We start from the raw sequence: 56,046 nt of genomic DNA, 5'->3' as shown, positions 1-56,046 counted from the left end.
TCTACGCCCGCCTCGAGTGGCTGGCCGAGCGCAAGGAGATGCTCGCGCATCTCGCGCGGGAGCTGGAGCAGAGCGCGATCGGCGAGATGCTCCGGCTCGCGCCGGACGACCCCGACGCGCTCCTGGAGGAGATCGCGGAGAAGCTCCTGGCCGATGTCGCCACGCGCGAGGCGGAGCTGGCCGCGCTGCGGGGATAGCCCCGGCTTCGTCGCGGGAGGCTTCGGGTAGCGTCGGAGGCATGAGTTTCGGAGCTGGTGTGCCCACGGTCGAGGTCACGGACCTCAAGGACGGCGACTTCCTGCTGGACGTCCGCGAGGACGACGAGTGGCAGGCCGGTCACGCCGGCGGGGCACTGCACATCCCCATGAGCGAGTTCGTGGCCCGCTACGGCGAGCTGACCGAGGCCGCGCCGCAGGACGGCCGCGTCCATGTGATCTGCCGTTCCGGCGGGCGTTCGGCGCAGGTCACGATGTACCTGGTCCAGCAGGGCATCGACGCCGTGAACATCGACGGCGGCATGCAGGTGTGGGCGGCCGCGGGTCGGCCCGTCGTGACGGACGAGGGCCGACCCGGACAGGTCGTCTGAAGCCTGCCCTCCGGGTCTTAGGCCTGCCTTTCGGGTCCAAGGCCTGCCCTTCGGATCGGGTCCTGGGCCTGTCGCTCGGATTGTCCGGAGCTCGTCGTTCGGATCATTCCGGTTTTGCGGGGTGTGGCACGCGCGTCGGAAAGGGTCTGGCGGTCGCGGGCTCACCGGGCAGTCGTCGGGGCGGTGGCCGGGAGGCTCAGCCGAGCGGGTGGGCCGCCAGCAGGTCGCCCAGGGCCTCCTCGTGGGCGGCGGCCGGACCGAGCGAGAGCTCCAGGTGCTTGGCCCAGGCGTGGTACCGGTGCAGCGGGTAGTCGACGTCGGCGCCGAAGCCGCCGTGCAGGTGCTGAGCCGTCTGCACGATCCGCCGTACGCCCTCCGCCGCCCAGATCTTGGCGACGGCGACGTCACCGGAGGCGGGCAGCGCGCCCCGGGTCCCGGAGGCGAGCCGCCAGGCGGCCTGCCACAGCGTGACCTCCATCGCACGCAGGTCGATGTAGCGGTCGGCGGCCTGCACGGCGACAGCCTGGAAGGTGGCCACGGGGAAGCCGAACTGTTTCCGTTCGCCGGTGTACTCGCTGGTCATCCGCAGTACGTTCTCGCCCAGTCCGAGCGCGAGGGCGCAGGTTCCCGTGGTCAGCAGCAGGCGCAGCCACTCCCAGGCGCCGTCGGCGTCGATGACGTCACGGGCCGCGATGCGCGCGGACTCCAGCCGTAGCTCGGCGAGCCGCTCGCCGGTGGTGGAGACCTGCTCGGCGAACACGACCGACGCGTGGCCGCGGGGGACCAGGGCGAGGACGGTGCGGTCGGCCCCGGTGGGCGTGGACAGGTGGGCGGAGGCGGGTTCCGCCGTGTGGTCCGTGGTGGTGGGGGTGACCGGATAGTCGGCGGGGACGTGTGCGGGGACGAGCGTGTAGTCCGCGGTGTGCGCCCACGGCACCGCCGTCTGCACCCCGTCGAGGATCCAGGCGTCACCGTCGCGGCGGGCGGTCACGGCGAGTTCGGCCGGATCGTGGCCGGTGCGGCCGTGGGCGGCGACGGTCAGGACGACCTCGCCCCGCCCGGCCGCCGTGAGCAGCCCGGCCCGCGATTCCCGCCCGCCGTAGGCCTGTACGGCGGCCGCGGCCGCGCAGCTCTCCAGCAGCGGCACCCGGGCCAGCACCTTCGCCGACTCGCGCAGCGCCAGACACAGCGCGACGGCGTCCAGCCCGGCCCCGCCGTACTCGGGGTCGAGCAGCAGGCTCAGCAGGTCCGCGTCGGCCAGCCTGGCCCACAGCGCCCGGTCGAAGTCGTCGGCGACGGCGGCGCCCCGGGCGAGCGCGGGGCTGGGCACCCCGTCGGGCGCGACGCCGGCGAACACCCCCCGTGCCGCTTCGGCCGCCGCCTGCTGCTCCTCGGTGAAGGTGAAGTCCATGGTCCTGTCCTCCCACGTTCCACACGCACCCCGGCCACGGACCGGCCGACGGTCTGCTCTGACGGAGCGTCAAGATAGAACAGGTTCTAGAAGAAGGGAACGGTCCGCCCGGTGCGGAGCGCGGCGCCGGCCGATCGCCGGAGGCGCGCTCGGTCCGCTCGGCTCGTTCTGTTCGTTCGGTCACCTTGTCCGCCCTGGCCCGCTGTGTCCGTCCGGCCCGGTTGGCCCGTCCGGTCCGGTCGCCCGGTCGCTCGGGGGCCGGGCGTGAGGTGGCCGTCGTAAGGTGTCAGCCGCTCCGGGCGGCGGGCGAGCGCCCGGGGGTGGAGCAGGGCGGCGCCCATGGTGAGATGGGACGCCTCCGGCGAGGTCCGACCGGCGGAGAGCCGGGGGCCGGGGCCACCGGCGAACGAGCGGCGGCCGGGGTCGATGGCCGACTGTCGGGGCTGTGCCGGGCGGGCGGGCCTGAGTAACGTTCCCGTGCGACCCCGGTGGGGCCGTGCGCGTGGGCGGTACGGTGCCCCTCGGCCGGGGGCCGCAAGACGGACAGCATCGGGAAACGGGGCGGAATGGACGCGTACGGCGGAACTGACGCGGCCGGCGGAGGCGGGAACGCCCCGGCCGGGCCGGGCATCCCACCTGCGCGCGGGACCGGGGTGGCCACGCAGGGCGCCGACGAGACCCGCGCGGCGGGGGTCGGCCCCGAGCCGGAGGCGCCCGCCGAACCGGGCGAGCCGGGAGCGTCCAACAAGCCGGATGTATCAGGTGAAACGGATATATCGGATGCATTCGATACGTCTGATACATCCGATACGTCTGATGAGTTCGATGCGTCGGACGAGTCGGGTGGGCCGGATGTCCCGGACACCGCCCCCGGTCAGGGCGGTGAGACGGCCGAGCCCCGTACCGGCGTCGCCGCCCTCTCCCCCCGCTACCAGATCGGCGCCGCCCTCGCGCTCGCGATCGTCGCGGTCACCGTGTGCGTGCACATCGGCATGGTGTTCCTGCACGTCGCGCCGTCGAACACGATCACCAAGAAGCACGGCAAGGCGATCGAGGAGTGGATCTACCCGGAGTTCGAGCAGAACTGGAAGCTCTTCGCGCCCAACCCGCTCCAGCAGAACATCGCGGTCCAGGTCCGGGCCGAGATCAAGACGCCGGGCGGCGGGCTCCGGACCACCGGCTGGTACGACCTGTCCGCGGAGGACGGCCGGGTCATCGACGGCAACCTGCTGCCCAGCCACGTCGACCAGAACGAACTGCGCCGCTCGTGGGACTTCTTCGCGGCCACGCACGGCGCCGACAACCGGCCGGTGGGGATGCGCGGCACGCTCTCCGAGACGTATCTGCGCCACATCGTGGTGCGGCGGCTGGCCGAGGACGGGGCGGCCGGAGCGGGCGGTGTCCTCGAAAGCGTCCAGGTCCGCAGCAGCACCACCAACGTGCGTCCGCCCGAGTGGAGCGGCGAGCAGATCTCGCTGAAGCCGGTGTACCGGGTGCTGCCCTGGTGGACCGTCCCGGCTGACGAGGCCGAGGGGGCCGCGAAGTGAACCGATTCTCCCTGTCGGTGTCCGGCGGCATCGCCCGCGTCACCGAGTCCGCCCTCGGCCCGTACCAGACAGCCGTGATCCGTATCGGCTTCAGCGCCACCTGGCTGCTGTTCCTGTTGCGCGAGTTCCCCCACCGCCAGGAGTTGTACGGTCCCGACGGTCCGTGGGACTGGGATCTCGCCCGCCAGCTGACCGGCCTCAACGGCGCCTTCACGACGCTGATGTGGACGGACGGCCAGGTCTGGTTCGAGATCGTCTACGCGCTCGCCCTGCTGTCGAGCGCGCTGCTCCTGCTGGGCTGGCGCACCCGCGCGATGTCCGTGCTCTTCATGGTCGGCGTGCTGTCGTTGCAGAACCGCAGCGTGTTCATGGGGGACGGCGGCGACAACGTCCTGCACCTGATGTCGTTCTACCTGGTGCTCACGCGCTGCGGCCAGGTGTGGTCGCTGGACGAGCGCCGCGCCCGGTCGGCGCGGGAGGCACGCGCGCGGGGCGAGCGGGTGTCGGACCGGACCGGCCCGCTGCTGTGGGCGGTTCTCGGGGCGGTGCTGGTCGGGGTGACCGCCGCCGGGCGGCTCGACGGCGACCCGACCGTGCCGGTGCTGCTGTGGGCGGTGTGGCTGGGGTCGGCGCTGTGGTGGGCGGTGGGGCGGCGCACGAAGTCCGCCGAGCCCCGGATCCTGCTCGACGTCATCGCCAACATCGTGCACAACGGCGCCCTGTTGGTGATCATGACCGAGGCCTGTCTGATCTACGCGACGGCCGGCTGGTACAAGATCCAGGGCTCGCGCTGGCAGGACGGCACCGCGGTCTACTACCCGCTGCACCTGGACTACTTCTCGCCGTGGCCCGCGCTCGCCGACCTGATGTCGTCCAGCGGCACGATCCTGATGGTCGTGACGTACGGAACGGTGCTCGTGCAGGTCGCCTTCCCGTTCACGCTGTTCAACCGGCGGGTCAAGAACGTCCTGCTGGTGCTGATGATGACCGAGCACGCGGTGATCGCCGTGGTGCTCGGACTGCCGTTCTTCTCCCTGGCGATGATCGCCGCGGACTCGGTCTTCCTGCCGACGACGTTCCTGTGCCTGGTGGGCGGCTGGGCGGCACGCGCGCGGGGACGGCTCTTCCCGCGCGGTGGCCGGCCCGGCGTGCCGGGCCAGCGCGACCGACGCGGTGCCGGGGACGTGGAGGACGTGGAGAAGGTGGAGGACGTGGAGCAGGTCGGGAGCCCCGAGAACGGCCCCAACGGTGGCGGCTCCAAGGGATCCGAGGGCTCCAAGGGCCCTGAGAACCCCGAGCGCGCCCACGTAGGCTTCTCGGCATGACCGATCGCGACCCCGTGAGCGCCGCTCCCGACCCCGGGGGTGCCGGGTCCGATCCGCTGGGTGTCTGGCGCCGGCTCGCCGGCACCGCCGTGCTGCTCGACGGCTTCCACGCCCTCAAGCACGCGGTGCGGTTCGGGGCCGAGGTGCCCGTGGCGGTCACCGCCGACCGGCGGGCGACGCTCGCACTGGCCGCGGAACTCGCCCCCGACGTACGGGACAGGCTGGACGCGCTGCTGGCGGAGGTCCCGGAGCCGACGTATGCGTCGCTCGTGCCGCGCGCGCATCCCACCGCCGTGGCCGCCCTGGCCGTCCGGCCCTCCCGGGACGCGAACCTGCGGGCGCTGGCCCGTACGCCCCGCCGCGCGCCCGTGGTCGTCCTCGACGATCCGCGCAACCTGGGCAACGCGGGGGCCGTGATCCGGCTGGCCGCGGGCTTCGGGGCGACCGGCGTGGTCACCACCGGGACGCTCGACCCGTGGCATCCCACCGTCGTGCGCGGCGGGGCGGGGCTGCACTTCGCGACCGCCGTGGAGCGGCTGACCGTGGCGGAGCTGCCCCCCGGTCCGCTGTTCGCCCTCGACCCGGAGGGCGAGGACATCCGGGGGCTGAAGCTGCCGGACGACGCGGTGCTCGCCTTCGGCTCGGAGCGCAGCGGGCTCTCCGCCGGCCTGCGCGCGCGGGCCGATCACCTGCTGGCGCTGCCGATGCGGCCCCAGGTCTCCAGCTACAACCTCGCGACCAGTGTGGCCATGGCGCTCTACCACTGGAGTGTCACCGGCGGCGCGAGCGGCGCCCGCTGAGCGGGCGCCCCACCGCGGCCGCCGGCCGCACCCCTGGACGAGAGGGGACGAGGGGGCCTACGCCTCCCGTCGGACCTCCACCACCCGGAAGCGGTTCGCGACGAACGCGCCGTCGGTCAGCGCCGCGTTGGCCGCGGGGTTGCCGCCCGAGCCGTGGAAGTCGGAGAAGGCGGCCGTCTGGTTGACGTACACCCCGCCGGTGAGGTTCAGGGAGAGCTGGGCGGCCTCCTCCAGGCAGACCTCCTGAACGGCCTGCTCGAAGTCGTCGTCGGTGGTGTACGCGCCCACCGTCATCGCGCCCTTCTCGCGGATCGTGCGGCGCAGCAGCTCCACCGCGTCCGACGCCGAGTCGACGGCGACGGCGAAGGAGACGGGGCCGAAGCACTCGTTCATGTACGCGGCCTCGGCGTCCGGCTTGGCGCCGTCCAGCTTGACGATCACGGGGGTGCGTACGACCGCTTCGGGGAAGTCCGGGTGGTCGATCTGCCGTGAGACGAGGGCGACTTCGCCCAGCCCCGCGGCCGCCTCCAGACGGGCCTTGACGTCCGGGTTGACGATGGCGCCGAGCAGGGCGTTGGCGCGCGCGTCGTCACCGAGGAGGCCGTCCACGGCCCGGGCGAGGTCGGCGACCACCTCGTCGAAGGTCCTGGGACCCTCGTCGGTGCGGATGCCGTCGCGGGGGATGAGCAGGTTCTGCGGGGTCGTGCACATCTGGCCGCTGTACAGCGACAGCGAGAACGCCAGGTTGGAGAGCATCCCCTGGTAGTCGCCGGTGGACTCGACGAGGACCGTGTTGACGCCGGCCTTCTCCGTGTAGACCTGCGCCTGGCGGGCGTTGGCCTCCAGCCAGTCGCCGAACGCCGTGGAGCCGGTGTAGTCGATGATCCGGATCTCGGGGCGGGTGGCCAGGGTCTTGGCGATGCCCTCGCCGGGCCGCTCGGCGGCCAGCGCCACCAGGTTCGGGTCGAAGCCGGCCTCGGTGAGTACCTGGCGCGCGACCTGGACGGTGAGCGCGAGCGGCAGCACCGCGCGCGGGTGGGGCTTGACCAGGACCGCGTTGCCGGTGGCGAGGGACGCGAACAGGCCCGGATAGCCGTTCCACGTCGGGAAGGTGTTGCAGCCGATCATCAGGGCGATGCCGCGCGGGACCGGGGTGAACCGCTTGGTGAGCGCGAGCGGGTCGCGCTTGCCCTGCGGCTTCGTCCACTCCGCGGTGTCGGGGGTGCGGACCTGCTCCGCGTACGCGTACGCCACCGCCTCCAGGCCGCGGTCCTGCGCGTGCGGGCCGCCCGCCTGGAGCGCCATCATGAAGGCCTGGCCGCTGGTGTGCATGACCGCGTGCGCGAACTCGTGCGTCCGGTCGCTGATCCGCTTGAGGATCTCCAGGCAGACCACGGCCCGCAGCTGCGGGCCCGCGTCCCGCCAGGCCCGCTGGCCGGCCTTCATGGCGGGCAGCAGGACGTCCACGTCGGCGTGCGGGTAGGTCACGCCCAGCTCGACGCCGTACGGGGAGACCTCGCCGCCCACCCAGTCGTCCGTGCCGGGCTGGCCCAGGTCGAGCCGGGTGTTCAGGACGGCGTCGAAGGCGGCCTTGCCCGCCGCCGCGTCCAGGCTGCCGTTCTCGCCGTAGGCCTTGGGGTGCTCGGGGTGCGGGGACCAGTACGCGCGGGTGCGGATCGCCTCGAGCGCCTGGTCGAGGGTGGGCCGGTGCTTGGCGATCAGCTCGTGGGCGGTCGATTCGGCGGCCATGCGGGACCACTCCTCGTCTCAAGAACTCGTTGTCAGAGCTCTTCGTCGAGCTCATGACCTGGGCAGAAACATGGGCAGGAACAGCCGGTCAGAGTTAGAGTAACCGAACGATCGGTCGGGACAAGGGGGTCCGCCGCATCTGTGGAAAACCCCGTGCGGGAGGATCGCGCACATGACAGCAATCGACCTCAACAGCCCCGTGGCCGTCGTCGGCGCCGGCACCATGGGCCAGGGCATCGCCCAGGTCGCGCTGGTCGCGGGCCACTCCGTACGGCTGTACGACGCCGCCCCCGGACGCGCCCAGGATGCGGCCGAAGCGATCGGTGCCCGCCTCGACCGGCTCGTCGCGAAGGAACGCCTCACCGCCGCCGACCGGGACGCGGCCCGCGCCCGGCTGCACCCCGCACGCGAGCTCACCGAGCTCGCCGACTGCGCGCTCGTCGTCGAGGCCGTCCTGGAGCGGCTGGACGTCAAACAGGAGCTGCTGCGCGAGCTGGAGGGCATCGTCGGCGAGGACTGTCTGCTCGCCACCAACACCTCCTCGCTGTCGGTGACCGCGATCGGCGGCGCGCTGCGCAACCCCGGCCGCTTCGTCGGCCTGCACTTCTTCAACCCGGCGCCGCTGCTGCCGCTGGTCGAGGTCGTCTCCGGGTTCGCCACCGACGTCACCTCGGCCACGCGCGTGTACGAGACGGCCCGGGCCTGGGGCAAGACGCCGGTCGCCTGCGCGGACACCCCCGGCTTCATCGTCAACCGCATCGCGCGGCCCTTCTACGCCGAGGCCTTCGCGGTCTACGAGGCCCAGGGCGCCGACCCCGCCACCATCGACGCGATCCTGCGCGAGTCGGGCGGCTTCCGGATGGGCGCGTTCGAGCTGACCGACCTGATCGGGCAGGACGTCAACGAGTCCGTCACGCACTCCGTGTGGCAGTCCTTCTTCCAGGACGTGCGCTTCACCCCCTCGCTCGCGCAGCGCCGGCTGGTCGAGTCGGGCCGGCTCGGCCGCAAGACCGGACAGGGCTGGTACGACCACCGGGACGGCGCCGAGCGCGCCGAGCCGCACACCGCGGAGAAGGCGCAGCCGCCCGCGTACGTGACCGCCGAGGGCGACCTGGGCCCCGCGGCGGAGCTGCTCGCGCTGATCCGGGAGGCGGGCATCCCGGTCCGCGAGGAGGAGGAGGACCACGGCACCCGCCTGGTGCTGCCCGGCGGCGGCCAGCTGGCGCTCGCCGACGGCCAGACCTCCGTGGAGTTCCGGGACGTCGTCTACTTCGACCTCGCCCTCGACTACCGCCGGGCCACCCGCATCGCCCTGTCGGCCTCCCAGGACACCGCCTCGGCGACCCTCGCCGAGGCGACCGGCCTCTTCCAGGCGCTCGGCAAGGACGTCAGCGTCATCGGTGACGTGCCCGGCATGATCGTCGCCCGTACGGTGGCCCGGATCGTCGACCTGGCGCACGACGCCGTGGGCAAGGGCGTGGCCACCGAGGAGGACGTCGACACCGCGATGCGCCTGGGGGTCAACTACCCGCTCGGGCCCTTCGAATGGAGCCGCAGGCTCGGCCGCACCTGGGCCCACTCCCTCCTCGACGACCTGCACCTGCGTGACCCCTGCGGCCGCTACGCGCCGTCCCTGGCGCTCTACCGCCACGCGTACGCCACCGACAAGCGGGAGGGCACCCCATGACCACCGCCAGACGCGACACGTACACGCCGCAGACGCTGCTGTCCGTCGCGGTCCGGGTCTTCAACGAGCGTGGCTACGACGGCACGTCCATGGAGCACCTGTCCAAGGCGGCCGGCATCTCCAAGTCGTCGATCTACCACCACGTCACCGGCAAGGAGGAACTGCTGCGGCGGGCCGTGAGCCGGGCGCTGGACGAGCTCTTCGGGATCCTCGACGAGGAGCACGCGCGCGTGGGGCGGTCCGTCGAGCGCCTGGAGTACGTCGTACGGCGCATGGTCGAGGTGCTGATAACCGACCTGCCCTACGTGACGCTGCTGCTGCGGGTGCGCGGCAACACCGGCACCGAGCGGTGGGCCCTGGAGCGCCGCCGCGACTTCGACCACCGGGTCGCCGACCTGCTGAGGGCGGCGGCCGCCGACGGTGACGTGCGCGCCGACGTGGAGGTGCGGCTCGCGACCCGGCTGGTCTTCGGGATGATCAACTCGGTCGTGGAGTGGTACCGGCCGGGAGGCGGGGCGACGGCCGAGGCCGATGTGGCCGACGCCGTGGTACGGCTGGTCTTCGGGGGTCTGCGCCGGGGCGAGTGACGCCGGGGCGCGTGCGTCACCCCTGGGGCTCCAGGTCCTCCTCCTCGAACACCAGCAGGGTGCGCGTGCTGAGCACCTCGGGGATGGCCTGGAGCCGGGTGAGCACCACTTCGCGCAGCGCCCTGTTGTCGGGCATGTGCACCAGGAGCAGGACGTCGAAGTCGCCGCCGACCAGGGCGATGTGGGAGGCGCCGGGCAGCTGTCTGAGCTGCTCGCGCACCGTGCGCCAGGAGTTCTGCACGATCTTCAGCGTGATGTACGCGGAGGTGCCCTGGCCCGCGCGTTCATGGTCCACGCGGGCCCCGAAGCCACGGATGACACCGTCCTCGACGAGGCGGTTGATCCGCGCGTAGGCGTTCGCGCGCGAGACGTGCACCCGCTCGGCGACCGACCGTATCGACGCGCGGCCGTCGGCCTGGAGTATCTGCAGGATGTCCTGATCGATGGCGTCCAGCGGGCGAGGCGGCGAGGGGGCGCCGCCACCGTCGGGGCGAGGGGGCGCCGGGGCGGTACCGCCGTCCGGGCGCTCGGCCATTTGTTCAGGTGGCATGTCCCCCCGCCTCTCCCTCATGGACGTACTGCGTACATCTCAGGTTGTGGAGAACCGTTTGTCCACAGCCTGAGGGCGCATGTAGCCAAAATGTGCCGACGACCGAACAATCGGTAGGTGAGACGGGTCACATCCGACCCGGCTCCCGTAGCCACTCCCACGAGGAGGTGCCGTCATGACGGTGATGGAGCAGCGGGACGGGTACCGGCCGACGCCGCCGCCCGCCTGGCAGCCCCGGACCGACCCCGCGCCGCTGCTGCCCGACGCGGAGCCGCACCGCGTGCTCGGCACGCCGGCCGCCGCGAAGGCCGACCCGGAGCTGCTGCGGCGGCTGTACACGCAGGTGGTGCGCGGGCGCCGCTACAACGCGCAGGCCACCGCCCTCACCAAGCAGGGCCGCCTCGCCGTCTACCCCTCCACCACCGGGCAGGAGGCGAGCGAGGTCGCCGCCGCCCTCGTCCTGGAGGAGCGCGACTGGCTCTTCCCCAGCTACCGCGACACGCTCGCCGTCATCGCCCGTGGCGTGGACCCGGTCCAGGCGCTCACCCTGCTGCGCGGCGACCGGCACACCGGCTACGACCCCTACGAGCACCGCGTCGCGCCCCTGAGCACGCCCCTCGCCACCCAGCTCCCGCACGCCGTCGGCCTCGCGCACGCCGCCCGCCTCAAGGGCGACGACGTGGTCGCGCTCGCCATGGTCGGCGACGGCGGCACCAGCGAGGGCGACTTCCACGAGGCGCTGAACTTCGCCGCCGTCTGGCAGGCCCCGGTCGTCTTCCTCGTCCAGAACAACGGTTTCGCGATCTCCGTCCCGCTCGCCAAGCAGACCGCCGCGCCCTCCCTGGCCCACAAGGCCGTCGGGTACGGCATGCCGGGCCGCCTGGTCGACGGCAACGACGCGGCCGCGGTGCACGAGGTCCTGGGCGAGGCCGTACGGCACGCGCGCGCGGGCGGCGGTCCCACGCTGGTCGAGGCGATCACCTATCGCATCGACGCCCACACCAACGCCGACGACGCGACCCGCTACCGCGGCGCCGACGAGGTCGAGGCCTGGCGGGCGCACGACCCGGTCGAACTGCTGGAGCGCGAGCTGACCGAGCGCGGCCTGCTCGACGAGGACGGCATCCGGGCCGCGCGCGAGGACGCCGAGGCGATGGCCGCCGACCTGCGTGAGCGCATGAACCAGGACCCGGTGCTCGACCCCATGGACCTGTTCGCCCACGTCTACGCGGAGCCCACCCCGCAGCTGCGCGAGCAGCGCGCCCTGCTGCGCGCCGAGCTGGAGGCCGAGCACGACGACCAGGAAGGCACCCTTCGATGACCACGGTCGCCGTCAAGCCGGCCACCATGGCGCAGGCCCTCAACCGAGCCCTGCGCGACGCCATGACCGCCGACCCCGCGGTGCATGTCATGGGTGAGGACGTCGGCACCCTCGGCGGCGTGTTCCGCGTCACCGACGGGCTCGCGGCGGAATTCGGCGAGAGCCGCTGCACGGACACCCCGCTCGCCGAGGCGGGCATCCTCGGCACGGCCGTCGGCATGGCGATGTACGGGCTGCGGCCGGTCGTCGAGATGCAGTTCGACGCCTTCGCCTACCCGGCGTTCGAGCAGCTCATCAGCCATGTCGCCCGCATGCGCAACCGCACGGGCGGCGCGATGCCGCTGCCGATCACCGTCCGCGTCCCCTACGGCGGCGGCATCGGCGGTGTCGAGCACCACAGCGACTCCTCCGAGGCGTACTACATGGCGACTCCGGGGCTCCATGTCGTCACGCCCGCGACCGTCGCCGACGCCTACGGGCTGCTGCGCGCGTCCATCGCCTCCGACGACCCGGTGATCTTCCTCGAACCCAAGCGTCTGTACTGGTCGAAGGACTCCTGGAACCCCGACGAGCCGCGGACCGTCGAGCCGATCGGCCGCGCGGTGGTGCGCCGCCCGGGCCGCAGCGCCACGCTCATCACCTACGGCCCCTCGGTGCCCGTCTGCCTCGAAGCCGCCGAGGCGGCCCGGGCCGAGGGCTGGGACCTGGAGGTCGTCGACCTGCGCTCCCTGGTGCCGTTCGACGACGAGACGGTCTGCGCCTCGGTGCGCCGGACCGGACGCGCGGTCGTCGTGCACGAGTCGGGCGGGTTCGGCGGCCCAGGTGGGGAGATCGCGGCCCGGGTCACGGAGCGCTGCTTCCACCACCTGGAGGCGCCGGTGCTGCGGGTCGCCGGGTTCGACATCCCGTATCCGGCGCCGATGCTGGAGCGCCACCACCTGCCCGGTGTGGACCGGATCCTGGACGCCGTGGCGCGTCTTCAGTGGGAGGCGGACAACTGATGGCACAGGTGCTGGAGTTCAGGCTTCCCGACCTCGGCGAGGGACTCACCGAGGCGGAGATCGTGCGCTGGCTCGTGAGGGTCGGTGACGTGGTCGCCATCGACCAGCCGGTCGTCGAGGTCGAGACGGCCAAGGCGATGGTCGAGGTGCCCTGCCCCTACGGCGGTGTGGTTACCGCCCGCTTCGGCGAGGAGGGCGCGGAACTGCCCGTCGGGGCACCGCTGCTGACGGTCGCGGTGGGCGAACCCGCCGCCGACGACGAGGGCACGGGTTCCGGCAACGTGCTGGTCGGATACGGGACGGGAGCGGCTCCGGCGCGACGCCGCAGGGTGCGGCCCGCGACCGGTCCGGCCTCTTCCGGTCCGGCCTCTTCCGGTCCGGCTTCTTCCGGTCTCGCTTCTTCGGGACCCGCTTCTTCCGGGGGCACCGCGACCTCCGGGCGCCCGGTTTCCGAGCCGGCGGCTGCCGTGCGGGCGAAGGCCCCCGTCGCGAAGGCCTCCTCCGTCCGCGCGTCCGCCGCGAACGCGTCGGTGGCGGACGGGTCGGCCGCTGTCGCGCCGTCCGGCGCTTTGGCACTCGTCGACGGGCCCGTCCCCGTCATCTCGCCGCTCGTGCGCCGGCTCGCGCGGGAGAACGGGCTGGATCTGCGGAGTTTGACCGGATCAGGCCCCGACGGGCTGATCCTGCGGGCGGACGTCGAGTACGCGCTGCAGGCCGCCACCGCGCGACGGCGGCCGGCCGAGTCCGCCGCCGAACCGCGGCGCACGCACACGGCACGGACCACGGCCCCCGCACCGGCCGCTCCCACGGCGTTCTCCACGCCCGGTGGCACCCGCATCCCGCTCAAGGGCATCCGCGGCGCCGTCGCCGACAAGCTGTCCCGCAGCCGACGGGAGATCCCGGACGCGACCTGCTGGGTCGACGCCGACGCGACGGAACTCATGCGGGCCCGGACCGCCATGAACGCGGCGGGCGGCCCGAAGATCTCCCTCATCGCGCTGCTGGCCCGCATCTGCGCCGCGGCCCTCGCGCGATTCCCGGAGCTCAACTCCACCGTCGACATGGACGCCAGGGAGATCGTCCGGCTCGACCAGGTGCACCTCGGCTTCGCCGCGCAGACCGAACGCGGGCTGGTCGTGCCCGTCGTCCGGGACGCGCACACACGCGACGCGGAGGGGCTGACCGCGGAGTTCGCGCGGCTGACCGAAGCGGCCCGGACCGGAACGCTGACCCCCGGGGACCTCACCGGCGGGACCTTCACGCTGAACAACTACGGGGTGTTCGGCGTCGACGGCTCCACACCGATCGTCAACCACCCCGAGGCGGCCATGCTCGGTGTCGGCCGCATCATCCCCAAGCCCTGGGTGCACGAGGGCGAGTTGGCCGTACGGCAGGTCGTCCAGCTCTCGCTCACCTTCGACCACCGGGTGTGCGACGGCGGCACGGCGGGCGGTTTCCTCCGGTACGTGGCGGACTGCGTGGAACAGCCGGCGGTGCTGCTGCGTTCCCTGTGATCGCGGCGGCGCGCATACTCGGAGCGTGACCGACCACGAGCCCTCCGGAGCCCCGGGCACCCCCGGCGACGGCACGGCGTACGACGCCGTCGTCCTCGCCGGCGGGGGCGCCCGGCGGCTCGGCGGCGCGGACAAGCCCGGTGTGCGCGTGGGCGGGCGGGCGCTGCTCGACCGGGTGCTCGGCGCCTGCGCCGACGCCCGGACGACGGTCGTCGTGGCCGCCCCACGCCCCACCGCCCGGCCCGTGCTGTGGGCGCGGGAGGACCCGCCCGGCGCGGGGCCCGTCGCCGCGCTCGACGCCGGGCTCTCGCAAACCACGGCGGACCACGTCGTGGTGCTCTCCGCCGACCTGCCGTTCCTCGCCGCGGGGACGGTACGGCGGCTGCTGAGCGCCCTGCGCTCCAGCGGCGCGGACGGCGCGCTGCTCACCGACGCCGACGGCCGCGACCAGCCCCTGGTGGCCGCCTACCGCGCCGGGGCCCTGCGTCACGGCCTGGCGGCGCTCACCGACGGCCACGGCGGCCTCGCCGGGCTGCCGCTGCGCCGGCTCACCGCCGGTCTCGACCTCACCCGCGTCCCGGACCCCGTCGCCTCCTTCGACTGCGACACCTGGGACGACATCGCCGCCGCCAGGGCACGTATCAGGGAGCATGGGCACGTGTTGGACGAATGGATTTCCGCAGTCAAGGCCGAGTTGGGCGTCGACCTCGACGTCGACACCCATCTGCTGCTCGACGTCGCCCGGGACGCCGCCCACGGCGTGGCGCGGCCCGCGGCACCGCTGACCACCTTCCTCGTCGGCTACGCGGCCGCACAGGCCCGGGGCGGACCCGAGGACGTGGCGGAGGCCGCTCGCAAGGCCGCGGCCCTGGCGCTGCGCTGGGCGCAGGAGGCCGGCGACGAGACCGAGCCCGCCGAAGCCGCTGAGCCCGCCGAGGCCGAGCCCGCCGATCCGGCCCCGGGATCCGGAACCCGTCCGGACGCGGGATGACCGCCGGTGGCACCCGTGCCGGTCGGGGCGCGGGGAGCGGCCCGGCCGCCGAGGACCTCGACGTCGAGGAGGTGCTCGCTCTCGTGAACGACAACAAGGGCCCCGCCCCGGGCGTCCCGGTCCCCTCCAACTCCCCGAAGGCGGACGAGGAACGCCACGGCACCTCCCCTGCACCGGACCCCCGTCACCGCACCGGGCCCCCGGCCCGCCACCACAAGGCCACCCCCTGGCGCGAGGCACGCACGATCGCCGCACGCGCCGGCCGCCTCCAGGGCCTCGCGGGAGCCGGCCGGAGCGGCACCGCGCCCACGCGACGCACCCCCGTCTCCGTGTCCCTCGACAAAGCCCTCGGCCTTGTCCTGGCCGCCCCGCTCAGCGCGCTCACCGACCTCCCCTCCTTCGACACCTCGGCGATGGACGGCTGGGCGGTCGCGGGACCCGGCCCCTGGGACGTACGGGACGAGGGGGTCCTCGCGGGACACGCGGAGTCCGGCTCCCTCGCCGACGGCGAGGCCGTCCGGATCGCCACCGGCGCCCGCGTCCCGTCGGACACCACCGCGGTGCTGCGCAGCGAGCACGGCCGCACGGACGACAAGGCCCGGCTGCACGCGACCCGCGAGATCGCGCACGGACAGGACATCCGCCCGCGCGGCCAGGAGTGCCGCAGCGGTGACCAACTGCTCCCCGTCGGCACCCTGGTGACCCCGGCCGTGCTCGGTCTGGCCTCGGCCGCCGGGTACGACACGCTCACCGCCGTCCCCCGGCCACGGGTCGTGGTGCTCGTCCTCGGCGACGAACTGCTCACCGCGGGCCTGCCGCACGACGGTCTGATCCGCGACGCGCTGGGACCGATGCTGCCCTCCTGGCTGCGTGCCCTGGGCGCCGAGGTGATCGCCGTCCGTCGCCTCGGCGACGACGCGAAGGCCCTGCACAAGGCGGTCACGACGTCCGACGCGGACTTGATCGTCACCACCGGCGGCACCGCCGGAGGACCCGTCGACCATGTCCACCCCACGCTCGGCCGGATCGGCGCCGACCTGCTGGTCGACGGCGTCAAGGTGCGCCCGGGGCACCCCATGCTGCTGGCCCGCACCAAGGAGGACCAGCACCTCGTCGGCCTGCCCGGCAACCCCCTCGCGGCCGTCTCCGGCCTGCTCACCCTCGCCGAGCCCCTGCTGCGGGCGCTCGCCGCCCACCCCGCCCCGGAGCCGTACGTCCTGCCGCTCCAGGAGGAGGTCCCCGGGCATCCGTACGACACCCGGCTCATTCCCGTCGTGCTGCGCGGTGATCGCGCTCTGCCGCTGCACTACGACGGACCGGCCATGCTGCGGGGCATCGCCATGGCCGACGCCCTCGCGGTCGTACCGCCGGGCGGTGTGCGGCCGGGTCAGGAGACGGAACTGCTCGACCTGCCGTGGGCGACAGCCGGCATCGGGGTGTGTTTCACGTGAAACATCCCCTTCGCGGTCCCGTCAGGACTCGGCGCCGGGCACGGCCCGGCTCACCGCGATGACCCGGTCCCCCGCGCGCAGGCTCGACAGCCGGGGATCGGTGTAGTCCAGCAGCTGCCCGTCCCGGACGATGGCGACGACCAGGTCCCCGCACTCGCGCGGGGCGTGGCCCACCTCGTCGGCCGCGACCGGGCGCTCGTTGAGGTCCAGTCCGCTGCCGCGGGTCATGAGGTTCTCCAGGGTCCGGGCCGCCGACGGGCTCACCATGGACACCCCGAGCAGCCGGCCCGCGGAGCTGGAGCTGGTGATGACCGTGTCCGCTCCGCTCTGCTTGAGCAGGGGCACGTTCTCGTCCTCCCGGGCGGCGGCGACGATCGTGGCGCGCCGGTTCAGCTGCCGGGCGGTGAGGGTGACCAGGGCGGCCGTGTCGTCCCGCTGCGGGGCGACGATCACCCGGGAGGCGTTCTGGGTCTCGGCCTTGAGGAGGGTGTCGGAGCGGGTGGCGTCCCCGGTCACGGAGACCAGTCCGTTGTCGCCGGCCAGATCCGCGGCCTTGCGCTGGGCGTCCACCACGACGATCCGGTCCTTGGCGATGCCCTGGCCGACCAGGGTCTCGACGGCGTGCCGGCCCTTGGTCCCGTAGCCGATGACCACCACGTGGTCCCGGATCCGGCCGCGCCACCGGTGGATGCGGACCTGCTGGCGGGTGCGCTCGGTGAGGACTTCGAGGGTGGTGCCGACCAGGATGATCAGGAACAGCACACGCAGGGGCGTGATGACCAGGATGTTGATGAGCCGGGCCGCGTCGCTGACGGGGGTGATGTCGCCGTAGCCGGTGGTGGAGAGCGTGACCGTGGCGTAGTACGCGGCGTCGAGGAAGTCGAGGGAACCGTCGGCGCTGTCGCGGTAGCCGTCGTGGTCGGCGTAGACGATCAGCGTGGTGGCGGCCAGGACCAGCAGGGCCAGGGCCAGCCGCCGCAGCACCTGTTGCAGCGGAGGCGTGGCGGTCTGGGTCGGCATGGCGATGGCCCGGCCCGCCTCGGCGTCGTCGCGGGCCTCGGTGCGTGTCCGGTACCAGACGGAGCGCAGCAGGGAGAACCTGCGGGTCTTGTGCGGCGGTTGTCCCTTGTCGTTCATCGCGTGCCCCCTGTGGCGGTGATCCGGACAGTCGGCACCATGGTTGATCCGGACAGTCGGCACCATGGTTGCTGACGCGGGCGTACGCGGCACGAAGCAACACGTCCGCCACGGCACGCTCATCGAAGCACATCAGCATCGGAGGTCCACCGTGCGTGACCACACCGTCGTCGTCGGTTTCGGCACGAAGGGCCGGTCGGCGATCCGGGCCGTCTGCTCGAGCGGGCTGAAGAAGGACCAGGTCGTCGTCGTCGACCCGAGCGCGGCCGTGGTCGAAGCGGCGACGGCCGAGGGCTACGAGGGGATCGTCGGCGACGCGACGCGCGGTGAGGTGCTGCGGCGGGCCGAGGTGCAGCGGGCGGGGCGGATCATCATCGCCACCCAGCGCGACGACACGGCCGTCCTCGTGGCGCTCACGGCCCGGCAGCTCAACGGCCGGGCGAAGATCGTGGCCGCGGTGCGCGAGGAGGAGAACGCCCCGCTGCTGCGGCAGTCCGGTGCCGACGAGGTCATCACCAGCGCCGGTGCGGCCGGCCGGTTGCTGGGCCTGTCCGTGCTCAGTCCCGCGGCCGGCCGGGTCATGGAGGACCTGATCCAACAGGGCGCCGGGCTCGACCTGGTCGAACGGCCCGTCACCAAGGCCGAGGTGGGCCGCGGCCCGCGCGAGACCGACGACCTGGTGGTGAGCGTCGTACGGGGGCACCGCAACCTCGGGTACGACGATCCGGCCATCGGGGTCCTGGAGCCGACCGACCGATTGATCACGATCGTCCGGGTCGCGCCGGACGGCACCCGGGAGACGCCCGGCGGGTCCGGCGTCCCGCCGCTTCCCCCGGCCTGAACGCCCTCTTCCCCTTCCGGCCCCGCCCGGCCGCGGTGTGCGTCGCGGCACGGGGACGCGGCCGGAGTAGCGTCACTCTCATGCATGCGATCACGATTCCTGAAGCAGGCGGACCCGACGTGCTGGTGTGGGCCGAGGTCCCCGATCCGGTACCCGGCGAGGGCGAGGTCCTGGTCGAGGTGGTGGCCAGCGCCGTCAACCGCGCCGACATCATGCAACGGCAGGGCTTCTACAACCCGCCGCCGGGGGCGTCGCCCTACCCCGGTCTGGAGTGCTCCGGCCGGGTCGCCGCGATCGGCGCCGGCGTCTCCGGCTGGAAGGTCGGCGACGAGGTGTGCGCGCTGCTCGCGGGCGGCGGCTACGCCGAGAAGGTCGTCGTCCCGGCCGGTCAGCTGCTGCCCGTGCCCGAGGGCGTCGATCTCCGGCAGGCGGCGGCGCTGCCCGAGGTGGTCTGCACGGTCTGGTCGAACGTCTTCATGATCGCCCACCTCCGTCCGAGCGAGACGCTGCTCGTGCACGGCGGTTCCAGCGGCATCGGCACCATGGCGATCCAGCTCGCCAGGGCCGTCGGCGCCAGGGTCGCGGTCACCGCCGGCACCAAGGAGAAGCTGGAGAACTGCGCGGAGCTCGGGGCGGACGTCCTGATCAACTACCGGGAGCAGGACTTCGTCGCCGAGATCCGGCAGGCCACCGACGGCGCGGGTGCCGACGTGATCCTCGACAACATGGGCGCCAAGTACCTGGACCGCAACGTCCAGGCGCTCGCCGTCAACGGCCGGCTCGCGATCATCGGCCTCCAGGGCGGTGCCAAGGGCGAGCTGGACATCGCCACGCTGCTCGGCAAGCGCGCCGCGATCAGCGCGACCTCGCTGCGGGCCCGTCCGCTGTCCGAGAAGACCGCCATCGTGGCGGCCGTCCGCGAACACGTCTGGCCGCTGTTCGGCACCGGCCGCGTACGCCCCGTGGTGGATCGCGAGATCCCGATGCACGAGGCGGCCGACGCCCACCGGGTCCTGGAGGAGAGCGGCCACATCGGAAAGGTCCTGCTGATCGCCCCGCAGGGCTAGGTTTCTGCGCCCGGATCGGGACGTTCGGACCGATCCGGGCGGCGGGCCCTAACCGCGCCGCAGGCGCAGGCCCAGGAAGGCGAGGCCGAAGCCGAGGCCGATCAGGACCAGTCCGCTGCCCAGGGGCAGGATCTGCAGGACGGGCTCGGCCGAGCTCTGGGGACGTGCGACGGTCTGGCGGCCGGGCTCGTCGGTGGGCGTGGCGGGCGCCAGACCGTCCTGGCCCGGCGTCCGGGTGGCCTGGCCGGCGTCCGTGCCGTCGGTGTCGCTCCGGCTGTCCTCGTCCGCGTTCTCGCGCGGGTCCGTGCCGTCCGGATCGGCCGGATCCTCGTCCGTGCCCTCCCCCTGGACCTGCGTCGCGACGTCCTCCTGCCGCCCGGGCCGCTGCCGTCCCTCCCCCGCCAGGCTGCCGGCCCGGTCGGGTTCGGTGGGCGACGCGGAGGCGGAGGCGGACGCGGAGGCCGAGAGCGAGGCGGAAGCCGACGCGGCGGGCGACGTGGCCCCGGACTCGGTCTTCGACGCGGACACGGCCGTCTTGGACGCGGAGGGGGAAGGGGACGGAACCGCGGGCGCGGAGGAACTCGGGGCGGGCGAGGTCCCGTAGGACCCGACGACGGGTACCCCGTACGCCGGTCCGGCCCCCACGGGGACCCCGTACGCCGGACCGGCCCCGACGGAGATCCCGCCGGACAGGCCCAGCAGCCCGCACGCGCTCAGCGTGCACAACACGTACCGCCATGGAGTCACGTCGGTGACCCCCTCCCGGTGCCCAGTCGTTCAGCTTGCCAAGATCAGGACAATCAGCGTCACACGGGGGAGCGATCCCGGCATTCCGGGTTCCGCCGAGGGAGGGAGATGATGAGCTGTGCGGGTGCGAGAGAATGGCGGCATGGAGATGCCGAGCAACGAAGGGTCGCCGGAGAACGCCCAGAGAATCCTGGTCGTGGGCCAGGACGGCATGGCACTCGGTGGCATGGACGCGGACGACGAATCGCGTGAGATTCCGGTCACGGAGATGGTGGAGCAGCCCGCGAAGGTCATGCGCATCGGCAGCATGATCAAGCAGCTGCTCGAGGAGGTGCGTGCGGCTCCCCTGGACGAGGCGAGCCGGGTCCGGCTCAAGGAGATCCACGCGAGTTCGGTGAAGGAGCTGGAGGACGGCCTCGCTCCGGAGCTGGTCGAGGAGCTGGAGCGGCTCTCGCTGCCGTTCGCGGACGAGGCGACTCCGAGCGACGCGGAACTGCGTATCGCGCAGGCCCAGCTGGTCGGCTGGCTGGAGGGCCTCTTCCACGGCATCCAGACCACGCTGTTCGCCCAGCAGATGGCGGCACGCGCCCAGCTGGAGCAGATGCGCCGCGCCCTCCCGCCGGGCGTGGCCCACGAGGGCGGCATCGAGGACCCCCGCGCGGGCGGCCGCTCGGGCGGTCCGTACCTGTAGGACCCGGGCGGGCCGTACCCGCGCGGGCAGGACCCAGGCAGCGAACAACTCGGACCAGAAGGGGCCCGGCGAACACCGCCGGGCCCCTTCCTCATGCCATGGACGCGGCTCAGGGGGACGACGGGTTCCCCGAGGACACGTTGAGCTGGATCGTCACGTCCCTCGGGTCGACGTCCGTACCGGCCGCCGGGAACTGGTCGATGACCGCGCCCTGGCCGTAGGTGTTCTCGTCGACGTCCTTGGTGTCGATCTGCCAGCCCGCGGCCTGGGCGCAGGCCTTCACCGACCGGATGTACTTGAACCGGAAGTCCGGGAGCCGGATCTTGTCCGGGTTGTCGTACGACTCGCTCGGCTCGGTGCATTCGGTCGTCTCGACCGTCTTCGAGGTGTCCGGGCCGCGATAGCCCTCCGCCTTGCGGTCACTCGTGGCGGCAGGCGTGGTGCTCGGGCCGCCGCCTTGTCCGCCGTTGCCACCCCCGCCGTTCAGCGACAGGGCCACGATCAGGCCGCCCACCGCGACGAGGGAGACGACGATCGAGCCGATCACCACCCGCCTGTTGCCCCTGCCGCCGCCCGCGGACGCGGAGGTGGCCGTGGTCGGCGGGGTGAGGTGGTACGGCGGTGGCGTCGACTGGCCGTGCTGCGGGCTGTACGCGGTCGGCCCCGGCGTCGCGTACCCACCCGGGTGCCCCTGGTGCGTCTGCTGCGGGTAGCCGTAGGCGGGCGAGGACGGAGCCGGGGTGCCGTAGGCGGGCGCGGGCGGTGTCGGGTTGTCGTACGGACCTCGGGGTGTCGGCTGGTACGGCGTCTGTACCGGGCCCGTCGGCGCCGGAGCCGACTGGTCGACCGGCGGGAAGACCGCGGAGCCGACGCCCGCGCCGCTCGACGTGTGGGCACCGGGCACGATGTTCGGGGTGGCCGGCTGGAAGGAGGCCGCCACCCGCAGGCACTCGTCCCGCATGGCGACGGCGGTCGGGAAACGCTCGTTCGGGTTCTTCTTCAGCGCGCGGGCGATCAGCGCGTCCACCGCGGGCGGCAGCGCGCGGTTGATCGAGGACGCGGCCACCGGCTGCTCCTGCACATGCGCGTAGGCGATCGCCAGCGGCGAGTCCGCCTCGAACGGCAGCCGCCCGGTGACCAGCTGGAACAGCATGATGCCGACCGAGTAGAGGTCGCTGCGCGCGTCCACGCCCCGGCCCAGGGCCTGCTCGGGGGAGAGGTACTGCGGGGTGCCGACGACCATGCCGGTCTGCGTCATGGAGGTGACGCCGGACTGCATGGCGCGGGCGATGCCGAAGTCCATCACCTTGACGACGCCGCGCTTGGTCATCATCACGTTGCCCGGCTTGATGTCGCGGTGGACCAGCCCCATCTCGTGGCTGATCTCCAGTGCGGCGAGCACGTCCGCGGTGATCTTCAGGGCCTTGTCGGCGGGCATCGCGCCCAGCGCCCGTACGTCGTCGTCGAGGACCGAGCCGAGCGGGCGGCCTTCGACGTACTCCATGACGATGTACGGCGTCGTCGTGCCGTCGACGTCGTCCTCGCCGGTGTCGAAGACGGAGACGATGTTGGTGTGGGTGAGCTTGGCCACGGCCTGGGCCTCGCGGCGGAACCGCTCGCGGAAGGCCTGCTCCCGGCCCAGCTCGGTGTGCAGGGTCTTGACCGCCACCTGGCGGTCGAGCACGGCGTCGTAGGCCAGGTGCACCGAGGCCATGCCGCCCTCGCCGAGCACGTCGCGCAGCTGATAGCGGCCGCCGGCGAGGGCCCGCCCCGCATACCGGCCGTACGCCCCGTCCTGACTCATGTCCGCTGTCCCCCATAGCCGTCACGGCCTTCACGGCCGTCAGGCGCCGTGACCTTCGTTGATCGAATGTCCCACTCCCGGCCAAGTCTGCCGGAGGGCACTGACACGTCAAGCTCGGTGCCCGATCCGTGACCGTACGCGAAAGAAGCGTCGCGCAAGCGTTACAGGTGCCCTACCGCCGGTACACACAATTTGCACGACAGTCCGTGCCAGGGCTTCGACGACCGGCCCGTCCGGCGTCGGTCGCGGGGGTCGCCCCGGATCGGAGGCTTGCGCGGAGGCTGTAGCGTGGCCGACGGAGACCGTGACAACACCGCGCGCACCGCGGGCAGAAACGACGGCGAGGACTGATGGCACAGCAGCGCGCTCAGGGCCCGTCCGACCCCGAGGCGACTGGCGGCGGAATGTCAGATGCGCCGGAAGCGTGGGGTAACGGCGGGCTGGTAGGGGACGGCCGGTACCGGCTGACCCACAGACTCGGCCGGGGCGGCATGGCCGAGGTGTTCGCGGCCGAGGACGTACGTCTCGGGCGCACCGTCGCCGTCAAGCTGCTGCGTGCCGACCTGGCCGAGGACCCCGTGTCCAAGGCCCGCTTCACGCGCGAGGCCCAGTCGGTGGCCGGACTGAACCACCACGCGATCGTCGCCGTGTACGACTCCGGCGAGGACGTCGTGGGCGGCCAGTCGGTGCCGTACATCGTGATGGAGCTGGTCGAGGGCCGCACCATCCGCGATCTGCTGCTCAACGCCGAGGCCCCGGGGCCCGAGCAGGCCCTGATCATCGTCTCCGGTGTCCTGGAGGCGCTCGCCTACTCGCACCAGCACGGCATCGTGCACCGTGACATCAAGCCGGCGAACGTGATCATCACCCACAACGGCGCCGTGAAGGTGATGGACTTCGGCATCGCCCGCGCCCTGCACGGGGCGTCGACGACGATGACGCAGACCGGCATGGTCATGGGCACCCCGCAGTACCTCTCCCCCGAGCAGGCCCTCGGCAAGGCGGTGGACTACCGCTCCGACCTGTACGCGACGGGCTGCCTGCTGTACGAACTGCTCGCGCTGCGGCCCCCCTTCACCGGTGAGACCCCGCTGTCGGTGGTCTACCAGCACGTCCAGGACATTCCGACGCCGCCGTCCGAGGCCGCCGCGGTCTCGCCGCCGGAGCTCGACGGACTCGTCATGCGGTCGCTCGCCAAGGACCCCGACGACCGGTTCCAGACGGCCGAGGAGATGCGCGGCCTGGTCCAGTACGGCCTGCAGATGCTGTACGACCAGGGCAGCCACACAGGCACCTGGAACACCGGCCCCGTGCAGACCCACGACACTCGCCGCGCCGCGCCCGCCGGGTTCGCGAGCACGACCGCGCTGCCGCACTCCGGCGCCGGCACCACGCAGATCCCGCAGCCGATCCTGCCCTCCGGGTACGGCGGCGGTGACGACGGCGGTTTCGAGGGGCACGGCAACCGGGGCAGTGGCCGCGGCAAGCTGTGGATCCTCGCGGTCCTCGCGGTGATCGCCATCGCGGCGGGCGTCGCCCTGGCGCTGAACAACGGCGGCGGTGGCGGTGGCGGCTCCGGCACCACCGAGTCACCGGCCACCTCGCACTCCGCCACGGACGAGCAGACCAGCGAGAGCCCGAGCGACGAGGCCACCGACGAGACGACGGACACCTCGACGGACGACAGCGGCCAGGGATCGGGGTCGGAGTACACCCCGTCGTCCACGCCGTCGTTCTCACCGTCCGAGATCCCCACCAAGCCCTCGTACGAGCCGACCGACGAGCCGACCAGCGGGGACCCGTCGAACGAGCCGTCGAACTCGGCGTCGGTGCCGTCCGCCTCGACGGACCCGACCGACGACGGCGGGGACGACGGCGGTCTCACGGACGGAGTGGTGGGCGGTCCCTGACGGCCCCGGCCGGCCCGACGTCACCAGCACGCGCGCGTGGACCCGTGGACCGGGCACCACGCGCGCGTGGCGTTTCACCGCCTCGCCCCGGCCTGGCCTGGCGGCCGGGGGCCCTCACCCCGCGAACGCCTCGCACACCGCGTCGTACTCCCGCGTCCACCACACCGCGAGCGCGGAGGCCGCGGGGAACTGGGGATCCGCGCGGGTGTCGCCGCGCTCGTAGTGCCAGCGCAGCATCCAGAAGTCGTTCAGACGCTCCCACCAGACGCGATGCACCGCGGCCGCGAGCTCTAAGGGCGTCGCCCCGGCCGCGCGCCGGTACGCGCGCGCGTACGCCCGCACCTTCGGCAGGTCGAGGACGCCGACGGGGCGCACGAAGAAGATCGCGGCGGCGCGTACGGCCTCCTCGGCGCGTGGCTGCACGCCCAGCCGGTCCCAGTCGACGATCGCCGCCGGGGCGTCGCCCTTGTAGAGCAGGTTGAACGGGTGGAAGTCGCCGTGCACCCAGCCGACCGAGGCCCCGCGCGGGGGCCGCCGGTCCGCGTGCCGTTCCAGCAGGGCACGGCGTTCGAGCAGCCGGTGGCGGGCCAGTTCGTCGAAGGAGTCGGCGGGGCGGTGCCGGCGGACCCGGGCGAGCAGGTCGTCGATCAGGGCGAACGTGGAGTCCGGATCGGCGCTCTCCACGGGGTGGGGGCTCGTGGCGGGGCGGGTGCGCCCCTTGGGGGGCATCACGCGCTCCAGACAGGCGTGCACGGCGCCCAGGAGGGCGCCCAGGCGGGCGCACTGCCCGGGGGTGAGCTGGCCGCCGTGACGGTGGCGGCCGTCGATCCACGGGTGCAGGGCGTAGGCGTGGCCGCCCACGACGGCGACGGTGCGGCCGTCGCGGCCGGTCAGCGGCGGCGCCACGGGTACGCCTAGGGCGGCCAGCCGCTGGGTGGCCCGGTGCCGGCGTTCGATCGCGGCGGGGTCGGCGGTGTCGGGGTCGAAGTGGTGCTTGAGGAAGTAGCGGCCGCGTGTGGTGCACAGGCGGTAACCGCGGTTCAGCAGCCCCTGGTCGACGGGCCGACAGGCGAGGGGGGATCCGGCGGCGTACTGGCGGAGCAGGGCGCTCAACGGGGGCGCGTAGGGCGCGGGGGGTGGTACGGAAGGGCGCGGCACGCGGCAGATGCTAGGGCACCGGACGGGCCCGTGAGCTGGGCGTTGTCACAGTAAGTCATGGATAGTCGCTAGTGGTCACATAGTGTGCTCGAAGTGGCGCGGAGGACCGTAGACGGGGAAGTGAACCGTCACCGACTACGAACCGTCACCGCCGTCGAACCGCCACCCGCTACGAACCGTCACCAGCTATGAACCGTCACCAGCTGAGGGATCACGCACAGATAGACCGGCTCGTACGGTTCGCCGTCCACGAGGTCCGGTGGGGGGCCGAAGAGGTCGCGCTCGGCGGCGGTCGGCTCGATCGCCGCGCACACGCCGACGACCTGGACGGACCACCGTCCCGCCGCACCGGCCGCCCCCGCCGCGACCGGGCCGGCCCGGTCCACCGCGCCGACCGCTCCGTCCGCTCCGTACGCGACGATCTGTCCGGCGCATGCGCGGTGGTAGCCGTGGCCGCCGTGCAGGCGCACCAGCAGGCGTCCGTCGGCGACGACGTGCCGGGTGGTGGCCAGGAAGGGCAGCGCGCGCAGGCTCGCCGCCACCCGGCCGTAGGGGCTGCGGCCGAGCAGGGCGAGGGCGCGCTCCACGTCGGTCGGCATGTCTCCACTGTCCGCGAACGAGAAGCGCGCTCCTAGAGGCTGCGGCCCCGAAGGGGAAGGACGAAAGTCCTCTGATCGGAACACCTGAGTTCGCGAGAAGTGCTTCTCAGCGGTTCTCGGCCTGCATGCGCGCCACATAGGCGGCCGCCTGGGAACGCCGCTGCATACCGAGCTTGGACAGCAGACCCGAGACGTAATTCTTGATCGTCTTCTCGGCGAGGTGCAGCCGTTCGCCGATCTGCCGGTTGGTGAGACCCTCGCCGATCAGGTCGAGGATCCGTCGCTCCTGCTCGGTGAGGTGGGCGAGCCGGTCGTCGGACCGGGCGCGGACGCCCTCGCGCAGCCGCTCCAGCACGCGCGCGGTGGCCACCGGGTCGAGCAGCGACTTTCCGGCGGCGACGTCCCGGACGGCGGTCAGCAGCTCATTGCCCCGGATGGCCTTCAGGACGTAGCCGGAGGCGCCCGCCATGATCGCGTCGAAGAGGGCCTCGTCGTCCGCGAACGAGGTGAGCATCAGACACCTGACCGAGTCGTCCCGGGAGCGCACCTCCCGGCACACCTCCACGCCGCTGCCGTCCGGCAGACGTACGTCGAGCACCGCCACATCGGGACGCGTGGCCGGAATCCGCGCCAGTGCCTCGGCCGCCGTACCGGCCTCGCCGACCACCTCGATGTCGTCCTCCACGGAGAGCATCTCGTGGACGCCCCGACGTACGATCTCGTGGTCGTCGAGAAGGAAAACCCGGATTTTTCCTGTTTCGCGCACTGGATCAGTTTCCCACATCAGCTCTTCCCGTGACCTGGGTGACCGGGATAACGTGCCGTTGCTCCGGCCTCCTGCAAGGCTGTGACCAGCAGCCTTCCCGTCCTTTCCGATTTACTTGGAAATCCAAGCAAAATCGCAGGTCAGGAGGGGTTTCACAGAAATGTGGAGCACTGGGTAACGTGACTGTTGCAGGGCGCTCGCCGGGGCACCTGTCACGCCTGTTCCCGGTCGAGTGGCACCCACCCCGTGCACGGGTACCGGAACAGGTGAGCCGCACTGGCCTACCGGCAACCCCGGGGGCCGGACCGACGGAGGAGCACACGTGACCGTGGAGAGCACTGCCGCGCGCAAACCGCGACGCAGCGCCGGTACCAAGCGCGCCAGCGCCAGCAAGACGTCGGGCACCTCGGGTGCCGGGCCCGAACTCGTCCAGTTGCTGACGCCCGAGGGCAAGCGCGTCAAGAACGCCGAGTACGACAAGTACGTAGCCGATGTGACGCCGGACGAGCTTCGCGGTCTGTACCGCGACATGGTGCTCACCCGGCGCTTCGACGCCGAGGCCACCGCCCTGCAACGCCAGGGCGAGCTGGGCCTGTGGGCCTCGCTGCTCGGCCAGGAGGCCGCCCAGATCGGCTCCGGCCGGGCCCTGCGCGACGACGACTACGTCTTCCCGACCTACCGCGAGCACGGCGTCGCCTGGTGCCGCGGGGTCGACCCGACCAACCTGCTCGGCATGTTCCGCGGTGTGAACAACGGTGGCTGGGACCCGAACAGCAACAACTTCCACCTCTACACGATCGTCATCGGCTCCCAGACGCTGCACGCCACGGGCTACGCGATGGGCGTGGCCATGGACGGCGCGGACAGCGCGGTGATCGCGTACTTCGGTGACGGCGCCTCCAGCCAGGGCGATGTCGCGGAGTCCTTCACCTTCTCCGCGGTCTACAACGCCCCGGTCGTGTTCTTCTGCCAGAACAACCAGTGGGCGATCTCCGAGCCGACCGAGAAGCAGACCCGGGTGCCGCTCTACCAGCGCGCCCAGGGCTACGGCTTCCCGGGCGTGCGCGTCGACGGCAACGACGTCCTGGCCTGCCTCGCGGTCACCAAGTGGGCGCTGGAGCGGGCCCGCAGCGGCGACGGCCCGACGCTGGTCGAGGCGTACACGTACCGCATGGGAGCGCACACCACCTCGGACGACCCGACCAAGTACCGGGCCGACGAGGAGCGCGAGGCGTGGGAGGCGAAGGACCCGATCCTGCGGCTGCGCGCGCACCTGGAGTCCGCACACCACGCGGACGAGGCATTCTTCGCGGAACTCGAAGCGGAGAGCGAGACGTTGGGCAGGCGAGTGCGCGAAGCGGTCCGCGCCATGCCCGACCCGGACCACTTCGCCATCTTCGAGAACGTGTACGCGGACGGGCACGCGCTCGTCGACGAGGAACGGGCCCAGTTCGCCGCCTACCAGGCGTCGTTCGCGGACGCAGAAGGGGGCAAGTGACATGGCGGAGACCGTGACGTCCACCAGCATGGCGATCGCCAAGGCGATCAACGAGTCGCTGCGCCGCGCCCTGGAGTCCGACCCCAAGGTCCTCATCATGGGCGAGGACGTCGGCAAGCTCGGCGGTGTCTTCCGGGTGACCGACGGCCTGCAGAAGGACTTCGGCGAGAGCCGCGTCATCGACACCCCGCTCGCGGAGTCCGGCATCGTCGGCACGGCCATCGGCCTCGCCCTGCGCGGCTACCGCCCGGTGGTGGAGATCCAGTTCGACGGCTTCGTCTTCCCGGCGTACGACCAGATCGTCACGCAGCTCGCGAAGATGCACGCCCGCTCGCTGGGCAAGGTCAAGCTCCCGGTCGTCGTGCGGATCCCGTACGGCGGCGGCATCGGCGCGGTCGAGCACCACTCCGAGTCCCCCGAGGCGCTGTTCGCGCACGTGTCAGGCCTGAAGATCGTCTCCCCGTCGAACCCGGCCGACGCCTACTGGATGATGCAGCAGGCGATCCAGAGCGACGACCCGGTGATCTTCTTCGAGCCCAAGCGGCGCTACTGGGACAAGGGCGAGGTGAACACCGAGGCGATCCCCGGCCCGCTGCACAAGGCCCGCGTGGTCCGCGAGGGCACCGACCTCACCCTCGCCGCCTACGGCCCGATGGTGAAGCTCTGCCAGGAGGTCGCCGACGCGGCCGCCGAGGAGGGCAGGTCCCTGGAGATCCTGGACCTGCGCTCGGTCTCCCCGCTGGACTTCGACTCGATCCAGACGTCGGTGGAGAAGACCCGCCGGCTGGTCGTCGTCCACGAGGCGCCGGTGTTCTTCGGCTCGGGCGCGGAGATCGCCGCCCGCATCACGGAGCGCTGCTTCTACCACCTGGAGGCCCCGGTGCTCAGGGTCGGCGGCTACCACGCCCCGTACCCGCCCGCCCGCCTGGAGGAGGAGTACCTGCCGGGCCTGGACCGGGTACTCGACGCCGTCGACCGTGCCCTGGCGTACTGAGGAGAGGGTCGTGACGACGATGACCGAAGCGTCCGTGCGTGAGTTCAAGATGCCCGACGTGGGCGAGGGACTCACCGAGGCCGAGATCCTCAAGTGGTACGTCCAGCCCGGGGACACGGTGACCGACGGCCAGGTGGTGTGCGAGGTCGAGACCGCCAAGGCGGCCGTCGAACTCCCCATCCCCTACGACGGAGTGGTCCGCGAGCTGCGCTTTTCCGAGGGCACCACGGTGGACGTGGGCACCGCGATCATCACGGTGGACGTCGCGGGCGGTGCCGCGCCCGCCGAGGAGGCCGCGCCCGCCGCGCCGCGGCAGGAGGAGCCGCGCGACGAGCCGAAGGCACCGGCCCGCCAGCCGGTCCTCGTCGGCTACGGCGTGGCCACGTCCTCCACCAAACGCCGCCCCCGCAAGGGCGCGGAGATCCCGGCGCAGGAGGCGTCGGCGGCGATCCAGGGCGAGCTGAACGGCCATGGCGGTCCGGCCGCCACGCCCGCCACCGTGGAACAGCGTCCGCTGGCGAAGCCTCCGGTGCGCAAGCTGGCGAAGGACCTGGGCGTGGACCTGGCGCGGGTGGTGGCGTCCGGCCCGGACGGCATCATCACGCGTGAGGACGTGCACGCGGCGGCGGCTCCCGTACAGCCGGCGCCCCTGCCGGTGGCCGCTCCGGCTCCGGTCCCGGCTCCCGCGCAGAGTCCGGCGCCGGTCGCGGCATACGACGGCGCGCGCGAGACCCGTATCCCGGTCAAGGGTGTCCGCAAGGCCACCGCCCAGGCCATGATCGGTTCGGCGTTCACCGCGCCGCACGTCACGGAGTTCGTGACGGTCGACGTGACGCGCACGATGCGGCTCGTCGAGGAGCTGAAGCAGGACAAGGACATGCAGGGTCTGCGGGTCAACCCGCTCCTGCTGATCGCCAAGGCCCTGCTGGTCGCCATCAAGCGCAACCCGGACGTCAACGCGTCCTGGGACGAGGCCAACCAGGAGATCGTCCAGAAGCACTACGTCAACCTGGGCATCGCGGCGGCGACCCCGCGCGGTCTGATCGTGCCCAACATCAAGGACGCGCACACCAGGACGCTGCCGCAGCTCGCCGAGGCGCTGGGCGAACTGGTGTCGACGGCGCGCGAGGGCAGGACCTCGCCGACGGCGATGCAGGGCGGCACGGTGACGATCACCAACGTCGGCGTCTTCGGCGTCGACACCGGCACGCCGATCCTCAACCCCGGTGAGTCGGCGATCCTCGCGATCGGCGCGATCAAGCTCCAGCCGTGGGTCCACAAGGGCAAGGTGAAGCCCCGTCAGGTCACCACGCTGGCGCTGAGCTTCGACCACCGTCTCGTCGACGGGGAGCTGGGCTCGAAGGTGCTGGCGGACGTGGCGGCGATCCTGGAGCAGCCGAAGAAGCTCATCACCTGGGCGTGAGAACCATCGCGCCCGGATAGGCTCACAGGCTCATGACGGAAGGGGCCGGCCGCAAGGTTGTCTTGCGGCCGGCCCCTTCCGTCTTTCCCGCTGTCTCTTCGTCCGCCTTTCCGGCACCGGTCAGGGGCGGTTGAGCACGTAGATCGGCGCCCCGTCCTCGGTGCCGCCCCGGGAGTGGATGCAGGCGTGCTTGCGCAGCATGCGCAGGCACTCGTTGACCCGGTGCACGGACAGCCCCGTACGGGCCGCGATGACGTCGAGCGGCTGGGACAGTTCACCGGTCTCGACCAGCATCGGGACGATGACCACCGCCACCGCCCACACGTCCGATGTCACGGACAGCCGCTGCCGCCAGTCGGCCAGCACGGACTCCGTGGTCGGGTCCGTGACCGGGTCCGTGGGGGAGACGGCGGCGGGCGCCGGACGGTCCAGGGCGAGGACGTCCAGCCGGTCGGCGATGCGTTCCATGGCCCGGACCATGGCCCGTTGCAGGGCGAGCGACTCGTGCTGGGCGACGGCGAGTTGCTCGTCCGCCTGGAGGTTGCGCTCCTCGAGCCGGACGATCGCCTCGGCGACCTGCTCCGGCATGGCGTACGCGATCGCGGCGCCCGGGGCGGCCGGCTGCACTTCGGCCTTCTCCAGGGCGTACGACCCCTCCCGCTGGACGGTCTCGATCACTTCGGCGCACCACTGCTTGAAGGGCGCGCAGGCGGGCTTGGTGCAGCCGTTCACGAGCAGGATCAGACCCTGGAGGTCGATCATCTGTAAGTCTCGGCGCCAGCTCCGACCTGCGGGAATGCTGAGACTGTGACTTCCAGTCACTGTCTCGAGATTGTCTCGATGCGCATCCGGGACATGGTCGAGGAGCGCTTTGTGAGGGGTGGTGTACCCCAGTTTCTTGCAGACGTCCACGGCCGGGAACCAGTGGCTTCCGTCCGTCATGGTCAGCCTTCGCACACGGTCTCCCGTGGCCGCGTACACGAAGTCTCCGACGTCGATCGCGTCGTACTGCTCGCCCGTGTCGGGCTGCTTGCTTGGTTCGGTCATGTGAACCACCTCCGCTGCGGAACGTAGGGCGGAGGAAATCGAATATGCCAGCCGGCGCAATGATGTTCACCATTGCGAGTGAAACGGGGCTGGGCTGCGAGGAAGGCGGGCCGGGACGTGAAGGAGGCGGCCCCGGACACACCGAAGGGGACGCGCCGCTGGGAGCGGCGGGTCCCCTTCAGGGTGTGTCGTGCGGGTCAGGCCAGGCGCGCGAAGCCGTAGTTGAGGAGCTTCGTCGCGTCCGTGGCGCGCTGCGTCGCGTTCGTGTCGGCGAGCACCGTGCCGATGACGGTCTTGCCGCCCCGGGTCGCGGCGAAGACGAGGCAGTACTTCGCCTCGGCGCCGGAGCCGGTCTTGACGCCGATGGCGCCGCTGTAGCTGCTGAGCAGGGTGTTCGTGTTGGTCCAGGCCGCCATGGTGCGGGTGCTGCCGGTCCTGGTGATGGTCTTCGCCTTGTACGACTTGGTCTTGACGACCGTGCGGAACGTGGCGTTCTTCATCGCGCTGCTGGCGAGCTTCGTCAGGTCCTTCGCCGTCGAGTAGTTGGCGCCGTTGCCGATGCCGTCGAACGAGTCGAAGTGGGTCCTCGTCATGCCGAGGCTCTTCGCGGTGCTGTTCATCTTGCCGAGGAACGACTTCACGCGCGCGGCCCGCGTCGAACCGCTGCCGTACTTGTCGGCCAGCGCGTACGCGGCGTCGCAGCCGGACGGCAGCATCAGCCCGTAGAGCAGCTGACGGACGGTGACCTTGTCGCCGACGATCAGGTGGGCGGACGAGGCGCCCTTGGCGACGATGTAGTCGCTGTACGCCTTCTGGATGGTGACCTTGGTGTCCAGGTTCAGGTTCGCCTGGGAGAGCACGACCTTCGCGGTCATGATCTTCGTGGTGGAGCCGGTGGACAGCTTGGTGTCCATGCCCTTGTTGTAGAGCTGCGCGCCGTTCGCGTTGTTCATCACATAGCCGGTCTTGGCCACGATGGTGGGCGCGGTGACCGCCTGCGCGGGTCCCGCGGTGAGGGCTCCGGTGGCCAGCACAGCGCCGGTGGTGACGGCGACGGCTGCGGCGCGGCGGAGGCGAATGCCCTTAATGCCCTTTATCAACTGAGATACCCCGAATACGTTGAATGCCCCTGGTGTGCGGCTGAGTTGTGGGGGAAAGCTAATGCAGCCGCATGTGTGTGACACGTAAGTAGCACAGATGGTTGCGCGGATGCCGTGAGAGATTTTCCGTACGGGTGAAACGGTGCGGGTGGGCGCTCCGTCGCCGTCCGCATGCTGGAACGAACCCCTCATGGGTACGTGTTGTATCTATCCTGTGGCCATGAGTCTGGCCGTGAAACCACCTGCCGCTGCCGACCGTGTCTACACACACGTCAAACAGGCCGTACTGGAGCGTCGTTACGAGGGCGGGATCCTGCTCACGGAGGGCGAGCTCGCCGACGCCGTCGGGGTCTCGCGGACGCCGGTGCGCGAGGCGCTGCTGCGGCTGGAGGTCGAGGGGCTGATCAAGCTCTACCCGAAGAAGGGCGCGCTGGTCCTGCCCGTCTCCGCGCAGGAGATCGCGGATGTGGTGGAGACCCGGCTGCTGGTCGAGGAGCACGCGGCCCGCAAGGCGGTGCCCGCCCCGGCCGGACTCGTCGAACGGCTGGAGGAACTCCTCGCCCGGCAGAAGGAGCAGGCGGCCGCCGGCGACCTGTCCGCCGCCGCCGTCACCGACCGACAATTCCACGCCGAGATCGTCCGCAGCGGCGGCAACGAGATCCTCTCCCGTCTCTACGACCAGCTCCGCGACCGCCAGTTGCGGATGGGGGTGGCGGTGATGCACTCCCATCCCGACCGGATCGCCAAGACCCTCGCCGAGCACGAGGAGATCCTCGGCGCGCTGCGCGCGGGCGACGCGGAGGCGGCCGTCGCCGTCGTCCACCGGCACGTCGGCTGGTTCTCCCACCTGGCCCGGGGTGAGGTCCGATGAGCGGCGGCGCCAAGACGGCGACCGCCCTCCCCGGCGACCCGCCCGGCGGCCGCCGGGCCGTCGCCGTCTGGTCCATCGGCGTCTCGGTCTACTTCGTCGCCGTCATCTTCCGTACGTCCCTCGGGGTGGCCGGACTCGACGCCGCCGACCGCTTCCACGTGGGCGCCTCGGCCCTGTCCACCTTCTCCATCCTCCAACTGCTGGTGTACGCGGGCATGCAGATACCCGTGGGACTCCTGGTGGACCGGCTCGGTACCAAGAAGGTGCTGACCATCGGGGTCGTCCTGTTCACGGCCGGCCAGCTGGGCTTCGCGTTCTCCCCGTCGTACGGCACGGCGCTCGCGTCGCGGGCGCTGCTCGGCTGCGGTGACGCGATGACGTTCATCAGCGTGCTGCGGCTCGGCACGCGCTGGTTCCCGGCACGGCGCGGCCCGCTGGTCGCGCAGCTCGCCGGTCTGGCCGGCATGGCGGGCAACCTGGTGTCGACGCTGGTGCTGGCCCGGCTGCTGCACAGCGTCGGCTGGACGGCGGCGTTCGCGGGCAGCTCGTTCGCCGGGGTCGTGGTGCTCGTCCTGCTGCTGCTGTTCCTCAAGGACCATCCCGAGGGGAGCGAGCCGGAGCCGTTCCCGCACCAGGGCGCGGCCTACGTCCGCCGTCAGATCGCCGCGTCCTGGCGGGAGCCCGGGACCCGACTGGGGCTGTGGGTGCACTTCACCACCCAGTTCCCTGCGATGGTGTTCCTGCTGCTGTGGGGGATGCCGTTCCTGGTCGAGGCACAGGGCCTCGACCGGTCCACGGCCGGGGAACTGCTCACCCTGGTCGTGCTGTGCAACATGGTGGTCGGCCTGGTCTACGGCCAGATCGTGGCCCGGCATCACGAGGCCCGGCTGCCGCTGGCGCTGGGGACGGTGGGGGCGACCGCCACGATCTGGGCGGTGACGCTCGCGTGGCCCGGGGCGCGGGCACCGATGTGGCTGCTGATCGTGCTGTGCGCGGTGCTGGGCGCGTGCGGGCCCGCGTCGATGCTCGGCTTCGACTTCGCGCGGCCCGCGAATCCGCCGGAGCGGCAGGGGACCGCGTCCGGCATCACGAACATGGGGGGTTTCATCGCCTCGATGACGACCCTGTTCGCGGTGGGCGTGCTGCTGGACGCCACCGGGGACGACTACAGCGTCGCCTTCTCCGCCGTGTTCGTCCTTCAGGCTCTCGGGATCAGCCAGATCCTGCGGCTGCGCAAGCGGGCGGCCCGGCGGGAACGCGAGCGGCTCGTGGCGTCCCGGGTGGAGACGGTGCACGTTCCGGCCTGAGCCGGCCGACGTCTCGGCCCACCCGGGCCACGCGACCACCGCGAAGCAGCCGCCGCGTCACAGCGAAGCAGCCACCGCGAGGCAGCTACCGCACCACCACGAAGCAGCTACCGCGAAGGCGGCTACCGCGTCACCGCGGAGCAGCCACCGCGAAGTGCTACCGCGTCACCGTGAAGTTGCGCAGGATCGCGCCCGTGAGTTCGGGATCCCCCTCCGCCTTCACCCGGTCGCTGACCGCCTCCGCCGTCACCCGGCCGCAGGCCAGGCGGACGTAGGTCTCCCAGTCGAGGGTGAGAGTGGCCGCGGGGCCGAGGGCGGGAGCCGTCTCCAGGGTGCCTCGGCCCTGGATGTCGACGCGGATCGTGCGCAGGAACTCGACCGGGCCGTGGACGTCGAAGACCACCGCCGAACTGCGCGGCGCCTGCGCCTTCCCGGCCACGACCTCGGGGAGTTCGCCGAGCAGGACGTCGCGGGCGATGTGCGCGCCGGGGGAGTCGAGGTTGCCCGGACGGCCGAGAGCGGCACGGAGGTCCTGCTCGTGCGCCCACACCATGAACGCGTGGGTGCGCATGGACTCCTCCAGGGTGACCTCGGTGCTGAGGTGGCCGCGTACCTTCGTGCCGGGGTCGCGGGACTCGTTGCGCAGCTGGCGGTTGCGGCGGATGACCGTGTACTCCAGCTCCGACGTCATCTCCGGTGCCGTGTGGTGGCGGCGGACGTCGACCTGCATCTCCATGTACCGCTGGTGCTCATTGGTGACGTGGTAGAGGTCGCGCGGGAGGGTGTGGATGGGGCGCGGGTCGCCCAGCATCTCGCAGTCGAGCCCGATGACGTGGGAGACGATGTCGCGGATCGACCAGCCGGGGCACGGGGTCCGCCGGTTCCACTCGCCCTCCACAAGCGGCTGTACCAGCTCGGATATCGCTTCGATGGAGTGGGTCCAGGCGTCGGCGTAGGGCTGGAGGGTGGGATGCAGACTCACGGAACGGGACCCCTCGGCGGTCGGTACACGGGTGGATTGCGGCGGCTTTGCCAGCGGGAGGTGGCTGTCGGCGGGTGTCTTGGAACGCTAAGTTACGCTGCTGTGAGGCACCCCGGCAGTGCTTTCGTGTGACGATCGTAGGCCCGTGTGGACGACTCGAATGCCAGGACGGTGGTAGTGTGCGCGCCTCTTTGATCCAGATCACCGTGGACGAGGGCGAATCGGTCGAATCCCGCCGGGCCCGCGCGGCCGCTCTGGTACGGGATCAAGCCGGTGTCGCCGACCTCGTGATGCTGCCCGAGCTGTGGACGACGGGAGCCTTCGCCTACGAGCGGTTCGCCGCCGAGGCGGAGCCGCTCGAAGGGCCGACCTACGAGGCGATGGCGAAGGCCGCGAGCGATGCCGGTGTGTGGCTGCACGCCGGTTCGATTCCGGAGCGTGACCCGCTGGGGCCGCTGTACAACACCTCACTCCTCTTCTCCCCCTCCGGCGACCTGGCCGCCGCCTATCGCAAGATCCACCGCTTCGGCTTCGACCAGGGCGAGGCGGTGCTGATGGGCGCGGGCACGGAACTCGTGACGGCGCGGCTGCCCGGGACCACGGCCGGTCTCGCCACCTGCTACGACCTCCGTTTCCCCGAACTCTTCCGCGGGCTCGTCGACGCCGGCGCCGAGCTCCTCCTGCTCCCGGCCGGCTGGCCGGAGCGCCGGCGCGCGCACTGGACGCTGCTGGCCCGGGCGCGGGCGGTGGAGAACCAGGCGTTCGTCCTCGCGTGTGGAACCGCCGGGACGCATGCGCTGGTTCCGCAGGCGGGTCACTCGATCGTGGTCGACCCGTGGGGCGAGGTCCTCGCGGAGGCGGGTCCCGACGAGGAGATCCTCACCGTGGAGTTCGACCCCGCCGAGGTCGCCACGACCCGGGAGAAGTTCCCCGCGCTCAAGGACCGCGTACTGGGCCTCCCGACCCCCCGCCGCTGAGGAGCCGGGGCAGCCCCGCCACCGAGCGGAATGCCGAGGAGCGGCGCCTCCGCTCAGTCCTCGTCCCCCTCTTTCTCCTTCTCCCTCTCCTTCTCCGCCAGGTGGATCACGCACACCCCCACCGCGATCAGCAGCGCCGGATCCGCGTCCTCCCGTACGACGTCGACGCCGTACGTCTCACGCACGTGCAGCCACCGCCGGGAGACGACGGCCAGCAGTTCGCCGTCGTACTCGACGGCGAACTCGCGGTCCAGGATCTTGCCGCTGACGTCCAGCTCCGTGCCGTCCACGAGCGTCACCCGGTGGTGGTTGCGCAGCAGCGACAGCCGCTTGCGTCGGATCGTCGCGAGCGGCTCGCCGTCCCGTTCGATCACCATCGTGTCCCGCAGCGTGAACATCTTCCGGTGGATGTCGACGAGGACCCGGCCGCGGGTGTCCTTCAGCTCGAAGGTGTCGCGCACCCGCATCGCCTTGCCGTCGACGAGGAACACCTTGTTGCCGCGGTCGTCCTCGATCCAGTAGTCGTCGCCGAAGCCGAGCAGCCGGTCGCGCACGAGGAATCTCATGCCGTACCGCTTCCCCACGGGCCGCACGGAGACGCCCGCCGCTAGGCCGACCGACTGAGCCGACCGGCACACCGCGCCCGTGATGCATGCTTGATGCATGAACGACTCCGCGCCCCGACGTGCCCGTGTCCGTGCCCCCGAGCTGATCGGCAAGGGCGGCTGGCTGAACACGGGTGACCACCAGTACACCCTCGCCGACCTGCGAGGCCGCGTTGTCATCCTGGATTTTTGGACCTTTTGCTGCATCAACTGCCTCCATGTCCTCGACGAGCTGCGGGAGCTGGAGGAGAAGCACCGGGACACCGTGGTGATCATCGGCGTGCACTCGCCGAAGTTCGTGCACGAGGCAGAGCACCAGGCGGTGGTGGACGCGGTGGAGCGGTACGGCGTGGAGCACCCCGTGCTCGACGACCCGGAACTCGCCACCTGGAAGCAGTACGCGGTGCGGGCGTGGCCGACGCTCGTGGTGATCGACCCCGAGGGGTACGTCGTCGCGCAGCACGCCGGTGAGGGGCACGCGCACGCCATCGCGCGGCTGGTCGAGGAGCTGGAGGCGGAGCACGAGGCGAAGGGCACCCTGCGGCGCGGCGACGGCCCGTACGTGGCGCCGGAGCCCGAGCCGACGGTGCTGCGCTTCCCCGGCAAGGCGCTGCTGCTGCCGTCCGGGACGTTCCTGGTGAGCGACACGACCCGGCACCAGCTGGTGGAGCTGGCCGAGGACGGCGAGACGGTCGTACGGCGGATCGGGTCCGGCGCGCGCGGGTTCGCGGACGGTACGGCGCGGGCGGCGGCCTTCAACGAGCCGCAGGGTCTGGCGCTGCTGGACGGGGACGTGATCGTCGCGGACACCGTCAACCACGCCCTGCGGCGGCTGGACCTGTCCACCGGTGAGGTGACGACCCTGGCCGGAACCGGCCGCCAGTGGTGGCAGGGCTCGCCCACCTCGGGACCGGCCCGTGAGGTCGACCTGTCCTCGCCTTGGGACGTGGCCGTGTTCGGCGGCAGGGTGTGGATCGCGATGGCGGGTGTGCACCAGCTGTGGGCGTACGACCCCGCCACCGGGACCGTCTCCGTCACCGCCGGGACGACCAACGAGGGGCTCGTCGACGGGCCGGGCGCCGAGGCCTGGTTCGCCCAGCCCTCCGGGCTGGAGGCCACCCCCGAGCGCCTCTGGATCGCCGACTCCGAGACGTCCGCGCTGCGCTGGGTCGACCTCGACGGCGCCGTCCACACCGCCGTGGGCACCGGCCTGTTCGACTTCGGGCACCGGGACGGAGCCGCTGAGCAGGCCCTGTTCCAGCACCCGCTGGGCGTGACCGCGCTGCCCGACGGATCGGTCGCGGTCTCCGACACCTACAACCACGCGCTGCGCCGCTACGACCCCGCGACCGGCGAGGTGACCACGCTGGCCACGGATCTGCGGGAGCCGAGCGACGCCGTGCTGGTCGGCGGGGACATCGTGGTCGTCGAGTCGGCCCGGCACCGGCTGACCCGGCTGCGGCTGCCGGAGGAGGCGGTACGGGTGGAGTCCGTCGCCCACCGCACCCAGCGCGCGGCGACCGAGGTGGGGCCCGGGAAGCTGCGGCTCGACGTGATCTTCCAGGCGCCGGCGGGCCAGAAGCTGGACACCCGCTACGGCCCGTCCACCCGCCTGCTGGTCTCCTCCACCCCGCCCGGACTGCTGCTGGCGGGGGAGGGCGCGGACACGGACCTCTCCCGCACCCTTGAGCTCGACCCGGCGGTCGGGGAGGGCGTCCTGCACGTGTCCGCGATGGCCGCGTCCTGCGACGACGACCCGGCGAACGAGTATCCGGCCTGTCACGTCCACCAGCAGGACTGGGGCGTCCCGGTCCGCCTCACCGAGGGCGGGGCGAACCGGCTGCCGCTGGTCCTGGCGGGCATGGACGAAGAAGGGGAAGCGGGAGAAGGGGAAGAGGAGACGGCGGCGTCGGACGTCTGATGTGACATGTGGTGGCCGTGGCCGTGGTGATGCGACGGCCGCGGCCGGGGCGCGGGCTCCGACGGAGCCACCCCGGCCGCGGCCGTCACGGCCGCTCCCGCAGCCGCGCCTCCGTCGTGGAGGGGCGCGTCAGACGCCGTATCCGTCGGAGTAGCCGTCCCGACGCGGGTGCCGCTCCCCCTCGACGACGGTCGTCGTCGTGGGCGGTACGACGACCCGCCGGCGCTTGGCGATACCGCTGAACGTCGCCACGCCGATCAGTCCGACGAGCATGAGGATGATCCCGACCAGGTCGAGGTTGACCCCCTCCATGTGCCAGTCGGTCGCGAACGTGAGAATGGCTCCCACGGCGATGAGGATGATGCATCCGCCGAGGCCCATGAGTGTCGCCTCCCTGTCCGGACCGGTCGATCCGGCCCCGTGGGTGCGGGTACCCCGGCGGACAACACCCATGCCATGGGCGCTCGTTGCTATCCCTCCAGGAACGCCAGCAGCGCGTTCGCCAGCAGGTGCGGGTCGTCCGCGCCGCACAACTCCCGCGCGCTGTGCATCGACAGGATGGCCACGCCGATGTCGACGGTCCGGATGCCGTGGCGGGCCGCGGTGATCGGCCCGATGGTCGTGCCGCACGGCATGGAGTTGTTGGAGACGAAGGACTGGAAGGGCACGCCCGCCTTCTCGCAGGCGGCGGCGAACACCGCGCGGCCCGTACCGTCCGTCGCGTAGCGGTTGTTGACGTTGACCTTGAGGATGGGGCCGCCGTTGACGCGCGGGTGATGCGTCGGGTCGTGCCGCTCCGCGTAGTTGGGGTGGACCGCGTGCCCCGTGTCGGAGGACAGGCAGACGGTGCCGGCGAAGGCGCGGGCCCGGTCCTCGTAGGACCCTCCGCGCGCGAACACCGAACGCTCCAGCACGCTGCCCAGCAGCGGGCCGTCCGCGCCCGTGTCGGACTGCGAGCCGTTCTCCTCGTGGTCGAAGGCGGCGAGGACGGGGATGTGCGGCAGGTCCTCCGTGGCCGCCGCGGCCGCCAGCGCCGCCGTACCGGCGTGCACCGACAGCAGGTTGTCCATCCGGGGGCCGGCCAGCAGCTCCTCGTGCCGGCCCAGGTAGGCGGGCGGCTCCACCGAGTGCACCATCAGGTCCCAGCCGGTCACCTCGCCCGCCGCGAGCCCCGACTCCTCCTCCAGGAAGGCGATCAGGTCGCCGTCGCGGACGTCGTCGCCCAGGCCCCAGATGGGCTGGAGGTGGCGCTGCTTGTCGAGCTTGAGGCCCTCGGAGTTGACCGCGCGGTCGAGGTGGATGGCGAGCTGCGGCACGCGCAGCAGCGGCCGGGCGATGTCGACCAGGCGCGTCGAACCGTCCCGCAGCGTCAGCCGGCCCGCCAGGCCCAGGTCGCGGTCGAGCCAGGAGTTCAGCAGCGGCCCGCCGTAGATCTCCACCGCCACCTGCCGCCAGCCGTGCGCGCCGGTGTCGGGCAGCGGCTTGACCCGCAGGTTGGGCGAGTCGGTGTGGGCGCCGATGATCCGGAAGGGGGTGTGCGGTGCGGCGCCCTCGGGGACGAACCAGGCCACGATCGCACCGCCGCGCAGCACGTACTTGCCGCCGCTCGTCCCGTCCCAGGCGTCCGTCTCCGAGACCTGGCGGAAACCGGCCTTCTCCAGCCGCTCGGCGGCGTTCGCCACCGCGTGGTACGGCGACGGGCCGGCCGTCAGGAAGGACATGAGGTCGTCGGTGTGGCCGCGGTCGAAGCGGGAGGGTTCGCTCATGGGGTTCACCTTAACGACGTACGAGGGCCCGCTCCCCATCACTGGGAGCGGGCCCTCGTAAGGGCTGTGTGGAGGCTGTTTCCGGGTTGCCCGCTACCGCCGGGAAGCGGCGGGAAGCGACGGAAACGGACTAGAAGGCGTCCTCGTCCAGCTCCATCAGGTCCAGGTCGACGTCGGAGGCCACCTTGCGGGCCAGGGTGACGCCAGGCAGGACGTTGGCCGCGAAGAACTTCGCCGCCGCGATCTTGCCGGTGTAGAAGGCCTTGTCCTTGCTGGACGCCGTCTGGAGCTTCTCGGCGGCGACGGCCGCGCCCTTGAGCAGCAGATAGCCGACGATCACGTCACCGGAGGCGAGCAGCAGGCGGGTGGTGTTGAGGCCCACCTTGTAGATGTTCTTGACGTCCTGCTCGGTCGAGGCGAGGTCGGTCAGCATCAGGCCGACGATGGCCTCCAGCTCGACGGCCGCCTTGGCGAGGTGCTCGCGGGCTCCCGCCAGGTTCTCGCCGCCGGTGCCGAGCTCCAGGAACTTCTTGATGTCCTCGGCGAGGGAGTTCAGCGCCGCGCCCTGGTTGCGGACGATCTTCCGGAAGAAGAAGTCCTGGCCCTGGATCGCGGTGGTGCCCTCGTAGAGGGTGTCGATCTTGGCGTCGCGGATGTACTGCTCGATCGGGTACTCCTGGAGGAACCCGGAGCCGCCGAACGTCTGGAGCGACTGGGCGAGCTGCTCGTAGCCCTTCTCGGAGCCGTAGCCCTTGACGATCGGCAGGAGCAGGTCGTTGAGCGCGTGCTCGGTGGAGGCGTCCTCGCCGCCCGCCTCCTTGACCGCGATCGCGTCCTGGACGGAGGCGGTGTACAGCACCAGCGCGCGCATGCCCTCCGCGTACGCCTTCTGCGTCATCAGCGAGCGGCGCACGTCCGGGTGGTGGGTGATGCTGACCTTCGGCGCGGCCTTGTCCATGAAGTTCGCCAGGTCGGGGCCCTGGACGCGCTCCTTGGCGTACTCCAGGGCGTTGAGGTAGCCCGTCGACAGGGTCGAGATGGCCTTCGTGCCGACCATCATCCGCGCGAACTCGATGATGCGGAACATCTGGCGGATGCCGTCGTGCTTGTCGCCGATCAGCCAGCCCTTGGCGGGGTGGCGGTCGCCGAAGGTCATCTCGCAGGTGTTGGAGGCCTTCAGGCCCATCTTGTGCTCGACGTTGGTGGCGTAGACGCCGTTGCGCTCGCCGAGCTCGCCGGTCTCGAAGTCGAAGAGGTACTTCGGGACGAGGAAGAGGGACAGGCCCTTGGTGCCGGGACCGGCGCCCTCCGGCCGGGCGAGGACGTAGTGGAGGATGTTCTCCTCCATGTCGTGCTCACCGGAGGTGATGAACCGCTTCACGCCCTCGATGTGCCAGGAGCCGTCCTCCTGCTGGACCGCCTTGGTGCGTCCGGCGCCGACGTCCGAGCCGGCGTCCGGCTCGGTCAGCACCATGGTGGAGCCCCAGGTCCGCTCGACGGCGAGCCGCGCGATCCGCTTCTGCTCCTCGGTGCCCTCGTCGAAGAGGATGCCGGCGAAGGCCGGGCCGGAGCAGTACATCCACACGGCCGGGTTCGCGCCGAGGATCAGTTCGGCGTACGACCAGATCAGGGACGGCGGGGCGGTGGTGCCGCCGATCTCCTCGGGCAGGCCCAGCCGCCAGTACTCCGACTCCATGAAGGCCTTGTAGCTCTTCTTGAAGGACGCCGGGACCGGAGCGGTGTTCGTCTCCGGGTCGAAGACCGGCGGGTTGCGGTCGGCGTCCGCGAAGGACTCCGCCAGCTCGTTCTCCGCGAGGCGGGTCAGCTCTTCGAGGACGCTCTTCGCGGTCTCGGTGTCCATCTCCTCGAACGGGCCGCTGCCGTACAGCTTGTCGCGGCCGAGCACCTCGAAGAGGTTGAACTCGATGTCGCGAAGATTCGACTTGTAGTGCCCCATGGCGACGGCTCCGTAGAGGGATCGGCGAGGCGGTGTCTCCTCGCGACTGTTTCACGTACCAACAAGTAGCTCCGATGATGCTACCCGTCGGTAATAAGAAGCAACCCCGATTGGGTCATCTGTGACTCGTTACTCTTTGGGGCATGTACGGCTACGACCAGAGCGCGGGTGCCCAGCAGGGGTACGCCACGCCGCAGCAGCAGATGCCCGGCGGTGTCGGCGGTTACGGCCAGCAGCCGCCGCTCTATCCGGAACCGTCCCCCCCGTCCCTGGCGGACGCCGTCCGGGCCTTCACCACCGGACAGCTCGCCGCGGAGGACTTCCAGCAGGTCTTCGCGACCTCGAAGGTCTACTGCCCGCGCGGTGACAACCCGGGTTTCCTCGCGCTGCACAACACCCAGCAGCCGGTGATCCCGATGTTCACCTCGCTCAAGGAGCTGCGGCGGTACGCGGGCAAGGAGTCCAAGTACTTCGTGATCACCGGCGCCGAGGTGATCGACCTGCTGCCGACCGGCTACGGCTTCGTCGTCGACATGGAGGGCGAGCACCGGATGGTCTTCGACGCGAAGGCCGTCGAGCAGATGGTCGAATTCGCGATGCGTCGCATGTACGGCTGACCGTCTCGCTGTCCACTGCCCGCCGTTGTCCCCGAGAGTGACCGACCTGGCCGCCCCAGCCGATGCGGCCGACCCGGCAGACCCGCCGACCGGCCTGCCGATCCGCCGACCGACCGACCTCGTTCTCGCTTCCCGCGGTGTGAGCCCGGAGGGAATTCCCTCCGGGCTTTCTCCGTTAGGGGTGGCAGAAAGTTCAACGCTCAACTAACCTGGGTGTACAAGAGGAGGTACCGACATGCCTGCAGTGACCGTCGAGAACCCGTTGACGCTGCCCCGTGTGACCGCTCCCGCCGACGCGGTGGCCCGCCCCGTGCTCGCCGTCACGACCGCGCCGAGCGGTTTCGAGGGTGAGGGCTTCCCGGTGCGCCGTGCGTTCGCCGGGATCAACTACCGCCACCTGGATCCGTTCATCATGATGGACCAGATGGGCGAGGTGGAGTACGCGCCGGGCGAGCCCAAGGGCACCCCGTGGCACCCGCACCGTGGCTTCGAGACCGTGACGTACATCATCGACGGCATCTTCGACCACCAGGACTCCAACGGCGGTGGTGGCACCATCACCGACGGCGACACCCAGTGGATGACCGCGGGCTCGGGTCTGCTGCACATCGAGGCTCCGCCGGAGGCGCTCGTCATGTCCGGCGGTCTCTTCCACGGCCTCCAGCTGTGGGTGAACCTGCCGGCCAAGGACAAGATGATGGCCCCGCGCTACCAGGACATCCGCGGCGGCAACGTGCAGCTGCTCTCCACCCCCGACGGCGGCGCGCTGGTGCGGGTCATCGCCGGTGAGCTGGACGGCCACCAGGGGCCCGGTGTCACGCACACGCCGATCACGATGATCCACGCGACGGTCGCGCCGGGCGCCGAGCTCACCCTGCCGTGGCGCGAGGACTTCAACGGCCTCGCGTACGTGATGGCGGGCCGCGGCACGGTCGGCGTCGACCGCCGGCCGATCCACCTGGGCCAGACCGCGGTGTTCGGCGCGGGCTCCTCGCTGACCGTCCGCGCGGACGAGAAGCAGGACGCGCACACGCCGGACCTCGAGGTCGTCCTCCTCGGCGGGCAGCCCATCCGTGAGCCCATGGCCCACTACGGCCCGTTCGTGATGAACACCCAGAAGGAACTCCAGCAGGCTTTCGAGGACTTCCAGAAGGGCCGCCTGGGGACCGTCCCGGCGGTGCACGGAATGACCGAGCGCGGGCCGAAGGCCTGACACTCCGTCACCCGGGCGGGCCGTGCCGAGAGGACGGCCCGCCCGGCACGTGATCGGGTGGAGGGGTGCATCTCCTCCCCGATCCCGCCCGCCGGCTCGCCGCGTGGTGCGCCGTCGTCCTGCTCGCCGCCGGAGTCGGCTACGTGGGGATCCGGCTGTGCGCCGAGTTCCGCACGGCCGTGACGCCGGTGCTGCTCGCCCTGCTGGGAACCGCGCTGCTCGGCCCCCTGTTCCGCCGGCTGGTGACGGCCGGGGTCAACCGGTCCGTGGCCGCCGCGGTCACCTGCGTCGCCGTGGTGGCCCTGGTCGGCGGGGCCGTGTACATCGTCGTCGCGGCGCTCATCGACACCGGGGACGAGATCATCGCCTCGCTCAAGACTGCGGCGCGCGGGGTCGCCGACCACTTCGGGGCCGCCGGGACCTCGCTGGACGACCTCGCCACCAACAGCAAGGACCTGCTGCGCAAGTTCGGCGGGACCGCCGTCTCCAACGTCATCAGCGGGGTCAGCGTCGTCGGCGAGAGCATCGCCGTGGCGGTACTGGCCCTGCTGCTCGTCTTCTTCTTCCTGCGGGACTCCCACCGGACCTCGGACGTGCTCAGGTCGCTCGCGCCGCGCGGCACCGCCGACGTCGTGGAGGCGATGGCGCGGCGCGCTTTCGCCGCCGTCGAGGGGTTCATGCGCGGGACGACCCTCATCGCGCTGATCGACGCGGTCTGCATCACCGTCGGGCTGCTGGTCCTGCGGGTGCCCGGAGCGGTCGGGCTCGGCGCGCTCGTCTTCGTCACCGCCTACATCCCCTACCTCGGCGCCTTTCTGTCCGGCTCGGTGGCCGTGCTGGTCGCGCTCGCCGACCGGGGCTTCGTCATCGCGCTGTGGGCGCTGGGGGTGGTGCTGGCGGTGCAGGTGCTGGAGGGACACGTGCTCCAGCCGGTGATCCAGAGCCGGACCGTGCAGATGCATCCGGCGGTGGTCATGCTGGCGATCACCGCGGGCGCGTCCGTGGCCGGCATCCTGGGCATGCTGCTGGCGGTGCCGCTGACGGCGGCCGCCTTCGGCGTGCTGCACGAGCTGCGCACGCGTTACGCGCCGCCGCCGCCCACCCCCGAGCCGTCGGACGCGTGACACCGCTCCCCGCGGCTCCTACGGCCCCCTCAGCCCCGTTCCCCCCGTTCTCCTTGCTCTCCCCGTCCTCCCAGCTCTCCTCAGGCCTCTCGGCTCCGCCGCTCCCCCTGGTCGCCTTGTTCCTCCCGCTCCTCCGGCGCGGGCTCGGTGGTGTGCGGCTCGTGGAGTTCGAACCAGATGCTCTTGCCCTCGCCGCGCGGCGTCACCCCCCACGCGTCCGCCAGCAGTTCGACGAGGACCAGGCCGCGGCCGGAGGAGGCCAGTTCGCCGGGCCTGCGCTTGTGCGGGAGGTCGTCGCCCGCGTCGGTGACCTCCACCCGCATCCGCCGCTCGCCCGCACGGCCGGTCACCTCGGCGACCAGCAGGGCGTCGGTGTCGGTGTGCACGAGGACGTTGGTGAGCATCTCGGAGACGAGCAGCACCGCCGAGTCCACCTGCTCCGCGCAGGCCCAGTCGTGCAGCAGCTCGCGCAGATGCCGTCGGCCCTCCGCGATCCGCTCGGGTTCGACCTGGGTGACCGTGAGCATCGTGCGGCGCACCGACGGCCGTACCGCGACGGTGTCCCCGCCACCGCGGGTGTCCGCGTGCCGGCCCAGCAGCAGGACGGCGACGTCGTCCTCGCGCCGGTCGGACAGCGACCCGGTGGTGTGGTGGGAGGAGGGGCCGAGCACGGCCTGGACGAGCGCGTCGGCGAGCCCCTCCAGATCACCGGTGTGGTCCTCCAGCGTCGCGCGAAGGCGCTTCCAGCCCGTGTCCAGGTCATGGCCGCCGGTCTCCAGCAGGCCGTCCGTGCAGAGCATCATCGTCTCGCCGGGTTCCAGGGCGAGCCGGGTGGTCGGGTAGTCGGAGTCCGGGTCGACGCCGAGGGGCAGCCCGCCGGCCGTGGAACGCACCAGCACCGTCCCGTCCGCCATCCGGATCGCCGGGTCCAGATGGCCGGCCCGGGCGGTCTCCAGGACCCCGGTCACGGGGTCGACCTCGACGTACAGACAGGTCGCGAAGCGCAGGCCGGCCGGGTCGTCGTCGGCGTGGGTCAGACCGTAGAAGAAGCGGGAGGCGCGGGACAGTACGGCGTCGGGGCGGTGACCCTCGGACGCGTACGCCCGCAGGGCGGTCCTGAGCTGGCCCATCAGGCCCGCCGCCCGCACGTCGTGGCCCTGTACATCGCCGATGACCAGGGCGAAGTGCCCGTTGGGCAGCGGGATCATGTCGTACCAGTCGCCGCCGACCTGGAGGCCGCCGCCGGTCGGGACGTAGCGGGCGGCGAGGTCCATGCCGGGGATCTCGGGGCCCAGCGTGGGCAGCATCGACCGCTGGAGCCCGTCGGTCAGTTCCCGCTCCGACTCGGCCGTACCGGCCCGGGACAGGGCCTGCGCGAGCATCCGGGCCACCGTGGTCAGCACGGACCGCTCGTCGGGGGTGAACGCGACCGGGTAGAGGAAGGCCGCCATCCAGGCGCCCATCGTGCTGCCGCCGACGCTCAGCGGCAGGAAGGCCCAGGAATGGCGGCCGAAGCGCTCGGCGAGCGGCCAGGTGAGGGGGTAACGCTCCCGGTACTGCTCGGGGGAGGACAGGTACACGGCGCGGCCGGTGCGGACGACCTCCGCGGCCGGGTAGTCCGTGGTCAGCGGCAGGTGGGAGAACGGGGCCTCGTCGCCCGCCGGCTGCCCGTGGTGGCCGATGACCGTCAGCCGGTCGCCCTCCACGCCGAAGACCGCGAGACCGTCCGGAGAGAAGCCCGGCATCGACAGGGTGGCCGCGACCCGCAGCACCTCCTCCGTCGACCGCGCCTCGGCCAGTGCCCGGCCCGCGTCCAGCAGGAACGCCTCCCGGGAACGCCGCCAGTCGCCGGTGACCGCGCTGCGCCCGGCCGCTGTGCCGGGCGAGGGCTCGGTGACCTCCTGGAGGGTGCCGATCAGCTCGAACGACCGCCGCAGCGGGTCGTAGCTCGGCTTGGAGCGGCTGCGCACGGTGCGGACGATCCGGCCCCGCTCGTCCATGATCCGGATGCGTACCTCGGCGAGGGTGCCCTCGGAGACGGCGAGCTGGACCACGCCGGTGATCTCGTTCCAGTCGACCGGATGGAACCGGGCTCGCGCCTGGGCCTCGGTGAGCGCGGCCGGCTCGGCGGGCAGCCCGAGCAGCCGTGCCGCCTCCGCGTCGACGGTGACGAGTCCGGTCGCGGTGTCCCAGTGCCATATCCCGGTCGCGAGGGCGGCGAGGACCTCCCCCACGGCGGGCAGGGGTTCACCAGTGCGCATTGCCCCACTTTATGGACAGGTGATCGGAGCGTGCCACCGAAGACGCGCGGTGAGGCCCGGGCGCCGCCGTGTTAATGGTGGGGAGGCGCTCTCAGGGTGGCCGGTAGGCTTGGGGCACGTTGTTTCACGTGAAACACGACCCCGATCCGCGAAGGCTGGATGAACGACGATGCATCGGTACAGGTCCCACACCTGCGGCGAGCTCCGCGCCTCTGACGTCGGCACCGACGTCCGGCTGAGCGGCTGGCTGCACAATCGGCGCGACCTGGGCGGCATCCTCTTCATCGATCTGCGCGACCACTACGGCATCACGCAGCTCGTGGCCCGCCCCGGCACGCCCGCCTACGAGGCCCTCGACAAGGTGACCAAGGAGTCGACGGTCCGCGTCGACGGCAAGGTCGTCTCCCGTGGCACCGACAACGTGAACCCGGAGCTTCCGACCGGTGAGGTCGAGGTCGAGGTCGGCGAGGTCGAACTGCTCGGCGCCGCGCAGCCGCTGCCCTTCACGATCAACGCGGAGGACGGGGTCAACGAGGAGCGGCGGCTGGAGTACCGCTTCCTGGACCTGCGTCGCGAGCGCATGCACCGCAACATCATGCTGCGTACGGCGGTCATCTCGGCGATCCGTCACAAGATGACGGCGCTGGGCTTCAACGAGATGGCGACCCCGATCCTGAGCGCCACCTCCCCCGAGGGTGCCCGCGACTTCGTCGTCCCGTCCCGGCTGAACCCCGGCAAGTTCTACGCGCTCCCGCAGGCGCCGCAGCAGTTCAAGCAGTTGCTGATGATCTCCGGCTTCGACCGGTACTTCCAGATCGCGCCCTGCTTCCGTGACGAGGACGCCCGCGCGGACCGTTCGCCGGGCGAGTTCTACCAGCTCGACGTGGAGATGTCCTTCGTCGAGCAGGAGGACGTCTTCCAGCCCATCGAGAAGCTCATGACCGAGCTGTTCGAGGAGTTCGGCAACGGCCGTCACGTCACCTCGCCGTTCCCGCGCATCCCGTTCCGCGAGGCGATGCTGAAGTACGGCTCCGACAAGCCGGACCTGCGCGCCCAGCTGGAACTGGTCGACATCACCGATGTCTTCGAGGGCTCGGAGTTCAAGGCGTTCGCGGGCAAGCACGTGCGCGCCCTGCCGGTGCCGGACGTCTCGGCCCAGCCGCGCAAGTTCTTCGACCAGCTGGGCGACTTCGCCGTGACACTGGGCGCGAAGGGCCTGGCCTGGGTCCGGGTCGCCGAGGACGGCTCGCTGACGGGTCCGATCGCGAAGTTCCTGACCGAGGAGAACGTCGCCGAGCTGACCAAGCGCCTCTCGCTGGCGGCCGGGCACGCCGTGTTCTTCGGCGCGGGCGAGTTCGACGAGGTCTCCAAGATCATGGGCGCGGTGCGGGTCGAGGCCGCCAAGCGGGCCGGCCACTTCGAGGAGAACGTCTTCCGCTTCTGCTGGATCGTCGACTTCCCGATGTACGAGAAGGACGAGGAGACCGGCGCGATCGACTTCTCGCACAACCCCTTCTCGATGCCGCAGGGCGGCCTGGAGGCCCTGGAGACCCAGGACCCGCTGGACATCCTGGGCTGGCAGTACGACATCGTCTGCAACGGCGTGGAGCTGTCCTCCGGCGCCATCCGGAACCACGAGCCGGACATCATGCTCAAGGCCTTCGAGATCGCGGGCTACGACCGTGAGACCGTCGAGGACAAGTTCGCGGGCATGCTCCGCGCCTTCCGCTTCGGCGCCCCGCCGCACGGCGGCATCGCCCCCGGCGTCGACCGCATCGTCATGCTCCTCGCGGACGAGCCCAACATCCGCGAGACGATCTCCTTCCCGCTCAACGGCAACGCCCAGGACCTGATGATGGGCGCGCCGACGGAGCTGGAGGAGACCCGGCTGCGCGAACTGCACCTCTCGGTGCGCAAGCCGCAGCCGAAGTAGACGGGCCCGTCCCGGACGGGTGGGTTTTCGAGAAGGGGCCGGAGATCGGTATCGATCTCCGGCCCCTTCTCCGTCCGGTGCGGGCCGGTCGTGCGACGGGACCAGGCACTCCTAGGTGTCGTACCGGCCGTCCCAGGGCGCGCCGAAGCCGAGGTGGTCCGGGTAGAGCTCGGCCCAGGGGTCGTCCTCGTCGTCGCCCGTCACAAGGCCGAAGAGGACGCCGTCGAGGGTCAGCCGGAAGGGGCGTATCGCGATGTCCGTGTAGGTGCGCCGGGGCAGGCTCCGGAGCATGGTCGCGAGATGGGCCCGGGCGCGCGCGAGCACCGAGTCGGCGCCGTGCGGCGCCTGTTGCTGCTCGGCCCAGGTGCCGGCGCACCAGATCTCCGAGTCTCGGTACCGGCCGTCGGCGTCGAAGAGGTGCAACGCCGAATAGAGGCGTTTGTGCTCCTCCCAGCCGTCGTCGGGACGGAACCCCTCGGGGAACGCGTAGGTGACCGACGCCAGGAACTGTCCGTCCGCATAGCGGCCGACGGCCTGGGTACGGCCGTGCGGCTCGTAGGCGATCGGAATGACCTCAGGGACTGCCATGGCGAGAACCATACGTATGTCCTGTGGCGACATTCGCACCCCGGTCCCCAGTTGGGCACCTACGCACTCCGCGATGGTGCTACTTCGCCACGAACTGCGTCAGGATCGCCTGGACTTCGTAGATGTCCACGCCCTTGGTGAACGTCTTCTCGATCGGGGTCGCCGAGCCGGAGATCCAGATCTTCAGCTCCGCGTCGAGGTCGAACGTGCCGGCGGTCTCGACCGCGAAGTGGGTGATGCTGCGGTACGGGACGGAGTGGTACTCCACCTTCTTGCCGGTGATGCCCTGCTTGTCGACCAGGATCAGGCGGCGGTCGGTGAACAGGATGGTGTCGCGGATCAGCAGGTACGCGGCGTGCACCTGCTCGCCCGGCCCCAGCAGACGTGCGAAGTCCTGCTGGGCCTGGCCCGGGTCGATGGTGTGCGCGTTGCCGAACAGTGCCATGGATGGCCCCCCTCAATACAAGATCCCCGCAACATATATCGGGGCAAGGGGGCCGTCCATGGCCGGGCGGGGATCCGTAGCTGCCCGGGGATGCCGACAGGGCGCAAGTCGCGGCGGCATCCGGCGGCGATTTCCGGCCCCTCTTTCGCGGGTGGGGGAAAGGGCGTCCTTTTCTCAGGTCGCTGACAGGCTCACGCCCTAGCTTCCCGGCGCATGACAGCGAAACAGGAGCCCCAAGGGCACACGTACGCAAGAGGACTGACGCGCCGCGAGGTGGTCGTCGGGGGGACCGGAGCCGTTGCCGCGGTCGGTCTGGGCGGCGCGTTCGCGGTGAACGCGTCCGCCGGTGAGAGCGGCGAGCGCGGTACCGGTGACGGTGAGGTCTGCTACCGGCTGACCTCCGAGGCCGTGGAAGGCCCGTACTACATCGATGCGGACAGGATCCGCCGGGACATCACCGAGGACCGCGAGGGCATTCCGCTGCTGCTCGCCCTCAAGGTGATCGACTCCGAGACCTGCCGGCCGGTCCCCGACGCAGCCGTCGACATCTGGCACTGCGACGCCTCGGGCGTCTACTCCGGCTACGAGGACCAGGGCAGCGGCGGAGGCGGCCCCGCGCCCACCGGCGAACCGCCCACCGGTGCACCGCCCTCGGGCGGCCCCGGCGGCGGGGGCGGCGGCCACCAGGAACCCACCGACGACTCGCGCTACCTGCGCGGCACCTGGCGCACCGACCGGCACGGGCACGTCACCTTCAGGACGGTCTTCCCTGGCTGGTACCGGGGCCGCTGCGTCCACATCCACGTCAAGGTGCACGTGGACGGCGCGTGGACCGACGCCGGCTACGAGGGCGGACACACCTGCCACACCGGCCAGTTCTTCTTCGACGAGGAGTCCGTCCTCGCCGCCGCCGAGGTGGCGCCGTACTCGGCCAACACCACCGAGCGCACCACGCTCACCGAGGACACCATCTACGACCGGAGTGGCGCCCAGGGCGGCCTGCTCGGGCTGCGGTACGCCCGGCGGGACATCGGCGAGGGCGTCCGCGGGTCGCTCACGGTGGGCGTCGATCCGGGCGCCACCCACGACGGCCAGGACGCCCCACTGCGGCCGAGCGCGTCGGCCAGTCCGTCCGCCACGAACTGAAACTGACGCAGTGCCGGGTGGCAGCTCGCACAGTGCGTCACGCGGCGCGCGACGGCTCGTCCCCGTCCGGCACGGTCGCTAGCGTCGCCTCTGCTCACGTGCACCACCCGGCACTGTTCTGCACCGGTCACCCCGGACACATGGCGGAAGGGGAAGAGCGTGACCGAGCCCGGCATCCGCAGTCTGCTCGAACCGCACCACCTGCTCGATCCCCACCCGGTCTACCGGCGGTGGAACGCGCAGGCTCCCGTCCTGTGGGACTCCGAGATCGACGCGTGGCTGATCACCGGCTACCAGGGAGTCGCTCACCGCGCTGCGGGACGCCGAGACCTTCTGCCAGGACTGGCGGCGCGTCGGCGAGGACACCCCGCCCGCCCTGCTGAGCCTGCAGACCCTCGACCCGCCCGAGCACACCCGCATCCGGCACCTGCTCCTCGAGGGCTTCAAGGCGGTGGACCAGGACCTGCTGGACCGCACGGTCCGCACCACGCTCGACACGCTGCTGGCCGGTGTGGCCGGACAGGACACCTTCGACTTCGTGGCCGAGGTCGCCGAACCGCTGACCCTGCGGGTGGTCACCCAGCTGCTCGGGGTGCCGCAGCCGGACACCCGGTGGTTCGTACCGCTGTCGAACACCATCGTCGACGGCATGGACGCCAGCCTGCGCCCCGGGTGCTACGAGCCCGGTGTCGCCGTCCGCGCCCGGCTCACGGAGCTGGTCGGCCGCTGGCTCGACACCGAGCTGCCGCCCGGGTTCACCGCCCATGTCAGGGTCGGGGCGCCGGACGCGGGCATCGACCACGACGTCCTGCTGAACTCGCTGCGAGTCGTGCTCCAGGCGGGCTTCCAGACGGCCGGCCGCTTCCTCGCGATCGGTCTGCTCACCCTGCTGCGCATCCCGCCGGGCCGGCGCGTCCCGGTCGACACGGACAAGGCCGTCAACGAACTCGTCAGATACGCGGGCCCCGTGCACGTCGAGAGCCGGGCCTGTGTACGGAACACCGTGCTCGGGGAGCGGAAGATCCGCAGGGGCGAGATCGTGTCGATGTTCCTCGGCGCGGCGAACCGGGACCCCGCCGTGTTCGAGGACCCCGACACCCTGCGATGGGACCGGACGCCCAACCGGCATCTCTCCTTCGGCCGGGGACCGCACGCCTGCCTGGGCGCCCAGGTCGCCCTCCAGGTGGCCCGCCACACCTTCGGCGTCCTCGGCACCCGCTACCCGGACGCCCTCCTCGTCACCGAGCCGGAACCCCGGCCCAACGTGACCGAGCACGGACTGCACCGTCTGGAGATGTCGCTCCGCGAGGCTCAGCCGGACCGGTGAGACAGGTCCGAAAGCGGAGCGAGTCCGCACGACCCGTCCACGGAGGAAAGGGGTGAGCGTCATGCGCCACAACCACTGAAACCCGTAGCAGCACACAGGCAGGACCCATCCGTACAACGGTCCCGCCGGGCCCGGGCCAAGTGCCCGTCTCCTCGTCCCGTGCCCGGCGGGACGCGGGCGAGAGCCGGTGAGCGACTCCATGACCGCCACGATCCCCTCCTCGCCGCCGACCGGGATACGGGCGGTGCTGCGGGTGCCGGGGATGCCCGCGGTCTTCGCCGCGCACGCGGTGTCCATGGCGGGCACCCTGGCCGCCGAGGTCGCGCTGTCGATCCTGGTGTTCGAGCGCACCGGGTCCGCGCTGCTCTCCGCGCTGGTCCTGGTCTGTTCCTTCCTGCCCTACGCCCTCGGCGGCATCGTCCTGTCGGCGCTCGCCGACCGCTTCCCGCCCCGGCCCGTACTGGTCGCCTGCGACCTGCTCAGCGGCGTCTGTGTCGCCGCCATGCTGCTCCCCGGCCTGCCGATTCCGGCCCTGCTCGGGCTGCTGCTGGTCACCGGCTTCGTCGCACCCCTCTTCCAGGGCGCGAGGGCCGCGAGCCTGGCGTATCTCCTCGACGCGAAGACGTTCCCCACCGGCCGTTCGCTGCTGCGCACGATCAGCCAGACCGCAGTCGTCTCCGGCTTCGCCCTGGGCAGCGTCGCGGTCGCCGCGGTCGGCCCGCTGTGGCTGCTGGCCGCCGACGCCGTCAGCTTCCTCGTCTCGGCCGCGCTCATCGGCCTGCGCACCCCGGCCGGCGCACCGGACGGCGGGACGTCCCTCGTCCGCGTGGTGCGCGGTTCGGGCGAGGGGCCGCGCCGGCCGCCGGCACACCGCTCGCTGCGCCGGCTGATCCTGCTGACCTGGGCCGTTCCCGGCTTCTCCGCGGTGGGCGACGGGCTCGCCGTGGCGTACACGGCGCAGACGGGTGCCGCGGCGACCTCGGCGGGCGCCCTGTTCACCGGGTACGCCGTCGGCACGGTCGCCGGCGATCTCACCCTCGTACGACTGCGGGCGGCCACCCGGCGCCGTCTGGTCACCCCGCTGGTGCTGCTGTCCCAGCTGCCCCTGGCGGGATTCCTGCTGACCCCGTCCGTGCCCGTCGCGGCGGCCCTGCTGGCGCTCTCCGGCGCGGGCATGGCCTGCAACCAGGGACTCGACCCGCTGATCCTCGACGCGAGTGAACCCGCCGGCCGGGGGCGGCTGTTCACGGTCCAGAGCAGCGGCCTGATGACGGTCCAGGGCGTCGGCATCGCCGCCTTCGGCGCCCTGGGCGTCTGGCTGCGCCCCGGTGCCGTCATCGGCGTCACGGGGCTGGTCGGCGCGGTGGTCGTCACCCTCATGGCCCGCCGGGCCCTGGGCACGCCGCCGGACGGCGGATCAGGGCCGGGCGGACCGTGAGGCGAGGCGTCCGGTCACGCGTTCGGTGAGCGGGTCAGGCGGGGTCGCCGCCGAAGCGCTCCTTGTACGTCTCCAGGTCCTCGTCCGTGAGCTTGGCGAACAGCACCGGCGGGACCGTGAACGGGGTGCCGGCCGGGACCGCGGTGAGGGACTTCGCCTCGGCCTCGGTGACCCAGGCCGCCGTGTCGTCCGGGAGAGAGAAGGCCGCGCGCATCGTCGCCGCCGACGACGGGATGAACGGCTCCGAGACCACCGAGTAGAGGTGG

Annotated in this window: 49 protein-coding genes and 1 pseudogene (2 of these 50 running past the window's edge); 30 read left to right on the top strand and 20 right to left on the bottom strand. The window is 71.8% G+C overall.

Features of this window, described 5'->3' with window-relative positions:
* Positions 1-197, top strand: the 3' end of a protein-coding gene (locus tag ACWCQK_RS06405) for a J domain-containing protein (RefSeq protein ID WP_451152512.1). The gene continues 601 nt to the left of window position 1, outside the view; only the last 197 of its 798 coding nucleotides appear in the window; its start codon lies beyond the left edge, outside the window; the stop codon is at positions 195-197.
* A 59-nt stretch (positions 198-256) separates the two neighbouring features.
* A complete protein-coding gene (locus ACWCQK_RS06400; RefSeq protein WP_451152974.1) occupies positions 257-586 on the top strand; it encodes a rhodanese-like domain-containing protein in 330 nt (109 codons plus the stop codon).
* Between the two features lie 196 nt (positions 587-782).
* Here ACWCQK_RS06400 and ACWCQK_RS06395 read toward each other — a convergent pair whose 3' ends face one another.
* Entirely contained in the window at positions 783-1,997 is a 1,215-nt protein-coding gene (locus tag ACWCQK_RS06395) for an acyl-CoA dehydrogenase family protein (protein ID WP_451152510.1), read from the bottom strand.
* Positions 1,998-2,563: 566 nt separating this feature from the next.
* Between ACWCQK_RS06395 and ACWCQK_RS06390 the strand changes: the two genes are divergently transcribed.
* Genes ACWCQK_RS06390 through ACWCQK_RS06380 form a run of 3 tightly spaced genes read left to right on the top strand, consistent with a single transcriptional unit; the run spans position 2,564 to position 5,669 of the window.
* Complete coding sequence (locus ACWCQK_RS06390) at positions 2,564-3,544, top strand: DUF5819 family protein (protein ID WP_451152508.1); 981 nt, start codon at positions 2,564-2,566, stop codon at positions 3,542-3,544.
* Positions 3,541-4,869, top strand: a complete 1,329-nt coding sequence (locus tag ACWCQK_RS06385) for an HTTM domain-containing protein (protein ID WP_451152506.1) — start codon at positions 3,541-3,543, stop codon at positions 4,867-4,869. Before ACWCQK_RS06390 ends, ACWCQK_RS06385 begins: the two co-directional genes overlap by 4 nt.
* Positions 4,866-5,669: a TrmH family RNA methyltransferase gene (locus ACWCQK_RS06380; RefSeq protein WP_451152504.1), complete on the top strand. Its 804-nt coding sequence runs from the start codon at positions 4,866-4,868 to the stop codon at positions 5,667-5,669. Before ACWCQK_RS06385 ends, ACWCQK_RS06380 begins: the two co-directional genes overlap by 4 nt.
* A 57-nt stretch (positions 5,670-5,726) precedes the next feature.
* Here ACWCQK_RS06380 and paaN read toward each other — a convergent pair whose 3' ends face one another.
* The gene (gene paaN / locus ACWCQK_RS06375; protein ID WP_451152502.1) at positions 5,727-7,418 is read right to left on the bottom strand and encodes a phenylacetic acid degradation protein PaaN; all 1,692 of its coding nucleotides are present in this window, start codon (positions 7,416-7,418) and stop codon (positions 5,727-5,729) included.
* Between the two features lie 172 nt (positions 7,419-7,590).
* On the opposite strand from paaN, the gene ACWCQK_RS06370 reads away from it, so the two are divergent.
* Together ACWCQK_RS06370 and ACWCQK_RS06365 are read left to right on the top strand one after the other, a co-directional pair.
* Complete coding sequence (locus ACWCQK_RS06370; protein WP_451152500.1) at positions 7,591-9,105, top strand: 3-hydroxyacyl-CoA dehydrogenase; 1,515 nt, start codon at positions 7,591-7,593, stop codon at positions 9,103-9,105.
* Positions 9,102-9,692, top strand: coding sequence for a TetR/AcrR family transcriptional regulator (locus ACWCQK_RS06365; RefSeq protein WP_451152498.1), 591 nt, complete (start codon positions 9,102-9,104; stop codon positions 9,690-9,692). The genes ACWCQK_RS06370 and ACWCQK_RS06365 overlap by 4 nt, the downstream gene beginning before the upstream one ends.
* A 16-nt stretch (positions 9,693-9,708) precedes the next feature.
* Here ACWCQK_RS06365 and ACWCQK_RS06360 read toward each other — a convergent pair whose 3' ends face one another.
* Positions 9,709-10,227, bottom strand: a complete 519-nt coding sequence (locus ACWCQK_RS06360; RefSeq protein WP_451152972.1) for an Lrp/AsnC family transcriptional regulator — start codon at positions 10,225-10,227, stop codon at positions 9,709-9,711.
* A 190-nt stretch (positions 10,228-10,417) separates the two neighbouring features.
* On the opposite strand from ACWCQK_RS06360, the gene pdhA (ACWCQK_RS06355) reads away from it, so the two are divergent.
* The 5 genes from pdhA (ACWCQK_RS06355) to ACWCQK_RS06335 are packed head-to-tail and all read left to right on the top strand — an operon-like array spanning position 10,418 to position 16,520.
* A complete protein-coding gene (gene pdhA, locus ACWCQK_RS06355; RefSeq protein ID WP_451152496.1) occupies positions 10,418-11,563 on the top strand; it encodes a pyruvate dehydrogenase (acetyl-transferring) E1 component subunit alpha in 1,146 nt (381 codons plus the stop codon).
* Positions 11,560-12,564: an alpha-ketoacid dehydrogenase subunit beta gene (locus tag ACWCQK_RS06350; protein ID WP_451152494.1), complete on the top strand. Its 1,005-nt coding sequence runs from the start codon at positions 11,560-11,562 to the stop codon at positions 12,562-12,564. Before pdhA (ACWCQK_RS06355) ends, ACWCQK_RS06350 begins: the two co-directional genes overlap by 4 nt.
* Complete coding sequence (locus ACWCQK_RS06345; RefSeq protein WP_451152492.1) at positions 12,564-14,078, top strand: dihydrolipoamide acetyltransferase family protein; 1,515 nt, start codon at positions 12,564-12,566, stop codon at positions 14,076-14,078. Before ACWCQK_RS06350 ends, ACWCQK_RS06345 begins: the two co-directional genes overlap by 1 nt.
* A 25-nt stretch (positions 14,079-14,103) precedes the next feature.
* Positions 14,104-15,069: an NTP transferase domain-containing protein gene (locus tag ACWCQK_RS06340; protein WP_451152490.1), complete on the top strand. Its 966-nt coding sequence runs from the start codon at positions 14,104-14,106 to the stop codon at positions 15,067-15,069.
* Positions 15,066-16,520, top strand: a complete 1,455-nt coding sequence (locus ACWCQK_RS06335; protein ID WP_451152488.1) for a molybdopterin molybdotransferase MoeA — start codon at positions 15,066-15,068, stop codon at positions 16,518-16,520. The genes ACWCQK_RS06340 and ACWCQK_RS06335 overlap by 4 nt, the downstream gene beginning before the upstream one ends.
* 21 nt (positions 16,521-16,541) lie before the next feature.
* Here ACWCQK_RS06335 and ACWCQK_RS06330 read toward each other — a convergent pair whose 3' ends face one another.
* A complete protein-coding gene (locus ACWCQK_RS06330) occupies positions 16,542-17,657 on the bottom strand; it encodes a potassium channel family protein (protein WP_451152486.1) in 1,116 nt (371 codons plus the stop codon).
* Between the two features lie 142 nt (positions 17,658-17,799).
* On the opposite strand from ACWCQK_RS06330, the pseudogene ACWCQK_RS06325 reads away from it, so the two are divergent.
* Together ACWCQK_RS06325 and ACWCQK_RS06320 are read left to right on the top strand one after the other, a co-directional pair.
* Positions 17,800-18,498: pseudogene (locus ACWCQK_RS06325) on the top strand (potassium channel family protein); the annotation flags it as partial.
* Positions 18,499-18,578: 80 nt separating this feature from the next.
* Positions 18,579-19,565, top strand: coding sequence for an NAD(P)H-quinone oxidoreductase (locus tag ACWCQK_RS06320; RefSeq protein ID WP_451152484.1), 987 nt, complete (start codon positions 18,579-18,581; stop codon positions 19,563-19,565).
* A 48-nt stretch (positions 19,566-19,613) separates the two neighbouring features.
* Here the strand turns inward: ACWCQK_RS06320 and ACWCQK_RS06315 are convergent, their stop codons facing one another.
* Positions 19,614-20,312 (bottom strand): hypothetical protein, encoded by a 699-nt coding sequence (locus ACWCQK_RS06315; protein ID WP_451152482.1) that lies wholly within the window; start codon positions 20,310-20,312, stop codon positions 19,614-19,616.
* A gap of 142 nt (positions 20,313-20,454) precedes the next feature.
* Here ACWCQK_RS06315 and ACWCQK_RS06310 point away from each other — a divergent pair, with 142 nt between their 5' ends.
* Positions 20,455-21,003, top strand: a complete 549-nt coding sequence (locus tag ACWCQK_RS06310; RefSeq protein ID WP_451152480.1) for a bacterial proteasome activator family protein — start codon at positions 20,455-20,457, stop codon at positions 21,001-21,003.
* Positions 21,004-21,112: 109 nt separating this feature from the next.
* Here the strand turns inward: ACWCQK_RS06310 and ACWCQK_RS06305 are convergent, their stop codons facing one another.
* Positions 21,113-22,807 (bottom strand): protein kinase domain-containing protein, encoded by a 1,695-nt coding sequence (locus ACWCQK_RS06305; RefSeq protein ID WP_451152478.1) that lies wholly within the window; start codon positions 22,805-22,807, stop codon positions 21,113-21,115.
* Positions 22,808-23,154: 347 nt separating this feature from the next.
* Here ACWCQK_RS06305 and ACWCQK_RS06300 point away from each other — a divergent pair, with 347 nt between their 5' ends.
* Entirely contained in the window at positions 23,155-24,717 is a 1,563-nt protein-coding gene (locus tag ACWCQK_RS06300; RefSeq protein WP_451152970.1) for a protein kinase domain-containing protein, read from the top strand.
* A 114-nt stretch (positions 24,718-24,831) separates the two neighbouring features.
* On the opposite strand, the gene ACWCQK_RS06295 is transcribed toward ACWCQK_RS06300, so the two are convergent.
* The 3 genes from ACWCQK_RS06295 to ACWCQK_RS06285 all read right to left on the bottom strand — a co-directional run bounded on the left by ACWCQK_RS06295 (position 24,832) and on the right by ACWCQK_RS06285 (position 27,240).
* Complete coding sequence (locus ACWCQK_RS06295; RefSeq protein WP_451152476.1) at positions 24,832-25,875, bottom strand: phosphotransferase; 1,044 nt, start codon at positions 25,873-25,875, stop codon at positions 24,832-24,834.
* 179 nt (positions 25,876-26,054) lie between these two features.
* Positions 26,055-26,474 carry a pyridoxamine 5'-phosphate oxidase family protein gene (locus ACWCQK_RS06290; RefSeq protein WP_451152474.1) on the bottom strand — a complete coding sequence of 140 codons (420 nt, stop codon included), beginning with the start codon at positions 26,472-26,474 and terminating at the stop codon, positions 26,055-26,057.
* A gap of 106 nt (positions 26,475-26,580) precedes the next feature.
* Positions 26,581-27,240 carry a response regulator gene (locus ACWCQK_RS06285; protein ID WP_451152472.1) on the bottom strand — a complete coding sequence of 220 codons (660 nt, stop codon included), beginning with the start codon at positions 27,238-27,240 and terminating at the stop codon, positions 26,581-26,583.
* Positions 27,241-27,562: 322 nt separating this feature from the next.
* Here ACWCQK_RS06285 and pdhA (ACWCQK_RS06280) point away from each other — a divergent pair, with 322 nt between their 5' ends.
* The 3 genes from pdhA (ACWCQK_RS06280) to ACWCQK_RS06270 are packed head-to-tail and all read left to right on the top strand — an operon-like array spanning position 27,563 to position 31,155.
* On the top strand, positions 27,563-28,738 hold the full coding sequence (gene pdhA / locus ACWCQK_RS06280; protein WP_451152470.1) for a pyruvate dehydrogenase (acetyl-transferring) E1 component subunit alpha: 1,176 nt from the start codon (positions 27,563-27,565) through the stop codon (positions 28,736-28,738).
* 1 nt (position 28,739) lies between these two features.
* Complete coding sequence (locus ACWCQK_RS06275) at positions 28,740-29,732, top strand: alpha-ketoacid dehydrogenase subunit beta (RefSeq protein WP_451152468.1); 993 nt, start codon at positions 28,740-28,742, stop codon at positions 29,730-29,732.
* 10 nt (positions 29,733-29,742) lie between these two features.
* On the top strand, positions 29,743-31,155 hold the full coding sequence (locus tag ACWCQK_RS06270) for a dihydrolipoamide acetyltransferase family protein (RefSeq protein WP_451152466.1): 1,413 nt from the start codon (positions 29,743-29,745) through the stop codon (positions 31,153-31,155).
* A gap of 120 nt (positions 31,156-31,275) precedes the next feature.
* Here ACWCQK_RS06270 and ACWCQK_RS06265 read toward each other — a convergent pair whose 3' ends face one another.
* Together ACWCQK_RS06265 and ACWCQK_RS06260 are read right to left on the bottom strand one after the other, a co-directional pair.
* Positions 31,276-32,202, bottom strand: a complete 927-nt coding sequence (locus ACWCQK_RS06265; protein WP_451152464.1) for a BRO-N domain-containing protein — start codon at positions 32,200-32,202, stop codon at positions 31,276-31,278.
* Between the two features lie 197 nt (positions 32,203-32,399).
* Entirely contained in the window at positions 32,400-33,302 is a 903-nt protein-coding gene (locus ACWCQK_RS06260) for a D-alanyl-D-alanine carboxypeptidase family protein (RefSeq protein ID WP_451152462.1), read from the bottom strand.
* A gap of 220 nt (positions 33,303-33,522) precedes the next feature.
* On the opposite strand from ACWCQK_RS06260, the gene ACWCQK_RS06255 reads away from it, so the two are divergent.
* Complete coding sequence (locus ACWCQK_RS06255) at positions 33,523-34,173, top strand: GntR family transcriptional regulator (protein WP_451152460.1); 651 nt, start codon at positions 33,523-33,525, stop codon at positions 34,171-34,173.
* On the top strand, positions 34,170-35,480 hold the full coding sequence (locus tag ACWCQK_RS06250; RefSeq protein ID WP_451152458.1) for an MFS transporter: 1,311 nt from the start codon (positions 34,170-34,172) through the stop codon (positions 35,478-35,480). Before ACWCQK_RS06255 ends, ACWCQK_RS06250 begins: the two co-directional genes overlap by 4 nt.
* Positions 35,481-35,637: 157 nt before the next feature.
* On the opposite strand, the gene ACWCQK_RS06245 is transcribed toward ACWCQK_RS06250, so the two are convergent.
* On the bottom strand, positions 35,638-36,462 hold the full coding sequence (locus ACWCQK_RS06245) for a maleylpyruvate isomerase family mycothiol-dependent enzyme (protein ID WP_451152456.1): 825 nt from the start codon (positions 36,460-36,462) through the stop codon (positions 35,638-35,640).
* Positions 36,463-36,641: 179 nt separating this feature from the next.
* On the opposite strand from ACWCQK_RS06245, the gene ACWCQK_RS06240 reads away from it, so the two are divergent.
* Positions 36,642-37,439: a carbon-nitrogen family hydrolase gene (locus ACWCQK_RS06240; protein ID WP_451152454.1), complete on the top strand. Its 798-nt coding sequence runs from the start codon at positions 36,642-36,644 to the stop codon at positions 37,437-37,439.
* 53 nt (positions 37,440-37,492) lie between these two features.
* On the opposite strand, the gene ACWCQK_RS06235 is transcribed toward ACWCQK_RS06240, so the two are convergent.
* Positions 37,493-38,005: an LURP-one-related/scramblase family protein gene (locus ACWCQK_RS06235; protein WP_451152452.1), complete on the bottom strand. Its 513-nt coding sequence runs from the start codon at positions 38,003-38,005 to the stop codon at positions 37,493-37,495.
* Positions 38,006-38,102: 97 nt separating this feature from the next.
* Between ACWCQK_RS06235 and ACWCQK_RS06230 the strand changes: the two genes are divergently transcribed.
* Positions 38,103-39,965, top strand: coding sequence for a thioredoxin-like domain-containing protein (locus ACWCQK_RS06230; protein ID WP_451152450.1), 1,863 nt, complete (start codon positions 38,103-38,105; stop codon positions 39,963-39,965).
* Positions 39,966-40,094: 129 nt separating this feature from the next.
* Here the strand turns inward: ACWCQK_RS06230 and ACWCQK_RS06225 are convergent, their stop codons facing one another.
* From ACWCQK_RS06225 to ACWCQK_RS06215, 3 genes are all read right to left on the bottom strand, one after another.
* Positions 40,095-40,346, bottom strand: coding sequence for a DUF6458 family protein (locus ACWCQK_RS06225; protein WP_451152448.1), 252 nt, complete (start codon positions 40,344-40,346; stop codon positions 40,095-40,097).
* Between the two features lie 89 nt (positions 40,347-40,435).
* Complete coding sequence (locus ACWCQK_RS06220) at positions 40,436-41,731, bottom strand: M18 family aminopeptidase (protein WP_451152446.1); 1,296 nt, start codon at positions 41,729-41,731, stop codon at positions 40,436-40,438.
* A 130-nt stretch (positions 41,732-41,861) separates the two neighbouring features.
* On the bottom strand, positions 41,862-43,688 hold the full coding sequence (locus ACWCQK_RS06215; RefSeq protein ID WP_451152444.1) for an acyl-CoA dehydrogenase: 1,827 nt from the start codon (positions 43,686-43,688) through the stop codon (positions 41,862-41,864).
* Between the two features lie 143 nt (positions 43,689-43,831).
* On the opposite strand from ACWCQK_RS06215, the gene ACWCQK_RS06210 reads away from it, so the two are divergent.
* The 3 genes from ACWCQK_RS06210 to ACWCQK_RS06200 all read left to right on the top strand — a co-directional run bounded on the left by ACWCQK_RS06210 (position 43,832) and on the right by ACWCQK_RS06200 (position 46,642).
* Complete coding sequence (locus ACWCQK_RS06210; protein ID WP_451152442.1) at positions 43,832-44,305, top strand: SseB family protein; 474 nt, start codon at positions 43,832-43,834, stop codon at positions 44,303-44,305.
* Positions 44,306-44,540: 235 nt separating this feature from the next.
* Positions 44,541-45,518, top strand: coding sequence for a pirin family protein (locus ACWCQK_RS06205; RefSeq protein ID WP_451152440.1), 978 nt, complete (start codon positions 44,541-44,543; stop codon positions 45,516-45,518).
* Positions 45,519-45,583: 65 nt separating this feature from the next.
* Positions 45,584-46,642, top strand: a complete 1,059-nt coding sequence (locus ACWCQK_RS06200; protein WP_451152438.1) for an AI-2E family transporter — start codon at positions 45,584-45,586, stop codon at positions 46,640-46,642.
* A gap of 80 nt (positions 46,643-46,722) precedes the next feature.
* Here the strand turns inward: ACWCQK_RS06200 and ACWCQK_RS06195 are convergent, their stop codons facing one another.
* A complete protein-coding gene (locus tag ACWCQK_RS06195) occupies positions 46,723-48,903 on the bottom strand; it encodes a SpoIIE family protein phosphatase (RefSeq protein WP_451152436.1) in 2,181 nt (726 codons plus the stop codon).
* A 169-nt stretch (positions 48,904-49,072) separates the two neighbouring features.
* On the opposite strand from ACWCQK_RS06195, the gene aspS reads away from it, so the two are divergent.
* Positions 49,073-50,836: an aspartate--tRNA ligase gene (aspS, locus tag ACWCQK_RS06190; RefSeq protein WP_451152434.1), complete on the top strand. Its 1,764-nt coding sequence runs from the start codon at positions 49,073-49,075 to the stop codon at positions 50,834-50,836.
* 111 nt (positions 50,837-50,947) lie between these two features.
* Here aspS and ACWCQK_RS06185 read toward each other — a convergent pair whose 3' ends face one another.
* Positions 50,948-51,424, bottom strand: coding sequence for a hypothetical protein (locus ACWCQK_RS06185; RefSeq protein WP_451152432.1), 477 nt, complete (start codon positions 51,422-51,424; stop codon positions 50,948-50,950).
* Positions 51,425-51,503: 79 nt separating this feature from the next.
* Positions 51,504-51,869, bottom strand: a complete 366-nt coding sequence (locus tag ACWCQK_RS06180) for a PH domain-containing protein (protein ID WP_451152430.1) — start codon at positions 51,867-51,869, stop codon at positions 51,504-51,506.
* A 213-nt stretch (positions 51,870-52,082) separates the two neighbouring features.
* Here ACWCQK_RS06180 and ACWCQK_RS06175 point away from each other — a divergent pair, with 213 nt between their 5' ends.
* The 3 genes from ACWCQK_RS06175 to ACWCQK_RS06165 all read left to right on the top strand — a co-directional run bounded on the left by ACWCQK_RS06175 (position 52,083) and on the right by ACWCQK_RS06165 (position 55,780).
* Complete coding sequence (locus tag ACWCQK_RS06175) at positions 52,083-53,015, top strand: intradiol ring-cleavage dioxygenase (RefSeq protein ID WP_451152428.1); 933 nt, start codon at positions 52,083-52,085, stop codon at positions 53,013-53,015.
* Positions 53,016-53,466: 451 nt separating this feature from the next.
* Complete coding sequence (locus tag ACWCQK_RS06170; protein ID WP_451152426.1) at positions 53,467-54,342, top strand: cytochrome P450; 876 nt, start codon at positions 53,467-53,469, stop codon at positions 54,340-54,342.
* Positions 54,343-54,541: 199 nt separating this feature from the next.
* Complete coding sequence (locus ACWCQK_RS06165; protein ID WP_451152424.1) at positions 54,542-55,780, top strand: MFS transporter; 1,239 nt, start codon at positions 54,542-54,544, stop codon at positions 55,778-55,780.
* Positions 55,781-55,814: 34 nt separating this feature from the next.
* Here ACWCQK_RS06165 and metG read toward each other — a convergent pair whose 3' ends face one another.
* Positions 55,815-56,046 carry the 3' end of a methionine--tRNA ligase gene (gene metG, locus ACWCQK_RS06160; RefSeq protein WP_451152422.1) on the bottom strand. 1,496 nt of this gene lie beyond the right edge of the window, so the window shows 232 of its 1,728 coding nt (coding positions 1,497-1,728); its start codon lies off the right edge, out of view; it ends in the stop codon at positions 55,815-55,817.

This window comes from Streptomyces sp. NPDC002306 (assembly GCF_053593435.1).
Note: the sequence above shows the minus strand (reverse complement) of the source record. Positions and strands in the feature narration are given on the sequence as shown.

What these genes read in the sequence shown, in the direction of transcription:
- aspS (WP_451152434.1), top strand. Translation starts at nt 49,073, where the DNA reads ATGCATCGGTACAGGTCCCACACCTGCGGCGAGCTCCGCGCCTCTGAC.
- ACWCQK_RS06370 (WP_451152500.1), top strand. Translation starts at nt 7,591, where the DNA reads ATGACAGCAATCGACCTCAACAGCCCCGTGGCCGTCGTCGGCGCCGGC.
- ACWCQK_RS06230 (WP_451152450.1), top strand. Translation starts at nt 38,103, where the DNA reads ATGAACGACTCCGCGCCCCGACGTGCCCGTGTCCGTGCCCCCGAGCTG.
- ACWCQK_RS06210 (WP_451152442.1), top strand. Translation starts at nt 43,832, where the DNA reads ATGTACGGCTACGACCAGAGCGCGGGTGCCCAGCAGGGGTACGCCACG.
- ACWCQK_RS06185 (WP_451152432.1), bottom strand. Translation starts at nt 51,424, where the DNA reads ATGGCAGTCCCTGAGGTCATTCCGATCGCCTACGAGCCGCACGGCCGT.
- ACWCQK_RS06215 (WP_451152444.1), bottom strand. Translation starts at nt 43,688, where the DNA reads ATGGGGCACTACAAGTCGAATCTTCGCGACATCGAGTTCAACCTCTTC.
- ACWCQK_RS06360 (WP_451152972.1), bottom strand. Translation starts at nt 10,227, where the DNA reads ATGGCCGAGCGCCCGGACGGCGGTACCGCCCCGGCGCCCCCTCGCCCC.
- ACWCQK_RS06275 (WP_451152468.1), top strand. Translation starts at nt 28,740, where the DNA reads ATGGCGGAGACCGTGACGTCCACCAGCATGGCGATCGCCAAGGCGATC.
- paaN (WP_451152502.1), bottom strand. Translation starts at nt 7,418, where the DNA reads ATGGCCGCCGAATCGACCGCCCACGAGCTGATCGCCAAGCACCGGCCC.
- ACWCQK_RS06165 (WP_451152424.1), top strand. Translation starts at nt 54,542, where the DNA reads ATGACCGCCACGATCCCCTCCTCGCCGCCGACCGGGATACGGGCGGTG.
- ACWCQK_RS06395 (WP_451152510.1), bottom strand. Translation starts at nt 1,997, where the DNA reads ATGGACTTCACCTTCACCGAGGAGCAGCAGGCGGCGGCCGAAGCGGCA.
- ACWCQK_RS06265 (WP_451152464.1), bottom strand. Translation starts at nt 32,202, where the DNA reads ATGACCGAACCAAGCAAGCAGCCCGACACGGGCGAGCAGTACGACGCG.
- ACWCQK_RS06310 (WP_451152480.1), top strand. Translation starts at nt 20,455, where the DNA reads ATGGAGATGCCGAGCAACGAAGGGTCGCCGGAGAACGCCCAGAGAATC.
- ACWCQK_RS06195 (WP_451152436.1), bottom strand. Translation starts at nt 48,903, where the DNA reads ATGCGCACTGGTGAACCCCTGCCCGCCGTGGGGGAGGTCCTCGCCGCC.
- ACWCQK_RS06235 (WP_451152452.1), bottom strand. Translation starts at nt 38,005, where the DNA reads ATGAGATTCCTCGTGCGCGACCGGCTGCTCGGCTTCGGCGACGACTAC.
- ACWCQK_RS06335 (WP_451152488.1), top strand. Translation starts at nt 15,066, where the DNA reads ATGACCGCCGGTGGCACCCGTGCCGGTCGGGGCGCGGGGAGCGGCCCG.
- ACWCQK_RS06380 (WP_451152504.1), top strand. Translation starts at nt 4,866, where the DNA reads ATGACCGATCGCGACCCCGTGAGCGCCGCTCCCGACCCCGGGGGTGCC.
- ACWCQK_RS06250 (WP_451152458.1), top strand. Translation starts at nt 34,170, where the DNA reads ATGAGCGGCGGCGCCAAGACGGCGACCGCCCTCCCCGGCGACCCGCCC.
- ACWCQK_RS06175 (WP_451152428.1), top strand. Translation starts at nt 52,083, where the DNA reads ATGACAGCGAAACAGGAGCCCCAAGGGCACACGTACGCAAGAGGACTG.
- ACWCQK_RS06180 (WP_451152430.1), bottom strand. Translation starts at nt 51,869, where the DNA reads ATGGCACTGTTCGGCAACGCGCACACCATCGACCCGGGCCAGGCCCAG.
- ACWCQK_RS06345 (WP_451152492.1), top strand. Translation starts at nt 12,564, where the DNA reads ATGGCACAGGTGCTGGAGTTCAGGCTTCCCGACCTCGGCGAGGGACTC.
- ACWCQK_RS06255 (WP_451152460.1), top strand. Translation starts at nt 33,523, where the DNA reads ATGAGTCTGGCCGTGAAACCACCTGCCGCTGCCGACCGTGTCTACACA.
- ACWCQK_RS06205 (WP_451152440.1), top strand. Translation starts at nt 44,541, where the DNA reads ATGCCTGCAGTGACCGTCGAGAACCCGTTGACGCTGCCCCGTGTGACC.
- ACWCQK_RS06305 (WP_451152478.1), bottom strand. Translation starts at nt 22,807, where the DNA reads ATGAGTCAGGACGGGGCGTACGGCCGGTATGCGGGGCGGGCCCTCGCC.
- ACWCQK_RS06225 (WP_451152448.1), bottom strand. Translation starts at nt 40,346, where the DNA reads ATGGGCCTCGGCGGATGCATCATCCTCATCGCCGTGGGAGCCATTCTC.
- ACWCQK_RS06365 (WP_451152498.1), top strand. Translation starts at nt 9,102, where the DNA reads ATGACCACCGCCAGACGCGACACGTACACGCCGCAGACGCTGCTGTCC.
- pdhA (WP_451152496.1), top strand. Translation starts at nt 10,418, where the DNA reads ATGACGGTGATGGAGCAGCGGGACGGGTACCGGCCGACGCCGCCGCCC.
- ACWCQK_RS06330 (WP_451152486.1), bottom strand. Translation starts at nt 17,657, where the DNA reads ATGAACGACAAGGGACAACCGCCGCACAAGACCCGCAGGTTCTCCCTG.
- ACWCQK_RS06290 (WP_451152474.1), bottom strand. Translation starts at nt 26,474, where the DNA reads ATGCCGACCGACGTGGAGCGCGCCCTCGCCCTGCTCGGCCGCAGCCCC.
- ACWCQK_RS06320 (WP_451152484.1), top strand. Translation starts at nt 18,579, where the DNA reads ATGCATGCGATCACGATTCCTGAAGCAGGCGGACCCGACGTGCTGGTG.
- ACWCQK_RS06220 (WP_451152446.1), bottom strand. Translation starts at nt 41,731, where the DNA reads ATGAGCGAACCCTCCCGCTTCGACCGCGGCCACACCGACGACCTCATG.
- ACWCQK_RS06390 (WP_451152508.1), top strand. Translation starts at nt 2,564, where the DNA reads ATGGACGCGTACGGCGGAACTGACGCGGCCGGCGGAGGCGGGAACGCC.
- ACWCQK_RS06350 (WP_451152494.1), top strand. Translation starts at nt 11,560, where the DNA reads ATGACCACGGTCGCCGTCAAGCCGGCCACCATGGCGCAGGCCCTCAAC.